This window comes from Pseudomonas sp. 1L-C-7-B-C1 (assembly GCF_057291635.1).
The window spans coordinates 564,563-621,773 of sequence record NZ_JBXAWH010000001.1 but is presented as its reverse complement, the minus strand read 5'-3'; the positions used below and the strand labels follow the sequence as shown (position 1 = coordinate 621,773).

The 57,211-nt window shown below is 59.2% G+C and carries 49 protein-coding genes and 1 pseudogene (2 of these 50 cut by a window edge); 22 read left to right on the top strand and 28 right to left on the bottom strand.

The window, feature by feature from the left end:
* From AC0Z8Z_RS02790 to AC0Z8Z_RS02775, 4 genes are all read left to right on the top strand, one after another.
* On the top strand, positions 1-1,098 hold the 3' portion of the coding sequence (locus tag AC0Z8Z_RS02790) for a DUF1302 domain-containing protein (protein WP_122622572.1). Its footprint begins 825 nt before the window's first position; the window shows 1,098 of its 1,923 coding nt (coding positions 826-1,923); the start codon falls outside the window, past its left edge; its stop codon occupies positions 1,096-1,098.
* Between the two features lie 14 nt (positions 1,099-1,112).
* The gene (locus AC0Z8Z_RS02785; RefSeq protein ID WP_485617763.1) at positions 1,113-2,477 is read left to right on the top strand and encodes a DUF1329 domain-containing protein; all 1,365 of its coding nucleotides are present in this window, start codon (positions 1,113-1,115) and stop codon (positions 2,475-2,477) included.
* A gap of 454 nt (positions 2,478-2,931) precedes the next feature.
* The gene (locus AC0Z8Z_RS02780; protein ID WP_485617762.1) at positions 2,932-5,694 is read left to right on the top strand and encodes a winged helix-turn-helix domain-containing protein; all 2,763 of its coding nucleotides are present in this window, start codon (positions 2,932-2,934) and stop codon (positions 5,692-5,694) included.
* A 173-nt stretch (positions 5,695-5,867) separates the two neighbouring features.
* Entirely contained in the window at positions 5,868-6,158 is a 291-nt protein-coding gene (locus AC0Z8Z_RS02775) for a helix-turn-helix domain-containing protein (protein WP_205486738.1), read from the top strand.
* Between the two features lie 33 nt (positions 6,159-6,191).
* Here AC0Z8Z_RS02775 and AC0Z8Z_RS02770 read toward each other — a convergent pair whose 3' ends face one another.
* Complete coding sequence (locus tag AC0Z8Z_RS02770; protein WP_485617761.1) at positions 6,192-7,391, bottom strand: cyclic di-GMP phosphodiesterase; 1,200 nt, start codon at positions 7,389-7,391, stop codon at positions 6,192-6,194.
* A 423-nt stretch (positions 7,392-7,814) separates the two neighbouring features.
* Between AC0Z8Z_RS02770 and AC0Z8Z_RS02765 the strand changes: the two genes are divergently transcribed.
* Positions 7,815-8,516: a YiaD family glycine zipper/OmpA-like lipoprotein gene (locus AC0Z8Z_RS02765; protein WP_065991834.1), complete on the top strand. Its 702-nt coding sequence runs from the start codon at positions 7,815-7,817 to the stop codon at positions 8,514-8,516.
* 184 nt (positions 8,517-8,700) lie between these two features.
* Here AC0Z8Z_RS02765 and AC0Z8Z_RS02760 read toward each other — a convergent pair whose 3' ends face one another.
* From AC0Z8Z_RS02760 to AC0Z8Z_RS02750, 3 genes are all read right to left on the bottom strand, one after another.
* Positions 8,701-9,606 carry an acyltransferase gene (locus AC0Z8Z_RS02760; RefSeq protein WP_485617760.1) on the bottom strand — a complete coding sequence of 302 codons (906 nt, stop codon included), beginning with the start codon at positions 9,604-9,606 and terminating at the stop codon, positions 8,701-8,703.
* Between the two features lie 80 nt (positions 9,607-9,686).
* Positions 9,687-11,780 (bottom strand): phosphate acetyltransferase, encoded by a 2,094-nt coding sequence (gene pta / locus AC0Z8Z_RS02755; RefSeq protein WP_122536157.1) that lies wholly within the window; start codon positions 11,778-11,780, stop codon positions 9,687-9,689.
* A gap of 94 nt (positions 11,781-11,874) precedes the next feature.
* Positions 11,875-12,222 carry a DUF3565 domain-containing protein gene (locus AC0Z8Z_RS02750; protein ID WP_485617830.1) on the bottom strand — a complete coding sequence of 116 codons (348 nt, stop codon included), beginning with the start codon at positions 12,220-12,222 and terminating at the stop codon, positions 11,875-11,877.
* Between AC0Z8Z_RS02750 and AC0Z8Z_RS02745 the strand changes: the two genes are divergently transcribed.
* The 3 genes from AC0Z8Z_RS02745 to AC0Z8Z_RS02735 all read left to right on the top strand — a co-directional run bounded on the left by AC0Z8Z_RS02745 (position 12,205) and on the right by AC0Z8Z_RS02735 (position 14,515).
* Complete coding sequence (locus tag AC0Z8Z_RS02745) at positions 12,205-12,690, top strand: FKBP-type peptidyl-prolyl cis-trans isomerase (protein WP_074884740.1); 486 nt, start codon at positions 12,205-12,207, stop codon at positions 12,688-12,690. The genes AC0Z8Z_RS02750 and AC0Z8Z_RS02745 overlap by 18 nt on opposite strands.
* A 114-nt stretch (positions 12,691-12,804) precedes the next feature.
* Positions 12,805-13,287, top strand: a complete 483-nt coding sequence (locus AC0Z8Z_RS02740; protein ID WP_122536156.1) for a glutathione peroxidase — start codon at positions 12,805-12,807, stop codon at positions 13,285-13,287.
* A gap of 124 nt (positions 13,288-13,411) precedes the next feature.
* Positions 13,412-14,515 carry an NADH:flavin oxidoreductase gene (locus AC0Z8Z_RS02735; RefSeq protein WP_485617759.1) on the top strand — a complete coding sequence of 368 codons (1,104 nt, stop codon included), beginning with the start codon at positions 13,412-13,414 and terminating at the stop codon, positions 14,513-14,515.
* A 246-nt stretch (positions 14,516-14,761) separates the two neighbouring features.
* Here the strand turns inward: AC0Z8Z_RS02735 and AC0Z8Z_RS02730 are convergent, their stop codons facing one another.
* Complete coding sequence (locus tag AC0Z8Z_RS02730; RefSeq protein ID WP_485617758.1) at positions 14,762-15,928, bottom strand: glycosyltransferase family 4 protein; 1,167 nt, start codon at positions 15,926-15,928, stop codon at positions 14,762-14,764.
* A gap of 169 nt (positions 15,929-16,097) precedes the next feature.
* Complete coding sequence (locus AC0Z8Z_RS02725; protein WP_485617756.1) at positions 16,098-16,391, bottom strand: hypothetical protein; 294 nt, start codon at positions 16,389-16,391, stop codon at positions 16,098-16,100.
* A 205-nt stretch (positions 16,392-16,596) separates the two neighbouring features.
* Between AC0Z8Z_RS02725 and AC0Z8Z_RS02720 the strand changes: the two genes are divergently transcribed.
* Positions 16,597-17,229: a hypothetical protein gene (locus AC0Z8Z_RS02720; protein ID WP_485617755.1), complete on the top strand. Its 633-nt coding sequence runs from the start codon at positions 16,597-16,599 to the stop codon at positions 17,227-17,229.
* Positions 17,230-17,421: 192 nt separating this feature from the next.
* Here AC0Z8Z_RS02720 and AC0Z8Z_RS02715 read toward each other — a convergent pair whose 3' ends face one another.
* The 5 genes and pseudogenes from AC0Z8Z_RS02715 to cysZ form a co-directional block, all read right to left on the bottom strand.
* Entirely contained in the window at positions 17,422-18,534 is a 1,113-nt protein-coding gene (locus AC0Z8Z_RS02715; protein WP_485617753.1) for a hypothetical protein, read from the bottom strand.
* Between the two features lie 93 nt (positions 18,535-18,627).
* Complete coding sequence (locus AC0Z8Z_RS02710; protein WP_485617751.1) at positions 18,628-19,518, bottom strand: DUF2931 family protein; 891 nt, start codon at positions 19,516-19,518, stop codon at positions 18,628-18,630.
* Between the two features lie 21 nt (positions 19,519-19,539).
* A complete protein-coding gene (locus AC0Z8Z_RS02705; protein WP_485617750.1) occupies positions 19,540-20,214 on the bottom strand; it encodes a DUF2931 family protein in 675 nt (224 codons plus the stop codon).
* Positions 20,215-21,883: 1,669 nt separating this feature from the next.
* Positions 21,884-24,220, bottom strand: a pseudogene (locus tag AC0Z8Z_RS02700) (type VI secretion system Vgr family protein); the annotation flags it as partial.
* 387 nt (positions 24,221-24,607) lie between these two features.
* Complete coding sequence (cysZ, locus tag AC0Z8Z_RS02695) at positions 24,608-25,363, bottom strand: sulfate transporter CysZ (RefSeq protein WP_122535271.1); 756 nt, start codon at positions 25,361-25,363, stop codon at positions 24,608-24,610.
* A 385-nt stretch (positions 25,364-25,748) separates the two neighbouring features.
* Between cysZ and trxB the strand changes: the two genes are divergently transcribed.
* Complete coding sequence (gene trxB, locus AC0Z8Z_RS02690) at positions 25,749-26,711, top strand: thioredoxin-disulfide reductase (protein ID WP_485617748.1); 963 nt, start codon at positions 25,749-25,751, stop codon at positions 26,709-26,711.
* An 88-nt stretch (positions 26,712-26,799) separates the two neighbouring features.
* Here the strand turns inward: trxB and AC0Z8Z_RS02685 are convergent, their stop codons facing one another.
* From AC0Z8Z_RS02685 to AC0Z8Z_RS02655, 7 genes are all read right to left on the bottom strand, one after another.
* Positions 26,800-27,141 (bottom strand): HopJ type III effector protein, encoded by a 342-nt coding sequence (locus tag AC0Z8Z_RS02685; RefSeq protein ID WP_485617747.1) that lies wholly within the window; start codon positions 27,139-27,141, stop codon positions 26,800-26,802.
* A complete protein-coding gene (locus AC0Z8Z_RS02680; protein ID WP_122535277.1) occupies positions 27,134-27,430 on the bottom strand; it encodes a DUF1244 domain-containing protein in 297 nt (98 codons plus the stop codon). The genes AC0Z8Z_RS02685 and AC0Z8Z_RS02680 overlap by 8 nt, the downstream gene beginning before the upstream one ends.
* Positions 27,431-27,518: 88 nt before the next feature.
* Positions 27,519-27,890 carry a dihydroneopterin triphosphate 2'-epimerase gene (gene folX / locus AC0Z8Z_RS02675; protein WP_172609675.1) on the bottom strand — a complete coding sequence of 124 codons (372 nt, stop codon included), beginning with the start codon at positions 27,888-27,890 and terminating at the stop codon, positions 27,519-27,521.
* A 3-nt stretch (positions 27,891-27,893) separates the two neighbouring features.
* Positions 27,894-28,454 carry a GTP cyclohydrolase I FolE gene (gene folE, locus AC0Z8Z_RS02670; RefSeq protein ID WP_485617746.1) on the bottom strand — a complete coding sequence of 187 codons (561 nt, stop codon included), beginning with the start codon at positions 28,452-28,454 and terminating at the stop codon, positions 27,894-27,896.
* 20 nt (positions 28,455-28,474) lie between these two features.
* A complete protein-coding gene (folM, locus tag AC0Z8Z_RS02665) occupies positions 28,475-29,185 on the bottom strand; it encodes a dihydromonapterin reductase (protein WP_485617745.1) in 711 nt (236 codons plus the stop codon).
* Between the two features lie 229 nt (positions 29,186-29,414).
* Positions 29,415-29,984, bottom strand: coding sequence for an antibiotic biosynthesis monooxygenase (locus AC0Z8Z_RS02660; protein ID WP_485617744.1), 570 nt, complete (start codon positions 29,982-29,984; stop codon positions 29,415-29,417).
* A 186-nt stretch (positions 29,985-30,170) separates the two neighbouring features.
* On the bottom strand, positions 30,171-30,776 hold the full coding sequence (locus tag AC0Z8Z_RS02655) for a hypothetical protein (protein ID WP_485617743.1): 606 nt from the start codon (positions 30,774-30,776) through the stop codon (positions 30,171-30,173).
* A 376-nt stretch (positions 30,777-31,152) separates the two neighbouring features.
* On the opposite strand from AC0Z8Z_RS02655, the gene AC0Z8Z_RS02650 reads away from it, so the two are divergent.
* The 4 genes from AC0Z8Z_RS02650 (at position 31,153) to AC0Z8Z_RS02635 (ending at position 37,343) form a co-directional block, all read left to right on the top strand.
* Positions 31,153-31,608, top strand: a complete 456-nt coding sequence (locus AC0Z8Z_RS02650; protein ID WP_485617742.1) for a flavodoxin — start codon at positions 31,153-31,155, stop codon at positions 31,606-31,608.
* Positions 31,609-31,854: 246 nt separating this feature from the next.
* On the top strand, positions 31,855-32,763 hold the full coding sequence (locus AC0Z8Z_RS02645) for an SDR family oxidoreductase (protein ID WP_485617741.1): 909 nt from the start codon (positions 31,855-31,857) through the stop codon (positions 32,761-32,763).
* Between the two features lie 186 nt (positions 32,764-32,949).
* A complete protein-coding gene (locus tag AC0Z8Z_RS02640; RefSeq protein WP_485617740.1) occupies positions 32,950-33,474 on the top strand; it encodes a hypothetical protein in 525 nt (174 codons plus the stop codon).
* A 428-nt stretch (positions 33,475-33,902) separates the two neighbouring features.
* The gene (locus AC0Z8Z_RS02635) at positions 33,903-37,343 is read left to right on the top strand and encodes a dermonecrotic toxin domain-containing protein (protein ID WP_485617739.1); all 3,441 of its coding nucleotides are present in this window, start codon (positions 33,903-33,905) and stop codon (positions 37,341-37,343) included.
* Here AC0Z8Z_RS02635 and AC0Z8Z_RS02630 read toward each other — a convergent pair whose 3' ends face one another.
* Positions 37,344-38,147 (bottom strand): SirB1 family protein, encoded by an 804-nt coding sequence (locus tag AC0Z8Z_RS02630; RefSeq protein WP_485617738.1) that lies wholly within the window; start codon positions 38,145-38,147, stop codon positions 37,344-37,346. It abuts the gene before it with no gap.
* Between the two features lie 196 nt (positions 38,148-38,343).
* On the opposite strand from AC0Z8Z_RS02630, the gene AC0Z8Z_RS02625 reads away from it, so the two are divergent.
* Positions 38,344-39,366: a Glu/Leu/Phe/Val dehydrogenase family protein gene (locus AC0Z8Z_RS02625; protein WP_485617737.1), complete on the top strand. Its 1,023-nt coding sequence runs from the start codon at positions 38,344-38,346 to the stop codon at positions 39,364-39,366.
* A 55-nt stretch (positions 39,367-39,421) separates the two neighbouring features.
* On the opposite strand, the gene AC0Z8Z_RS02620 is transcribed toward AC0Z8Z_RS02625, so the two are convergent.
* Positions 39,422-39,688, bottom strand: a complete 267-nt coding sequence (locus AC0Z8Z_RS02620; protein ID WP_122535297.1) for a YebG family protein — start codon at positions 39,686-39,688, stop codon at positions 39,422-39,424.
* Positions 39,689-40,108: 420 nt separating this feature from the next.
* Here AC0Z8Z_RS02620 and AC0Z8Z_RS02615 point away from each other — a divergent pair, with 420 nt between their 5' ends.
* Positions 40,109-40,555 carry a phosphate-starvation-inducible protein PsiE gene (locus AC0Z8Z_RS02615; RefSeq protein WP_172609665.1) on the top strand — a complete coding sequence of 149 codons (447 nt, stop codon included), beginning with the start codon at positions 40,109-40,111 and terminating at the stop codon, positions 40,553-40,555.
* A gap of 159 nt (positions 40,556-40,714) precedes the next feature.
* Here the strand turns inward: AC0Z8Z_RS02615 and AC0Z8Z_RS02610 are convergent, their stop codons facing one another.
* From AC0Z8Z_RS02610 to AC0Z8Z_RS02590, 5 genes are all read right to left on the bottom strand, one after another.
* Positions 40,715-41,029: a hypothetical protein gene (locus tag AC0Z8Z_RS02610; RefSeq protein WP_485617736.1), complete on the bottom strand. Its 315-nt coding sequence runs from the start codon at positions 41,027-41,029 to the stop codon at positions 40,715-40,717.
* 8 nt (positions 41,030-41,037) lie between these two features.
* Positions 41,038-42,483, bottom strand: coding sequence for a DUF6861 domain-containing protein (locus AC0Z8Z_RS02605; RefSeq protein WP_485617735.1), 1,446 nt, complete (start codon positions 42,481-42,483; stop codon positions 41,038-41,040).
* A 346-nt stretch (positions 42,484-42,829) separates the two neighbouring features.
* A complete protein-coding gene (locus tag AC0Z8Z_RS02600; protein ID WP_122535300.1) occupies positions 42,830-43,174 on the bottom strand; it encodes a YXWGXW repeat-containing protein in 345 nt (114 codons plus the stop codon).
* Positions 43,175-43,408: 234 nt separating this feature from the next.
* Positions 43,409-43,738 (bottom strand): DUF3509 domain-containing protein, encoded by a 330-nt coding sequence (locus AC0Z8Z_RS02595; RefSeq protein WP_122535301.1) that lies wholly within the window; start codon positions 43,736-43,738, stop codon positions 43,409-43,411.
* Between the two features lie 540 nt (positions 43,739-44,278).
* A complete protein-coding gene (locus tag AC0Z8Z_RS02590; RefSeq protein ID WP_122535302.1) occupies positions 44,279-44,701 on the bottom strand; it encodes an HPF/RaiA family ribosome-associated protein in 423 nt (140 codons plus the stop codon).
* Between the two features lie 293 nt (positions 44,702-44,994).
* On the opposite strand from AC0Z8Z_RS02590, the gene AC0Z8Z_RS02585 reads away from it, so the two are divergent.
* Genes AC0Z8Z_RS02585 through AC0Z8Z_RS02575 form a run of 3 tightly spaced genes read left to right on the top strand, consistent with a single transcriptional unit; the run spans position 44,995 to position 49,023 of the window.
* The gene (locus AC0Z8Z_RS02585; RefSeq protein ID WP_485617733.1) at positions 44,995-45,600 is read left to right on the top strand and encodes an RNA polymerase sigma factor; all 606 of its coding nucleotides are present in this window, start codon (positions 44,995-44,997) and stop codon (positions 45,598-45,600) included.
* Positions 45,597-46,592 (top strand): FecR family protein, encoded by a 996-nt coding sequence (locus tag AC0Z8Z_RS02580; RefSeq protein ID WP_485617732.1) that lies wholly within the window; start codon positions 45,597-45,599, stop codon positions 46,590-46,592. Before AC0Z8Z_RS02585 ends, AC0Z8Z_RS02580 begins: the two co-directional genes overlap by 4 nt.
* A gap of 49 nt (positions 46,593-46,641) precedes the next feature.
* The gene (locus AC0Z8Z_RS02575) at positions 46,642-49,023 is read left to right on the top strand and encodes a TonB-dependent siderophore receptor (protein WP_485617731.1); all 2,382 of its coding nucleotides are present in this window, start codon (positions 46,642-46,644) and stop codon (positions 49,021-49,023) included.
* Between the two features lie 550 nt (positions 49,024-49,573).
* Here AC0Z8Z_RS02575 and AC0Z8Z_RS02570 read toward each other — a convergent pair.
* Positions 49,574-50,446: a helix-turn-helix domain-containing protein gene (locus tag AC0Z8Z_RS02570; protein WP_485617730.1), complete on the bottom strand. Its 873-nt coding sequence runs from the start codon at positions 50,444-50,446 to the stop codon at positions 49,574-49,576.
* A gap of 133 nt (positions 50,447-50,579) precedes the next feature.
* Between AC0Z8Z_RS02570 and AC0Z8Z_RS02565 the strand changes: the two genes are divergently transcribed.
* Positions 50,580-51,479 carry a DMT family transporter gene (locus tag AC0Z8Z_RS02565; RefSeq protein WP_485617729.1) on the top strand — a complete coding sequence of 300 codons (900 nt, stop codon included), beginning with the start codon at positions 50,580-50,582 and terminating at the stop codon, positions 51,477-51,479.
* Positions 51,480-51,685: 206 nt separating this feature from the next.
* Here the strand turns inward: AC0Z8Z_RS02565 and AC0Z8Z_RS02560 are convergent, their stop codons facing one another.
* Both AC0Z8Z_RS02560 and AC0Z8Z_RS02555 read right to left on the bottom strand, forming a co-directional pair.
* Complete coding sequence (locus tag AC0Z8Z_RS02560) at positions 51,686-52,660, bottom strand: 2-hydroxyacid dehydrogenase (protein WP_485617727.1); 975 nt, start codon at positions 52,658-52,660, stop codon at positions 51,686-51,688.
* Positions 52,661-52,759: 99 nt separating this feature from the next.
* A complete protein-coding gene (locus AC0Z8Z_RS02555; protein ID WP_122535312.1) occupies positions 52,760-53,707 on the bottom strand; it encodes a LysR family transcriptional regulator in 948 nt (315 codons plus the stop codon).
* A gap of 180 nt (positions 53,708-53,887) precedes the next feature.
* On the opposite strand from AC0Z8Z_RS02555, the gene AC0Z8Z_RS02550 reads away from it, so the two are divergent.
* Both AC0Z8Z_RS02550 and AC0Z8Z_RS02545 read left to right on the top strand, forming a co-directional pair.
* Positions 53,888-55,405: an efflux transporter outer membrane subunit gene (locus tag AC0Z8Z_RS02550; protein ID WP_485617726.1), complete on the top strand. Its 1,518-nt coding sequence runs from the start codon at positions 53,888-53,890 to the stop codon at positions 55,403-55,405.
* A gap of 22 nt (positions 55,406-55,427) precedes the next feature.
* Positions 55,428-57,211 carry the 5' portion of an FUSC family protein gene (locus AC0Z8Z_RS02545; RefSeq protein WP_485617725.1) on the top strand. 415 nt of this gene lie beyond the right edge of the window, so only the first 1,784 of its 2,199 coding nucleotides appear in the window; its start codon is at positions 55,428-55,430; the stop codon falls past the right edge of the window.

The window sequence follows — 57,211 nt, the reverse complement described above, 5'->3', positions numbered from 1 at the left end:
GTTCAAAGAACGCTGGCCGCCCGCGGCGTGAGTTTCGGCAACCCTGACGAGGGTGCCGTGGTTGCCCGCGGCCCTGATCGCGATGCCCGGGACAGTGGCCAGTATGGCCTGGCCATGCACTACAACTTCGAGCCGCTTGACACCGAGTTTGGCGCCTATTACATGAACTACCACAGCCGTCTGCCGATCTTCAGCGGCAAAGGCGGGCCGGCAAGCGCCTACAGCGCAGCGGGTCTGGTGGGCGGTCTGGCGGCCAATGGTGTTCCCCGGGGCGTTGCGGCGGCCCTCGCGCCAACCCTGTTGCCCGTCGTGGTCGCCGGCAATTCCAGCTATTACGTTGAGTACCCGGAAGACATCCACCTGTTCGGCCTGAGCTTCTCCACCACCTTGCCCACCGGCACTGCGTGGAGTGGTGAACTCAGCTATCGCCCCAACGCTCCGGTGCAGTTGAACACCACCGACATTCTGTATTCCGGCCTGTCGCCGCTGAACTCGAACGTGTCCCTGCTGCAGGGCGCGCCCGGTCAGGACCAGAAAGGCTACCGCCGCAAGGAAATCAGTCAGGCGCAAACGACGTTTACGCACTTCTTCGATCAAGTGATGGGCGCCGAACGGCTGACCGTGGTGGGTGAGGTGGGCTGGACCCACGTTGGCGGTCTGGAAAGCACATCCAAACTGCGTTACGGCCGCGACCCGAGCTACGGCCCAGGCCCGCTGCCGGGTGGTCAATGCCAGACCCTCAACGCCAGCACCCTGGGCACCGCCGCGCAGAACAACCTCAGCCGCTACTGCGAAAACGAAGGCTTCACCACCACCGATTCGTGGGGTTATCGCGCCCGCGCCATCTGGGATTACAACAACGTCTTCGCCGGTGTGAACCTGCGCCCGAGCGTGGCCTGGTCCCACGACGTCGATGGCTACTCGCCGGGCCCTGGCGGCAACTTCGAGGAAGGTCGCAAGGCGGTGAGTCTGGGCCTCGACGCCGAGTACCAGAACACCTATACCGCCAACCTTTCCTACACCAACTTCTTCGACGGCAAGTACACCACCGTGGACGACCGCGACTTCGTGGCGCTCAGCTTCGGCATGAACTTCTAAGGACAATAATGAAAATGAAAATCACGAAGGGTCTGTTGCAGGTGGGCGTGCTGGGTCTGTCGTTGTTGGCGACCAGCGTGATGGCGGCGGTGTCCGATGCCGAAGCTGCCAAGCTGGGCACCACGCTGACGCCGATGGGCGCGGAAAAAGCCGGCAACGCTGCCAACACCATCCCGGCCTGGAGCCCGATGCCGACCAATGCCGGCGCCGTCGACGACAAAGGTTTCCTGGCCAATCCGTACGCCAGCGAAAAAGCGCAGTTCACCATCACTGCGCAGAACGTGGATCAGTACAAGGACAAGCTTGCCCCGGGCCAATACGCGATGTTCAAGCGTTACCCGGACACCTACAAGATGCCGGTGTACCCGTCCCACCGTGGCGCTACCGTTCCCGCTGAGGTGTTCGCCGCGATCAAGAACAACGCCACCAAGACCAAACTGGTCGGCGGCGGCAACGGCCTGGAGAATTTCGAAACCGCTGTGCCGTTTCCGATTCCGAAGGACGGCCTCGAGGTGATCTGGAACCACATCACCCGTTATCGCGGCGGCAGCGTCTCGCGTCTGGTCACCCAGGCCACGCCGCAAACCAACGGCTCGTTCAACCCGGTGTATTTCCACGACGAGTTCGTCTTCCGCGACAAAATGAAAGATTTCGATCCGAAGAATCCGGGCAACATCCTGTTCTACTTCAAGCAGGAAGTGACGGCGCCGGCGCGTCTGGCAGGCTCGGTGTTGCTGGTGCACGAGACCCTCGATCAGGTCAAAGAGCCGCGTGCGGCGTGGGTTTATAACGCCGGGCAGCGTCGCGTACGCCGTGCGCCGCAAGTGTCCTATGACGGGCCGGGCACCGCCGCCGACGGCCTGCGCACCTCCGACAACCTCGATATGTTCAACGGTGCGCCAGACCGCTACGACTGGAAACTGATCGGCAAACAAGAGATGTACATCGCGTCCGACAGTTACAAGCTCGACGATCCGAAATTGAAATACGCCGACATCATCAAGGCAGGCCACATCAATCAGGACCTGGCGCGTTATGAACTGCGTCGCGTCTGGCACGTGACCGCCACCTTGAAAGAAGGCCAGCGCCACATCTACGCCAAACGTGACTTCTTCATCGACGAAGACACCTGGCAGGCCGCGGTCATCGATCACTACGACGGCCGTGGTCAACTGTGGCGCGTGGCGGAAGCCCACGCCGAAAACTACTACGACAAACAAGTTCCGTGGTACGCCCTCGAAGCCCTGTACGACTTGCAATCAGGTCGCTATCTGGCGCTGGGCATGAAGAACGAAGAGAAGAGGGCGTATGACTTCGGCTTCACTGCCACTGCCAGCGACTTCTCGCCCAACGCCCTGCGCCAGGATGGCGTGCGCTAACGGCTGATCGAATGAGCGGAGAGCGTGCAATGTTGATCACAGCTACAGCGCACTGAAGTCCTTCGCTGTTTCACCCTATGGCTGAACCCCATAGCGCAGAAAGGAAACACCCCGAGTGGTCGGGGTGTTTTTTTTTGCGTCTGGATTCTTGAATGCCAAGCCGCCCTGGTTTCCGCGTGGCAGCAAAGGGAGTGCTACAAACGAGAGATTTCAACGCGCATTGGCGGATGGGTCCTACACGAGCCAATCATCGAGCGTAGCGACGCCCGAGCCGACTACACTGCAGCAGGTGTAGGACCGTGTACCTCTCCAGACATATAAACCAACATTCCCCCTGTTGATGGGATACGTTTTCTTACAGTCTTTCGTCTAACAATGTTCAAAAGGCTTCCCATAGCCGCTAGTCTCCCGACATCTGAACGCCGAACAACAAGCACTCCAACAAGAGCCGGCCATGACTGATCTGTCGCGTTTGCAAGGATTCGCAAATCACGCAGTCACTGCGTTGGAAGGCCGTTTCTTCCGTCCGCCACTGCCTGAAGGTTACGTATCGAGGCCTCGGTTGTGCGAGCGGCTGAGTGCGGGTCTTTCCGGGCGCCTCTTGTTGATCAGTGCGCCGGCCGGTTTCGGCAAAAGCTCATTGGCGGTGGAGTTCTGCGAGAGCCTGCCCGATCAGTGGCAGAACCTCTGGTTGGGGCTGAGCCACCGGGACAGCGACCCGGGCCGGTTTCTCGAACGTTTACTTTGCGGTCTCCAGCAATTCTTTCCTCAACTCGGCGGCCAGGCGCTCGGCCTTCTGAAGATGCGTCAGCGTCACCAGCCCTTCGCCTTCGAAGAGTGGCTGGACGGTTTGCTGGACGAGCTGGCGATGCACCTGATGTTGAGCAAACCGCTGTTGCTGGTGCTCGACGACTATCACCTGGTGCAGGGCCCCGTGCTGGATCGCTGCCTGCAGTTTCTCCTCAATCATCTGCCTGCTGGCATGAACATCATGGTCACCAGCCGGCAGAGGCCGAACTGGCACCTCGCGCGGTTGCGGCTGTCCCGTCAATTGCTGGAGTTGTCCGAGCAGGATCTGCGTCTGACCGACGACGAGTCGCTAGCGGTGCTGGATTCGCAGCGCAACTTCTTGAGCGATGAAGCACTTCGGGCATTGTTGCAACGCAGTGAGGGTTGGGTGGCCGGCCTGCGGTTCTGGCTGCTGGCGGCCAACGAAGCGGGCAGTAACGCGCTGACCCAAGGGCTCAACGGCGGGGAAGGGCTGATCCGTGATTACCTCCTCGAAGAAGTCATTGATTGTCTGCCGGCCGACGTTCAGGCCTTTCTCTATGAAACCGCCTGCCTGGAGCGCTTCAGCGGTGCTCTGTGCAACGCCGCGCGTGACAGTCACGACAGCGACGACATGCTGGAGTACCTGCAAGCGCATCAGGTGTTTCTGGTTCCGCTGGACGAGCAGGGTCGCTGGTTTCGCTATCACCACTTGTTCTCTGACCTGCTGCGCGCGCGGGCCGGGGCCAGCGTGACGCCGCAACAACGGCGGGTGCATCTGAACGCTTGCCGCTGGTTCAGCGACCAGGGTCTGCTAGACGAAGCCATTGAACAGGCGTTGCGCGCCGGGCACCTGGATGTGGCGGCCAATCTGGTGCAAAACCTTTCCGAGGAACAACTCCTCGCCGAGCAAAACGTCGGCATGCTGCTGCGCTGGAAAATGGACTTGCCCGACAGCCTGCTGGTCAGCACGCCGCGTCTGATCGTGCTGTACGCCTGGGCTCTGGGTCTGGCGTGTCAACTGGATGCCGCCGAGGAGCTGGGCAATCACCTCAGCCGATTCCTGCCGGCCCCTTCCGCGACCGCGCAAAATTCGATGCTGGCGCAGTGGCTGGCGCTGAGCGGGATCATCGCCCGGGGCCGTGGCGACAGTGAAACGGCCCGGCGTTATTGCAGCGAGGCGTTGGTCAGTCTGCCGCCCAAACGCTACGGCCAGCGTTTGTTGTGCCTGTCGACGCTGGCGAATCTGGCCATCGCTGACGGTGATTTGTGGCGCGCCCGGGCGCTGAACCGTGATGCCCTTGAGTTGGCGCAGCGCGTCGCCAATCCGTTGTTCGAAGCGCTGGCGCATTACGACCGCGCTCGCACGCTGCAGGCCCGTGGTGAAACCCTTCGCTCGATGGAGGAGGTGCGCCAGGGCTTGAGACGTTTGAACGGCCTGTCTTCGCAAAAACTCTATGCGGTCCGCGCGCGGCTGACGTTGTACGAAGGTTATCTGCTGGTGCAGTTTCTTCAACCGGAGGCAGGGCGCGAGCGCTTGAATGCCGGGCTGGCCGAGGCGCGCGCCTGCCGCGACATCAGCGTGCTGATCGGCCACTGCGTGATTGCCGGGATGGAGGGGCGCGAAGGACGCTACGCCGAGGCCTTCGCCGAACTGGCCGAGGCCGAGCGGCTGATGCACATCTGGGACGTGCCGCCGGTGTATTACCTGGCAATGATCACCCTCGCCAAATGCGAACTGTGGCTGGCCCAGGGCCGTATCGATCTGGCCGACGCCTGGCTGCTGCGGCTTGGGCAGACCTATGGCGGCAACCAACCTGCGGCCGCCCCCGAATGCTCGCCGCAACTGCCTCAGCAGATCGAAACGCTGCGGGCGGTTCTCGACCACATTCAGGGCCGCACCGAAGAGGCGATGGCTCGGCTGCACGGTCTGGTGGAGTACGCCCAGCGGATCGGTGCAGGACTGCTCGGCCTTAATGCGCTGAGTCAGCACATCCTGTTGCTGCTCGACGCATCCCGTGTGCCCGAGGCCGATGAGCTTTTTCAACAGAGCCTCCAGCTCGCCACGGGCGGTGCGGTTTTACCCTTCCATCGCCTGATCCGTGGCCATCCCGACTGGCTGCGCGAGCAACTGCAAAAACGACCCTCATGCCGGCTGGTTGATTACCTGCTCCAGCAACTTCCTGAAGCTGCGCCCGGTCAGGGACTGCCTTGCCTGCGCGTCACCAGTGAGCCGCCCGCCTGTAACGGCGGCGACCACCTCAGTGCCCGCGAACTCAGCGTGCTGCAGCTGATCGCGCACGGTTGCTCCAATCAGGAGATCAGCGAGCGCTTGTTCATTTCCCTGCATACCGTCAAAACCCACGCCAGCCACATCAACGGCAAACTCGGTGTCGAACGGCGCACCCAAGCCGTGGCCCGGGCACAAGAACTGGGATTATTGGGCTGATGGTTCGGCACTAAAATGCCGAATTATCCTTTGAAACCGCTCCTTTAGGCATTTAATTGCCTTTTTAGTGTTTCAGCTCTAAGGTTTAGGCATTAAATTGCCGAGCAGCCTGTCATGCAGCTGACCCTCCAACTCTACCTCTCGGGACGATGGCACGACGCAATGGGCCTGCGATGAACGACGACATACGCCAGCGCGGCATTATTCTCGACGAGCTTCGGAATCAATTGTTGGACGGGACCGTGTCGATGGGTGCTGCCGTCAAGCGGCTGCGAACCGAGATCACAGGATTGCGCCAGGAACAGTTCGCAAGCATGTGCAAAATCTCGCTGCGCACGCTGCGCCAGATCGAGCAGGACGAGGGTAATCCAACGGTGCAGACCCTCAATGCCGTGTTCAGACCCTTCGGCATGCAGGTCGGCATTATTCCGTTGCGACGCAGGCCAGTGTCGGCCAGCCTTTAAGCGGCCATCGCGCCGATCAGCCCGACGCTAGGTTCAAGCCGCGGGCTGACCGGCCCACATGCTGGCGACGTCCAGCAGGCCCCAATCTTCAGCCAGCTCAAACTTCAGGATGCCGTCTCGCACAGTGGTGCAGGCGAGGTTGATGACGTGCGGCTCAAAGGGTATCCGGGTTCGGGTGGACAGGAAGACTTTCACTTTAGGGTGCAACAGAGATTTTTCATCCTGTTCGACAACCACCCCCAAGCGTTCACTCTTCAGTCGGACCAACGCGCCAACGGGATAGATGCCGACGGTTTTGACGAAGTGCTGAAACACCTTCACATCGAAGTGACCTTTCCAGGACGCCATTTCGCGAACGGAATGCGCGGCGTCCCAACCCTTCTTGTAGGGGCGGTCTGAAGTCACCGCGTCATATACGTCGCAAATGGCGCCCATTTTCGCCAGCAGGCTGATCTCGTCGCCTTTCAGCCCGTGGGGATAACCGCTGCCGTCGACTTTTTCGTGGTGATGCAGGCACACGTCCATTACCAGCCGGGTCACTCGCTCGCAGCCTTGGAGGATTTCCAGACCGGCCTGCGGATGATGCTTCATGACCTCATATTCTTCGTAGGTCAGGCGATCAGGTTTATTGAGAATGGCCGAGTCGATCATCATTTTGCCGACGTCATGCATCAGCCCGGCAACGCCAGCTTCACGCACCTGATCTTCATTCAGATCCATCTGCCGTGCGAGCGCGACCATCAATGCACACACGGCCACCGAATGCATATAGGTGTACTCATCGGTGGTCTTCAGGCGCGACAGGCTGATGAGTGCGTGGGGATGGCGCATCACGGACGTGGAGATTTCCTCGACCAACAGGTCGACGTCTTCGGTATTCATCGCCCGACCCATCCGGGCATCGCTGAACATGGTCATCACTGCCGCTTTCGCACGGCCACAGATCAGGCGTGCACGGGCCAGTTCCAGCTCGAGGCTGCAAGGCGCGGTTTCGGCAGCGTCAAAACACTCGGGGGAAGTCTCTTCGGCAGGCGAGCTGTCGATGGAGTTTTTGCCAAGGCGAGTGTCGATCCAGACTTCACGGGTCGACGCCTGAATGTGCCGCAGTATGGCGGCGTCACTGAGCTCGCGTTCTACGTTCGCGGCCCAGAACGGATCGTTGATCCGCGGGCGGCAGAATTCGTGGATGTACATGCCCAGCGTGAGGTCGGAAACGGGGATTTTTCTTAGCATAGAGTCAGCTCTTGCGCGTGGATACAGCGCTGCCTTGCCTGAAAGTGAGAGCGATTTTTATGGTTTGCTTCATCACTGCGCTTTCCTGTGGTTGCGCAAGGCCAGTATAGGAAAGCGTCCGAGAAATGAAACTGCCTTAAATTTTGTGGGTTTTACTGGCTGATGAATCAATATCGATAGCAATCAGTGGCTTGAGTAAGTTAGCTAAATGATTCGGGGCAATTTGAGTGGCATAAATACGATGAACAGTATGTTCACGCTGCACATAAATATTTGCTTTTGTTATTAAAGAAATACTGCCGTTGGCCGTGCGCAGGCGGTTCAGCCGTCGTTAAGGAATTTTTGACGGCCACCATGCTCTAATTGCCCAAATCGTCGGCCTTTATGTTTGGCCGTAGAAAAGCAAAACAGGAGCTCTCCTTGATGTTGACCTTTCGCCGTTTGATCATCGCTGCCACCGCACTGACCGTGCTTTCCGGCTGCGCAACGCAGAATCCATACGACAATCAGGGGCAGGCGCAGAACTCCGGCGGCATGAGCAAGACCGCCAAGTACGGCGGCCTGGGTGCTTTGGCCGGCGCCGTCGCCGGCGCTGCAATCGATCACAACAACCGAGGCAAAGGTGCGCTGATTGGCGCTGCCGTGGCGGGTGCTGCCTCAGCCGGTTACGGTTACTACGCTGACAAGCAGGAAGCCGCGTTGCGCGCGAGCATGGCCAACACCGGCGTTGAAGTTCAACGTCAGGGCGACAACATCAAACTGGTGATGCCAGGCAACATCACCTTTGCCACTGATTCGTCGGCCATCGCCAGCAGCTTCTACTCGCCGCTGAACAACCTGGCCGGTTCGCTAAAGCAATACAACCAGAACATGATTGAAATCGTCGGCTACACCGACAGCACCGGGAGCCGTCAGCACAACATGGACCTGTCGCAGCAGCGCGCCCAGAGCGTGGCGACCTACCTGACCTCCCAAGGGGTTGATGCCGCTCACCTGTCGGTGCGCGGTGCCGGCCCTGATTCACCCATCGCCAGCAACGCCGACGTCAACGGCCGCGCCCAGAATCGCCGTGTTGAGGTCAATCTCAAGCCGATTCCTGGCCAGCAGTACCAGCAACAGCAGTAACCGCATGACGTAAAATCAAAAACCCCGGCCAGTGTGCCGGGGTTTTTATTTGCCGAGCAGATTTCTCCCATCCTTTGTAGGAGTGAGCTTGCTCGCGATAGCGGAGTGTCTGGCAACTGATAAGCGCCTGACAGAGTGCCATCGCGAGCAAGCTCACTCCTACAGCAGCGTATCAATGCAGCCTTCAGGATCTGACGGGGTAGCGCTCATGCATCTGCGCGAGCAACGCGTCCTTGTCTTCCCACAGCCGGTTGATCCACTGCTGAAACTCGAGGCGGTAGGCATCGTCCTGGTCGTAGCTTTTGCCAATGAACTGCGGCGGGATCTGCACTTCTTCGAAATGCGCGACCACTTCGCGAACGTTCCCGCAGAGCAAGTCCCAATACCCTGGGCGTCCGGCCGGATAATGAATGGTCACGTTGACGATGGACTCCAACTGCTCGCCCATGGCGTCCAGCACGAAGGCAATGCCACCTGCCTTGGGCTTCAACAGGTAACGGAATGGCGAGTTCTGCTGCGCATGTTTGGCTTCGGTGAAGCGCGTGCCTTCAACGAAGTTGAAAATGCCCACCGGGGTGTTGCGAAACTTCGCACAAGTGCGTCGGGTGGTGGCGAGGTCCTTGCCTTTCTTTTCCGGGTGCTTGGCCAGATAAGCCTTGCTGTAGCGCTTCATGAACGGAAAGCCCAGCGCCCACCAGGCGAGGCCAATCACCGGCACCCAGATCAGCTCCTGCTTGAGGAAAAACTTCAGCGGGCGGATGCGCCGGTTCAGCACGTACTGCAGCACCATGATGTCGACCCAGCTCTGGTGATTGCTCGTCACCAGATAAGAATGCTGATAGTCCAGGCTTTCCAGCCCGCTCAAATGCCAGCGGGTGTGACCGAGCAGGTCCATCCAGGCGTTGTTGTTGCTGATCCACGCTTCGTGGATGTGGCTCATCAGCCAGTCGGTGACCTTCTGCGCGGCCGGGAAGGGCAGGCACAGTTTGAAGATGGCAACGACGAACAGAGGCGTGCAGCAGAGAATCGTGTTGAGCGCCAACAGCAACGAGGCGATGACGCCGCGCAAAGGGGCGGGCAGGAAATCCATCTGAATCGAACTCCGGGGTCAGTCAGCCGCCGGTGGGTCCCGGCGGGGTTATTGTGGGCAAGCGATATTGCAGCGCAATGTTAGTGCGGCAAGGTGGCCGCCTGAATCGCCGTCAGGGCAATGGTATAGACGATGTCGTCGACCTGAGCGCCGCGCGGCAGGTCATTGACCGGCTTGCGCAGGCCTTGCAGCATCGGGCCGAGGCTTACGCAGTCCGCACTGCGCTGCACCGCTTTGTAGGTCGTATTGCCGGTGTTGAGATCCGGAAACACGAACACGTTGGCGCGACCTGCCACCGGGCTGTCCGGTGCCAGTTGCCGGGCGACGTGCTCGTTGGCGGCGGCATCGTATTGCAACGGCCCGTCGATCAGCAGACCGCGCTGGGTTTCGCGCGCCAGTTGCGTGGCTTCGCGGACCTTTTCCACTTCCTCACCGCTGGCCGAGTTGCCGCTGGAATAGCTGATCATCGCCACCCGCGGCGACAGGCCGAACGCCACGGCCGAGTCCGCGCTCTGCACCGCGATCTCCGCCAGCTCGGTGGCCGTCGGGTGCGGGTTCATGATGCAGTCGCCATACACCAGCACCTGCTCCGGAAACAGCATGAAAAACACCGATGAAACGAGGGTGCAGCCTGGTGCCGTCTTGATTAGCTGCAACGCAGGCCGAATGGTGTTGGCGGTCGAATGGATCACCCCCGACACCAGCCCGTCCACTTCGTCGAGCGCCAGCATCATAGTGCCGATCACCACCGGGTCTTCCAGTTGCTGCTCGGCCATCGGCGCATTCAGGTTTTTACTGCGGCGCAGATCGACCATCGGCGCGACGTAGCGCTCGCGGATCTGGTCCGGATCGAGAATCTCCAGGCCCGGCGGCAGCTCGATGCCGTGGGCGCGGGCCACGGCATTCACGTCCTCGGGCTTGGCCAGCAGCACGCAACGGGCAATGCCGCGGGCCTGGCAAATCGCCGCCGCCTGGACGGTCAACGGCTCGGCGCCTTCGGGCAGCACAATGCGTTTGTTTGCCGCTTGGGCGCGCTGGATCAGTTGATAACGGAACACTGCTGGCGACAGGCGCATCTCACGGGGCGTGCCGCAGCGCTGATGCAGCCAGTTGGCGTCAAGGTGGCTGGCGACGAAATCGGTGATGATCTCCGCACGTTCGCGGTCATCGATAGGGATTTCCTTGTTCAACTGGTTGAGTTGCGTCGCGGTGTCGTACGAGCCGGTACTCACCGACAGCACGGGCAACCCGGCCTGCAGCGCGCCTCGGCACAGGTCCATGATGCGCGGATCGGGCAGGGTGTCGCTGGTCAGCAGCAGCCCGGCCAACGGCACGCCGTTGAGGGTCGCCAGGCTCACGGCCAGAATGATGTCATCGCGATCGCCCGGTGTAACGACCAGCACGCCCGGCTTGAGTAACTGCAGGGTGTTGAGCACCGTGCGGGCGCAGATGATGATCTTCGACATGCGCCGCTGTTCGTAGTCGCCAGCATTGATCACTTGCGCACCGAGCAGGTCCGCCACGTCGCGGGTGCGCGGGGCGTTCAGGTCGGCCTGAAACGGAATGCAGCCGAGCAGGCGGAAATCACCGCTGCGCAACAGCGGCGAGTGTTCCTTGAGCCGCGCCGAAAACACTTCCATGCTCTCGTCGGTGCGTACTTTGTTGAGGATCACGCCGAGCACTTTCGGGTCTTTCGGGCCGCCGAACATCTGCGCCTGCAGCTCGACGCGGCCGGAGAGCTCGGTTAGTACTTCGTTTTCCGGTGCGGATACGAGAATGACTTCCGCATCCAGGGCCTTGGCCATGTGCAGGTTGACCCGGGCGGCATAGCTGGCGCTGCGTGTCGGGACCATGCCTTCGACGATCAGCACGTCGCGGCCAATCGACGCCTCTTGATACAGGTTGATGATTTCTTCAAGCAACTCGTCGAGCTGGCCTTCGCCGAGCATACGTTCAACGTGAGCCAGCCCCAGCGGCTTGGGCGGCTTGAGGCCGTGGGTGCGCGCGATCAGTTCAGTTGAACGCTCCGGGCCCAGATCCCCGGGGTGCGGCTGAGCGATTGGCTTGAAAAAACCGACCTTGAGCCCGGCGCGCTCCAGGGTGCGCACCAGCCCCAGGCTGATGGACGTCAGGCCCACACCAAAATCTGTGGGCGCGATAAAGAAAGTCTGCATGCGGGCTTCTCGAAGATGAGCAGTGCAAGGGTCGTGGCGCTACGAATTCAGCCATCGGACCGGATAAATCAGGACGCTGTTCAGTCGCAGCGTCTCAACGGGGCCCAAGGTTATCGTTATCTGACCCCGACGCGCACCAGCCGCATTGAAAGGACTGGCCGATTGTTGCCTGGCGCTGCGCCGGATCCAGTACCCAGGCACGGGATTGCCAGGGCGGGTCGTGGCGCAAATGCTGGGTATGCCCACAGGACAGCTCAACCACCCAGTGACCGTCCAGGTCCTGAACAAAGCCGGTAATGATCGAGCGGGGAGAGGGGGCTTTCGGGGATTCCAATCGGGGCCGTCCGTCTGAGTTGCGTTCGCTTTCGCGCGAGTGCTTGGTTAGACTTGGCCGCTCATATCTATTTGCAAAAGGTCTCGCCCCATGCCGATCGCCGCCAATAAGGCTGTCTCCATCGACTATACCCTGACCAATGACGCTGGTGAGGTCATCGACAGTTCTGCCGGCGGCGCGCCGCTGGTTTACCTGCAAGGTGCAGGCAATATCATCCCGGGTCTGGAAAAGGCGCTGGATGGCAAGGAAGTCGGCGACGAACTGAAAGTGGCCATCGAGCCTGAAGATGCGTACGGCGAATACTCCGCCGAGCTGGTCAGCACCCTCAATCGCAGCATGTTCGAAGGTGTCGACGAGCTGGAAGTCGGCATGCAGTTTCACGCTTCCGCCCCGGATGGCCAGATGCAGATCGTGACCATCCGCGATCTGGACGGCGACGACGTTACTGTCGACGGTAATCACCCGCTGGCCGGTCAACGCTTGAACTTCGACGTGAAGATCGTCGCCATCCGTGATGCCAGCGAAGAAGAAATGGCCCACGGTCACGTGCACGGCGAAGGTGGCCATCACCACTGATTGTCCTGCTAAGCTGAGTGAGCTGGCCAGGCGTCCTAGCGGTCTTGTGAAAACATCTGTTTTTGCGGTCTGACAGGGCGCTTTTTGCGGCCTAGGGTTTCCAGGGGAGTTTTCATGAGTGTATTTCACGAGCTGAAGTTGAAGGCTCTGGATGGTCAGGAGCTGCCCCTCGCCCCGCTCAAGGGCAAAGTGGTTCTGGTGGTCAACGTCGCGTCAAAGTGTGGCCTCACGCCGCAATACGCTGCGCTGGAAACCCTTTATCAGAAATACAAAGATCAGGGCTTCAGCGTCCTCGGGCTGCCGTGCAATCAGTTCGCTGGTCAGGAGCCTGGTAGTCAGGAAGAGATTCAGACGTTCTGTTCGCTCAACTACGGCGTGACCTTTCCGCTGGGCGACAAGCTTGAAGTCAATGGACCGCACCGCCATCGGCTGTATCAGATGCTCGCGGGCGAAGGCGCCGAGTTTCCAGGCGACATCACCTGGAATTTCGAGAAGTTCCTCGTCGGAAAGGACGGCCGCGTTCTGGCACGCTTCTCACCCAGTACGCTTCCGGATGACGCCAAAGTGGTGAGTGCGATCGAGAAGGCACTGCCCTAGTATTTCAATTCGCTGTCCTTCTTCTGAGCCTTAATCACTCCAGTCAATAGTGCTTCGTATCCCCTGCGCTTCGGCTCATTCTGTATGACCTTCATCATATTTCCAGAATGCCGAGGACGCCTGCATGCCTGTTCAAGCCTTGTTCAAACCCTTCCACTTGGGCAGCCTCGAGTTGCCAACGCGCATCGTCATGGCGCCGATGACCCGCTCGTTTTCACCGGGCGGCGTACCCAATTCCAAAGTCATCGAGTACTACCGTCGTCGTGCGTCTGCGGGCGTTGGCTTGATCATCACCGAAGGCACCACAGTCGGGCACAAGGCCTCAAATGGCTACCCCAACGTGCCACAGTTCTTTGGCGAACCGGCACTGGAAGGCTGGCGCAAGGTGGTGGAAGCGGTTCACGAAGAAGGCGGCAAGATCGTGCCGCAACTCTGGCACGTGGGCGCTGTGCGCCGTCTGGGCACAGAGCCCGACGGCACGGTGCCGGCCTATGGCCCGACCGAGAGGCTAAAAGACGGCAACGTTGTGGTTCACGGCATGAGCAAGCAAGACATCGACGAGGTCATTGCAGCGTTCGCCCAGGCGGCGAAAGACGCGAAAGCCATCGGCATGGACGGCGTCGAGATCCATGGCGCCCATGGTTATCTGGTCGATCAGTTCTTCTGGGAAGGCACCAATCAGCGTACCGACGAGTACGGCGGCGATCTCGCGCACCGTTCACGCTTTGCCATCGAACTGATTGAGGCCGTGCGGGCAGCAGTAGGTCCGGACTACCCGATCATTTTTCGTTACTCGCAGTGGAAACAGCAGGATTACAGCGCACGGCTGGTGCAAACGGTGGAAGAGCTCGACGCGTTCCTCAAACCGCTGTCCGACGCAGGCGTGGACATCTTCCATTGCTCGACGCGACGTTTCTGGGAGCCTGAGTTTGAAGGATCTGACCTGAACCTGGCCGGATGGACCCGCAAGCTCACCGGTAAACCGACCATCACGGTGGGCAGCGTCGGACTTGACGGAGAGTTTTTGCAATTCATGGTCAACACCGACAAAGTCGCCCAGCCCGCGAGCCTGGAAAATTTGCTCAAGCGCTTGGGCAACGAGGAGTTCGATCTGGTCGCAGTCGGCCGCGCCCTGCTGGTCGACCCGGACTGGGCGTTGAAAGTGAAGGAAGGCCGCGAGCACGACATCTTGCCGTTCAGCCGTGAAGCGCTGGGCCGACTGGATTGAAGCCCAGTTGCGCCTGCCCGGTCTTCATTGTTAAGAAATCACCGGGCAATACACCCTACTGTGGGAGATTCCCGTCGTCCTGACGCCGCCCTGTCGCGCAGCAAACACCGTCCGTGTGGGAGTTAGCTTGCTCGCGAAGACGGCATTCCAGTCGCTGAGGATTTGGCGGATGATCTTGCTTCTTCGTGAGCAAGCTCACTCCCACATACGCAGCGTTTGAGACAGTGTGAAACTCTTCGTGAGCGACTACACCCCCAGCACAACCCCATCCCGCGTCTCGCTCGCCGCCCGCAAATAACTCTCGAATGAGTCGATGATCCCGGCCCATCCCTGACGACTCGCGTGCTGCCGGGCGTTCAGCCTGACCCGGCGCAAGGTTTCGTCATCCTCTAGCATCCACCGCGCGGCATCGACAAAGCCGTCTTCATCCCCCGGCATCGCTACCGTGCCGTTATGGCCGTGGCGAATGTGCTGGGCCGCCGCCGCTTCGTCATAGGCGACCACCCCCAGCCCTGACGCCAACGCTTCCAGCACCACGTTGCCGAAAGTTTCAGTCAGGCTCGGAAACAGAAACAGATCACTTGACGCATAGTGCGCCGCCAGCGCATCCCCGCGCTGGGTGCCGGAGAAGATGGCGTTCGGGAGCTGACGCTGCAGCGTTGGCCTTACCGGTCCGTCGCCGACAATCACCAGCCGCAGGTTTTTCTCGGGATAGGTGCTGACCAAGCCGTCAAAGGTGGTCTTCAGCAGGCCGAGGTTTTTCTCCGCCGCCAGCCGTCCGACATGCAGAACTGCCGTATCGCCTGGTTCAAGGCCCCAACTCTCACGCAGCGCACTTGAGCGCTTCGACGGGTGAAACAATTGGCAGTCAACACCCCGCGACAACAGTTCCAGTCGCTCGAAGCCTCGGCGTTCGAGTTCGGTTTTCTGCGTGAAGCTGGGCACGAGGGTGGCGTTTGAGCGGTTATGAAACCAACGCAGGTAAGTCGTTAGCAGGCGCGTGATGAAGCTCAGCCCGTACTGCCGCGTGTACTGCTGAAAGTTGGTGTGAAACCCGCTGACGATGGCAATCCCCAGTCGCCGCGCGGCACGCAGCGCCGAAAGACCAAGCGGTCCTTCTGTCGCGATATACAGCACATCCGGGCGATTGCGCTGCCAGCGGCGCAGCAGCTTGTGCATAGATGACTGCCCCCACTGCAGCCCGGGATATCCCGGAATCGGCCAGCCGCGGCACAGCATCAAATCTTCCCCGGCCGCGCGCATTTCATCGTCGCTTTGCCGCGGCCGAATCACCTCAACCCGATGCCCCCGCAGGCGCAGCCCGTCGCACAAACGGCTGAGCGTATTGGCCACGCCGTTTATTTCAGGTGCATACGTCTCGGTGATCAGGGTAATGCGCAGGGATTTACTCATGAGATCAGTTTCTGAGCGGGTCATTGCGCTTGTGTGGCGGTTGAGTGATGGATTTGTGACTGCACATGGCTGGCAGAGATTTGAACTTGGCGTCGCTCGAACCTGACCGGTTTAAGAACGACATACGACCCGATCAGGTTCAAATAAAACTGCGGTGACACGGGACGCCTCAGCCACCAACAGTGAAGGGCACAAGCCGCGACTCACCGATGCGCTCGAAGGCAGCCGGTTCTGGCACGTAGTGCGTCTGCACCGGGTTCAGGCTGGTCAGTTGCAGGTGCGAACGGGGTTCAGCGGGCTTGGCAAGGTTCGCAGATTCAGCCTTCAGGGTTTGTGAAACGAACGGCTGAGTCGCCTGCGCCAGTGCTTGCATGAACGCGGGGGCGTGGGGTTCCGGCTTCTTCTGTCGGTCCATCACAAACGACGCAAGATGAGCAGTGGTTTTAAGCGGTGTCGATTCCATGGGCATATGACTCCTGCTGATGAATACGCCGGGCGCTTGAACGCGGCGGCAAATGCTCGCCCGGAGTGGGCATGTCCATGGTTAAACAGGAAGGGTGTGGGAAGTGGCGAATACCGTCGTAGGAACCGTCCTGATTTTCCCGAGGTTGATCAAAAGAGTGTTTCCGCCTTTAGCATGCGTCGCCTCAACTTCTGGAGGAAACGCTGTGTCCGAACAATTCAACACGCCACCTGCTGCCGATTTGACGGCTTTACCTGCGAGCGACCCGCCGTTTTATACGGTATCGCTGGTCAAGTTGACGGTGATGATGTTTATCACTTGCGGGTTGTACGGGCTTTACTGGTATTACAAAAACTGGTCGCGATACAAAGCGTATTCGGCGAAGCCGATCTGGCCTGTTCTGCGCACCATTTTCGGACTGATTTATGTGCCGTCCATGTTTGGCAAGGTCGACGCCTTGCTGAAGGAGAAAGGGCAGCGGGGGATGCCTTATTGGGGCACGCTTGCGGCAGGCATGATTCTTCTGGCACTCGCCCCGTCACTTGTCGTGTTTGTCCATGGCATTGCTGCAGGCTCGGGAGGTGGCGCTTCGGCAGGCCTTGGGCTTATCCCGCTAGCGATATCCGTCATTTCGACGTTCGCACAGTTCCTGATCATGCTCAGAGTGCAGTCGTTCATTAACCAGCTGAACCGCGACGCCGAAGGAAGTTGCAAGTGTGGTTCCACCTTCGGCGAAGGCGTATGGGCGATGCTGGGCTTAATGTGCTGGGTCGTCGTGATAATCATCGTTGTCATGATCGAAGCTATCAGAATGTATTTTTCCGGCCATGGCCTTTAGCCGGATGAGCGAGTGGCTACACTGATAGACGCCCCTGCGTCTCACACAAAGAAGGCCTCACTCGAGGCCTTTTCTCTTCATCAGCGAATCCGTTCTGCCAGCGTCTCCGCCCCACGCTACCTCACCCAAAACAACGACGCTCCCGCCACCGCCGCAGCCTTATGTGTAGCGTGCCAAGCAGGTGGCGCGGGGTCACCCAGGCCGGAAGCAACCTGTGCTGCCGCCTATCTCCAAAGAGAGGCAGCCGGGCGTGACGTCTAGTTGCAGATACTGAAACAGATCCGATAACTCTCCGTATGCCGGGTTGGGCTTGGCGTCCCACTCTACGATTAGCCACCTCGCCTCCGGGGTAACTTCAAACCACTCAATGGCTTCGGTCGCCCCCTCCATCCGCACGCCAACTTTTTCCAGTTGTTTGTTGGCCTGGTAGGGCAGGGCTATCCTTTCTTGACCCGAATCCGTCCAGACACTCGTTACGGTCGATCCGTCCTTGAACTGCCAATACACCGTCATCGGCTTAATGGGAGGCGGTTTCATCGGATCGTAATGAAAGACTTCAACCAGGTAGTGAGTGTCGATTTGATGAGCGTCTTGCTCTTCGAGTCTTCGATGGGCCTCAGCTAGCGTGAACTCATCTGGTTCTGTGTAAGTGATCGGTTGGTTTGTTGGTTTTTTCCACCAAAAATTGAACATGTGGCTGTTGGGTGCTACGTCGAACCAGCGTGTTGGGGCGGCCATTTGAGAAGTGCTGAGCCCTATTTTTGTTATTGTTCTGTTGGGATCGTAGTGAAGCATTGCACGGGACGATGGGTCAGCTGTGAGCTTTATAGAGGCAGCGGGGCCATGGTCAAATTGGAAGTGGACGAACTCCGGCTTGATGCGAGGAGGCTCACGGTAACGAGCGTAACGCATTTCCAAAATGTAGTGACTCGTCCAGAACTCCAATGGAGAGTATTTATTCTGGATGGCGTATTGCAAAAGCGCACTCTTCGGTCGCTCCCGGAATAAGTCGAAGGCAAGCTCATAAGCGGGCCGAAGAGTGGGTTCGCTTTCTAACGTCAGGACGTCGTCCTCGACATACCATTTCCCTTTCGCATAGCCACTGGCACTTCCATATTCGACTCCCGCCGTAAATGTGCCGTCTTTTTCCAGCTGCAATCCAGCCGCCATTTCCATCACGCCGTACAGGTAATATCGTCCTTCCAAAGCGTGGGTTTCGGCGCGAGTGCAAGTCGTGATTACCCATAGGAGCACGATAAGGCAGAGTTTGGAATTAGAACTGCCCGTTAACTTGAATAAATTCATAACATCCCTTTCATATGTCGCGCCTCAAACGCTGAGAAGAACTCGTTGAATGACTGGCCATCGTTTTTGGTAGCTGAATATCAGAGCGGCTATTCACCACGAACCATATGGAATGCCGAATTTCTCAACATAGGCTTTGGACTCAGCCGATGGCTGAACGAACTTGCCACCAGATAAGCCGTCACTTGGCCCGGTCGGATCGACCTTGGCCTGAACCCTCGTGACCTCAATGGGAGACAACCAAGGTCCTGTTACCCAAACTTTGACAATGCCGCCCGGTGCCAAGCCGATGACGATGGCTTTGCGGTAGTCGGTGATCCATTTCGCATCGGCACGACAAAATACCTTTTCGCCTTTGCGCATGATCTCTCGGGTTGATTCGGGGATGTCGATGCGCGCGTGATAGATCTGTGGTTCGAGCAGTGATTGCCAGCGGATATAGAGTTCTTTGGGTAGATCCGCCCGCTTGACGTATTTCCCAGCGCCCCATCCGGGTCGTTCTGGCCATCCCTTCGGATCGCCCTTGAATACCTCGGGAATCCCTTTGCTAAAAGCGCGGGGATACGTCATTGAGCGTATCCCCCTACCTGCTTCAAAAATCACATAACCGCTGTTATCCAACACATTGGCTGTCTCAATCCAGACCTCCATGTAATCGGGAGCGAAGAAGCCAAGGCGCCATGCGTCATATGGCATGGACCGGCTGCTAGCAATCGTGCAACTGGTGAGCAGCAGTATCAGTGCGACGCCTAGTGCGTACTTATTCATTGGGATGCACCGTTGCAGGTAGTTTTCATCAGACCGGTTGATGACCACGGTATCGAATTTACTGTTCCAGTCATTGGCCGGATTCCAGTGGGAGGAGAGCGGGACATAACGTTGATAGAGCAATGTCTCTTCGGCCGGACTCAACACGTAGGTGTTGGACTTCCCTAGCGCGTAAGCGGTGAGCTCGTCTGCAACGGGCGGTAGTCCATCCGGCAATGAACACCTTCATTTAATTCCTCACCACGAGCCATACGGAATGCCGAATTTGTCGACATAGGCTCTGGACTCAGCCGATGGCTGAACGAACTTGCCACCAGATAAGCCGTCACTTGGCCCGGTTGGGTCTATCTTGGCCTGCACCCTCGTCACTTCAATGGGAGACAAACAAGGGCCCGTTACCCAAACTTTTGCGATGCCACCTGGCGCCAAGCCGATGACGATGGCTTCGCGATATCCGGTGATCCACTTTCCGTCAGCCCGGCAGAAGGTTTTTTCACCTTTAAGCATAAGTTTCCTAATCGACTCCGGAATATCGATACGTGCGTGATAAATCTGCGGTTCAACCAGCGATTGCCAGCGGATATAGAGTTCTCTGGGTAGGTCTGCGCGCTTGACGTATTTCCCAGCGCCCCATCCGGGGCGTTCTGGCCATCCCTTCGGATCGCCCTTGAATACCTCGGGAATCCCTTTGCTAAACGCGCGGGGATACGTCATTGAGGGTATCCCCCTGCCTGCTTCAAAAATTACATAACCGCTGTTATCCAACACATTGGCTGTCTCAATCCAGACCTCCATGTAATCGGGAGCGAAGAAGCCAAGGCGCCATGCGTCATATGGCATTGACCGGCTGCTAGCAGTCGTGCAGCTGGTGAGCAGCAGCATCAGTGCGACGCCTAGTACGAGCTTATTCATTGGGATGTACCGTTCGCAGGTAGTTTTCGCCAGGCCGGTTGGTGAACAGCGTGTCGCGTTCAGCCGATGGGTGAGTGACGGGATTCCAGTGAGCAGAGAGGTGAATGTAGCGTTGGTAGAGCAATGTCTCTTCGGCCGGGCTTAAACCGTAGGAACCGGATTTTCCCAACGCATAAGCCATAAGTTTTTCGTGGATGGGCAGGAGCTCAGAAGGCAAGGCAAGGCGTTTATCCTCGTTTGGGACTTCTCGAAACGGCACGCCATGTTGCACCGCCAGCTCACGCATGATTCGCAGATAAACAAGCGCCAGATCGTTGCGCACTTCCCGCTGACTGCTCACTGCGGCATAAACGCGTTTAGTATGAGAGACATCGCCTTTGGCGTTGTTGGCGACGTCGACATGCCAGGTGCGGATTTCCAGCGGAAGGGTGTAGTTGGCGTAGATCGCTTCGACCTGTTGCAAGTCTTGCTGGGTGAGTTGATAACTGACAGCGCTGTGGTTAGGTGCGTTTTTAGCAATTTCGTTGTTGCGAGGTTTGCTAAGCATCACGCGCTCGACCACGTCGGGCAGATATCCTCCGCCCAGATCGGAATGCACGCCGGGGAGAAGGATCTCGGCACCGCTCGCCTGATTTAGCGAAAAGTTATAGCGGCGTTCGTCTTTGGCAACGAGGTGTACAACCTTTCGCGCAGTACCCGGCGCCAGCCGAATATCGATGCCGGGGTTGATGGCGTTATTGCCGTTAAAGTCTCCGTGCATCCAGTCAGCAATGGCGGCCACGGTATCGAAAATGCCGATGTAGTTGATGCAGAAATCTGCTTGAGGCTCCCAACTGAATCCATCAGCCAAAATGTGCGATCCGGCGGGCAGGGTCTCGGCCAGGATACTGTTGTGACCCTTCATCAACTCATTTGCGAAATCCCTTGCTGCGGCTGCACCTCGACTGAATCCGAAAATGTCGAATTCGATCCGCTTGATTCGTTTTTCAGGATTGTTCCCCTCAAACGTTCGCAGGGTTTTTAGTACCAAACTAGGGCTTTCCTCAACACGGGCTCTGACCCCCTGCGCGCCGAGCCCGGTGGCTTGGGAATACAGCGAGTCGCCTTGCGTGCTACTGGTGCCGATGCCTTCGACATAGACTCGAAGTGCGGCCTCTGTCTCCTCATCTGGAATTTGCTTGTCGCTGTCGTCTCTGTAGAGCTCAAACAGCTTCGCCACATTGCTGCTGTCATTCCCGAAACTGTCGTCCGGTGCGCCGCCATTGCCATCAAAGCCGTGCTTCTGGCAGAACGCGACGATGTCAGGCGCTGCCTCTGCGAGATTCACGTCACGGGCATAGCAAGCGCGTGCTTTTTCACTGTTGTCCCGGTTGTTACCCGTGCCATCGAAGAACATGCCGATGCGCAGCGTAATCAACTGCTCCAGTTCAACCTCTTCCTCTTCTTCCTCCTCCAGTTCAGGTGCGGGACGCGGCGTCAGCCACTCTTCAGGCTGCGGAAAGTCGATCGCGATGTTTCCAGGCAACATCGTGTGGACGGGCATGGTTCTGCCGTCCTTGTCGGTCACGCCGTTGAACACTTCGCCGTTCTGCGTGGTGATCCGGTAACGGACGAAACGGGCGGCGGCCTGTTGCGCGTCGACCAGGGTGTACCCTGCCCCATAGCCATAAGGTATTGGCGTCACGGGAGTCGTAAGCGTGGTAGCACCGCCCTTTACCACGTGAACGGCTCGGGGATAGATATTGCCGGGCGCGCCCAGCTCGATCTCGCCATCCTTGATACGGATGAATGCGCCACCGCAATGCAGGAGAAGCTCTTCCGGGGCGCTGATTTCGATCCGGCCGGCGAGGCTTTGAATCTTGATGTCGTTGTTGGACAGTGCGTGCAGCGCGCCGGTTTGGGCGTGAAGCTGAACGTCGCCCTGAACCGCTTTGAGTTGCAGACCCTGGGTGACGGCGCACAGGCTGATCGCACCTTCGGCGGTCCCGGTGATGTTGCGTCCGGCGCTGAGGTCGGTTGAGCGTGACGAGGTGATGGCGACACTTTCGCGACCGGAGGACAGGCAGATCGCTTCGGGGCTGACCATGCCGATGCCGGCCGGCGCGTGCAGCAGAAGACCGGGCTCGGTGAGATGGGTGAGCGCATCGTTCAGTTGCGTTTGGCCGCTTGTATCGGCGGGAATGGCGCCCGCACCTCTCGCGGCCTGGGCCATGGTGCGGGCCAAGGAAAGCGCGGTTTCGAGCTGGTCGATTGCAGCGTCCATGTCCAGCTGCTGACCGTGGGCTTTGGTCTGTTCATCCGTACTGATGAACAGCCCGCGCCCCGCCCGAATCGCGCCCCAGCCATCGGTGCGCAATTCAAAGCCTTCGCCGCGCTTATCCTTCTCGTTATCGACCAGATGCCCAAGGTTTAGCTGGCTCTTGCCGCTGTGTTCGGTGCTGAGTTTGATGTGTTCCTTGCCGCGGTCGTCTTCCATGCGCAGCTTGTTATTCGCCGGGGTGCGCAGGACGTTGCGTTTGTAGTCGCTGCGCAGCAGCGTCACATGGTCGGGATGGCGATTATCGTGAAGGGCATGGGCGATGTAGGGCCGGTCCGGGTCACCTTGCTCAAACGCGATGGCTACTTCGGTGCCGCAGATCAGCGGCAGGTGCAGGCCGTGGGTGTCGCCGGCATACGGACGGGCAAGCCGCAGCCACAGACTTTCCTCACCGAGTTTCCAGCTATCGCGGTCGAACAGAAAGCTGACCTTGTAACGACCTTCGCTGTCGATGTGGCTGTAGGGATCGTTGGCCAGCGAGCTGGTGACACGGGCCGGAACAGTGCCCACTATCTCAGGCTTGGTCAGCAAAGGCGGCCGAAAACACACGCTCTCCGAATAGGGAATTGCCTCAAAGCTCAGCTCAAAACTGCGATCCCGAGCAGCGCGCAGCTGCAGTCCTGTAATAACCGCTCCCGGCTCAAACGCCCGGGGCGCCCCACCGGAAATCGCCAGCACCTGCGCCAATCCCAAAGACGCACTGCTACTGATGCCACTCAGGCGAGTCTGGTTATTCAGATACCGCTCATGCCGCAGCCGACCATAGAAAAACCCGCTTTCGCCTTCTAAATCCTCGTCCTGATCCAGCTTGTGACCGAGCATCTTGTACGGCTCAGCATAGTGATACGCCTCGCCATAAGTTGTGGTGTCACCCCGCGTCTGATCAACATCCCCATCCAGCCATGCGTTCGCATCCCGATGGTGGTAAGCCCGAAAGTGAACGCTCTGCTCCACCACCTCATGACTGACCTGCAGCCCCCAAACCCCGTCCGCACCGCTGCTGCCCAGCCCCGACTGAGGCCGGTAGGGCAGACTGACCCGAGGCCTGACGTAATGACGCTGATCATCATGAAACTCGACGACCGCAATCCCCAATCGCTCGTCGTTCACAAAGCGATACCAGATCCCCACCTCAGCCAGCAGCCGCGAAATAAACGCCAGGTCGCTTTCGCCGTACTGCATCACCTGCTCACGCTTCGGGTACTCCCGCACCAACGTGAACAGAAAATCCTGCCCCTCGAAATCATGCCGAGTGCGCAAAATACTCTCGACAATCTGCGGCACCGACTGATGTTGATAGATCCGGAACTGCCGCCCACGACCCAGCAACGCCAGCCGCGGCTGCAAAGTAATCTCGTATCTGGCCTCGTCAGCGGAACCGGACAGCCGCTTGAAGCCGGTGATGACCCCATGCAACGTCCGCAACGCTTCAACCCGAGGCACCGGCAAGCCACGAATCGCAACAGGCAACGTATGTGCCGCAGCATGCAGGCTGAACTGCGCTGTCTTGCCCAGCACTCGCTCGGCGCCGATGTCCTGTTCGATGGAAGTGAATTCAACGCGATAAAGAAACGGCCGGCTCAGCCGTTCCTCGCCCTCGAAGGCCAAGACGTCGAGCGCAAAGGGCAAACGATGAACAACAAGCTTATGGCGACTGTGATCGAAGAAAGGCGGCAATACGGTGAGCATGAATGAGCGTCCCTGGCAGGAGAATGCGCCCCCGACCGGTCCATAAAGAACCGATCAACTCATCCATGACAGGGGCTGAAGCGGGCGAAGATGAGGCATTCCTCACCGTCATTCCATAGACAAAACACGAACGGGACGCGTCCTAATGGAGATCAGGAAATGCCCTACACAGATCGCAAGGGGAAAGGCGTTTGAGCCGCCCGACGCTCCCGGCTGAAGGCGGAAGCAGAGTTGTGCAGTTTGATGTGACGCGCGGCAGCTTGCCGGAAACGGGCTGCGCAACCTACGTCGAATAGTCGGCGGCAACCCTGGATTTCCAGAGCGCTGATCGACCCGTTTAAAAAGCTTGCGTACAAAAAAGGCCTCAATCGAGGCCTTTTCTCTACATCACCGAATCCGCTCCGCCAGCGTCTCCGCCCCACGCTCCCTCACCCAGAATAACGTCGCCCCGGCCACCGCCGCCGGCATCATCAGGATGTTGACCACCGGTATCAGCAGCACCAGATACACAATCCCGCCGAAGCTCATGCTCTGCCACCGCTTGGCGCGCAGCCAGGCGAGCATGTCTTGCCAGCTCATTTTGTGGTTGTCGGCGGGGTAGTCGATGTACTGGATGGCCATCATCCACACCCCAAATATTAGCCACAGCGGCGCGGCGACGAGGTTCACCACGGGAATCCACGAAAGGATGAACAGGCCCACGGCACGCGGGAGGAAATAGCCCAGTTTGCGCATCTCCCGGCTCAAAGTGCGCGGGACCATTTCCACCAGCTCACCCCAACTGAACGCGGGAAAATCATCCGTCCCGCGCAGGACCACTTCTACCTTTTCAGCGAGAAAGCCATTAAACGGCGCGGCGATGATGTTGGCGATCATGGTGAAGGTGAAGAAAACCATGAGCGCGACAAGCACCACGAACAACGGCCACAGGATGTAGTTGAGAAAGCTGAGCCAGCCGGGGAGGGTGGGCATGAAGGAGTCGACCCACAACCTGAATTCGTGGCCGGCGAAGTAAATCATGGCGCTGAACAGCACCAGATTGATCGCCAGCGGCAGCAGGACAAACAGGCGCAGACCGGGGCTCAAGACCAGTTTCAGGCCTTCGCGCAGGTATTGCGGGCCAGACAGGACGGGTGCAGGCATGTGTGCCTCCAGGCAGTGATATCGCGCCGACCTTACCGGCTTTGCTACGACGGCGGAAGCGCTGCCGTGGGTGAGACATTCGCTGAAACAATCGCGCAGCGATAAAGTCTATGCAGGACTGCATGCGCAAAGGGGAGGATGAGGATAGGGCTGGCCTATGAGCTGGATTGTGAAACGATATTTCCTTAATCTTCTCCGCCCCGATAAGCTTGCGGCCAACTTTCACCGTTGCTGTGCCCCGAGTGGCAGCTTCTCGTTTTCAGGATCGTCGTGCGCCCCGTGTAGCCACAGGCCCCCGTCAGTCCCAACCCTCTCAACCGGCACGCCGGTTCAGACCCAGTGACTCCGACCACGCGTAACGATGGCCGGTCAATAGGAGTGTGTCATGTCTGATGTACGTCATTCGCGAGTGATTATTCTCGGCTCCGGCCCTGCCGGTTACAGCGCTGCAGTCTATGCCGCGCGCGCCAACCTCAAGCCGTTGCTGATCACCGGGATGCAGGCGGGTGGTCAGTTGACCACCACTACCGAAGTCGACAACTGGCCGGGCGACCCCCATGGCTTGACCGGCCCGGCGTTGATGGAGCGTATGCGTGAACACGCCGAGCGTTTCGAGACCGAGATTGTGTTCGATCACATCAATGCGGTCGATCTGGCCGGTAAGCCGTTCAGCCTGAAAGGCGACAACGCGACTTACACCTGCGACGCGCTGATCATCGCCACCGGCGCCAGCGCCCGTTATCTGGGTCTGCCGTCCGAAGAAGCGTTCATGGGCAAGGGCGTGTCGGCCTGCGCGACCTGCGACGGTTTCTTCTATCGCAACAAGCCGGTCGCCGTGGTCGGCGGCGGCAACACTGCCGTCGAGGAAGCCCTGTATCTGGCCAACATCGCCAGCAAGGTCACCCTGGTTCACCGTCGCGATACCTTCCGCGCCGAGAAAATTCTCATCGATAAGCTGCATGCACGTGTCGCCGAGGGCAAGATCGAGCTCAAACTCAACGCTACCCTGGACGAAGTCCTGGGCGACAACATGGGCGTGACCGGTGCGCGCTTGAAGAACAACGACGGCGGCTATTCCGAAGTGACCGTCGACGGCGTGTTCATCGCCATCGGCCACACGCCGAATACCAGCCTGTTTGACGGTCAGCTGGCGTTGAAAGACGGCTACATGGTTGTTCAAGGCGGTCGCGAAGGTAATGCGACGGCCACCAGCGTTGACGGTGTTTTCGCTGCCGGCGACGTGGCGGATCACGTCTACCGTCAGGCCATCACCTCGGCTGGTGCAGGCTGCATGGCTGCACTGGACGTCGAGCGCTACCTGGACGGCCTGGCGAACGTTTCGTTCTGACCTGACCATCAGCTGCAAAAAAACCGGCTCATTGAGCCGGCTTTTTTTTATGTCTGGCAAACGCGCCTTTTCGCCGAAAAACCTGCGGTCAGGCCTTGAGCTTGAGCGGCTCGGCCGAGAACTTCACGCCAGCCAGTCCGTTTGCCATCAGCGCCCGAATGTTGCCGTGGTCGGAACCGTCCGGTGTGTCGAGCACAGACCGGTAGTGCTCGCCAAAAGCCAGCAGCGCTTCTTCATCGCTCAGGCCTTCCAGCAGCGCCAAGCCCAGGGTCTTGCAGGAGCCTTCGTTCTGGCCAGCGGCGTTCTCCACCGGGCCGTTGCTGAACGCGTGAGGCTGATACTCGTAATGCGCGGCGATGAACGTCAGCGTGTCGGCGAACAGATGATTGCCGCTGGCGAGGCTGGCGCGCAGGGCGCTTAGGTCAGTCATGCTTCGGTGCCTTGACGAACGCGGCTTGCTGCTCGGCGCTGGCTTCTTTCTGGTACGTGGATTTCCACTCGCTGTACGGCATGCCGTAAACCACTTCGCGGGCGTCATCGAGCGTGATGTCGATGTGCTTCTCGTCGGCCTCGGCCTTGTACCACTTGGACAGACAGTTGCGACAGAAACCGGCGAGGTTCATCAGGTCGATGTTCTGCACGTCCTTGCGGCTGTCGAGGTGGGCAACCAGACGGCGGAAAGCCGCGGCTTCGAGTTCAAGACGTTGTTGCTCGGTCATGGTGTGCTCGGTCGGAGTAAAGATGGGCGGATGATAAGAGTGGCAGTCAGGCCGGGCAAGCGTGGGCCTGAACCGGCGATCGCAGAAATCAGCGCGCTGCCGCCAAGGTGATCGAAACCGATTCGGCGAAACGCAGTGCGTGGGGCTTGTCCACTTCGACTTCGGCGTATTGCACCTCGTCATGGGTCATTACCAGGTCGAGCACTTCCTGGGTCAGGCGCTCAAGCAAGGCAAAGCGATTGCTTTCCACATGCTGGATGATGGCTTTGGTGATGGTGCGGTAGTTCAACGCGTGATCGATGTCGTTGTCGCGCACCGCTTCCTGCGCCGCGTACAGGATCGTCAGGTTGATCAGTACGTCCTGCTTGTTGAGGATTTCGGCCTCGTTGATGCCGATAAACGTACGCAGGCACAGGTCTTTGACCCTGATGCGTGCGGTACCGGGTTCGAGTCTTGCCATGGACTACTTGCTCCGTCCGATCAATTGCAGAAATTCCATGCGGGTCGTGGTCGACTCGCGGAAGGCGCCGAGCATCACCGAGGTGTTCATGGTGGAGTTCTGCTTTTCAACGCCGCGCATCATCATGCACATGTGTTGAGCCTCAATGACCACGGCCACGCCTGCGGCCTTGGTCACGCCCTGAATCGCGTCGGCGATCTGCCGCGTCAGGTTTTCCTGAATCTGCAGGCGCCGCGCGTACATGTCGACGATGCGCGCGATCTTCGACAGGCCCAGAACTTTTCCGGTTGGAATGTAGGCCACGTGAGCCTTGCCGATGAAGGGCAGCAGGTGATGCTCGCACAGCGAATAGAGTTCGATGTCCTTGACGATCACCATCTCGTCGCTCGCGGAGGCAAACAGCGCGCCGTTGACGATCTCTTCCAGCGTCTGCTCGTAGCCATGACACAGGTATTGCATCGCCTTGGCGGCGCGCTTGGGCGTATCCAGCAGGCCTTCGCGTTCAGGATCTTCACCCAGGCCGACAAGGATCTCACGGTAATGCTGTGGCAGTGACAGGGTCATCAATGTTTCCTCGGGGCGGCTTACTTGACGTGCCGTCCGCCGTTTACGGTCAGAGTGGTGCCGGTGATGTAGGAGGTATCCATCAGATAGCGCAGGCTCTGGTAGATCACCTCGGCGCCAGGTTCGATGCCCAGTGCCGACTTTTCCAGCGTGCGTGCGCGGTATGCCGCGTCGTCATCGGGTTGAAACATCAGCATGGCCGGGGCAATGCCGTTGACCTTGATATGGGGTGCAAATCTGGCGGCGAAGGACAGGGTCAGGTTTTCCAGGCCTGCCTTGCTGGCGCTGTAAGCGATGTGCTTGCTGCTGCCCTTGCGAGTGACGTCGTCGCTGATGTGAATAATGTCGGCCGTCTCCGAGCGCCGCAACAGCTCGGCGCAATGCAGATTGATGAGGTAGGGCGTCAGCATGTGGACATTGAACATTTGCATGAACACATCCGACTCGTCCCCCGGCGTTTCGGCCAGCCAGTCGGACGCGTTGTGCACGATGGCCCTCAGGCTGCCAGTCCGCTCCTTGAGTCGGGCGATGAAATCCAGAACGCTCGTCTCTGACGAAAAATCAGCCTCAAGCACCACGGCGCCCAGCTCTTTCAAACGCTGCACGCCCGGCCGCTCGCTGCGGTAGGTGATGATCACCGGCTGGCCTTCCGCCAATAGACGCTCGGCGCAATACAGACCAACGCGCTGGCTGGCACCAGTGATCAAGACAGGGGCAGGGGAGCAGGCCATGGTCGTCACGCATTCATCAACGGGGAGAGAGGTCGGGCGAGTCGGTGCTGAATGGCGAACAGTGAAGGCTCGCGTGCACCATCGAAAACGACCGTGGGGCAAAGTTACCCCAACGGTCGGTTCTTGTACAACACCAGCAGGGCTGTACATGTTTTTGAATTGGCGCCACGTCGGGCGCTGCAACGCAGTTCGGCCGCGCCCGGATCGGGAAAGCGCTTGTGGCTGAGCGCTAGCGGGTAGACGCCGGCTCCGTTCCGCTGACCTGTGCAGGCGTGCCGCTGTGCAGCCATCCCGCCAGAAGATGGGTCGACAGCGGAATAAACCAGAACACCATCAGCGGTGTGAGGATCAACGTGCTGATCATGATGCGCGGGAATAAATCCAACTGACTGAGCAGCGGTCCCAGCACGAAATTGAAGAGCAGTGACACCGGGAAAAACGCCAGCCAGATGGCAACGGCTTGCTTCCAGCGCGGCGGGCGCTGACCGACGGCGCCAAACCAGCCGTCGATACCGCTCACGCGGTGCACGGAATTCTTGGCAAACAGGCCGCTGCCGCGCACCAGCCAGGAGCGTCGGGAGGCGGAATGCTCCCAGGCGTGCATGGTAGCTTCATCGGCAAAGCGGAAAATAATCTGGAATTCGTCATCCCCAGGCGGCGGAGCAAGCACGCCGGACCCTAGATAGCCGGGGAAGTCGGTAGCGAGCTGTTCGCCTTCATGCAGCCAGGCAATCAGTTCCTGATAGCGGCCATGGGCGACGCGACGGGCAACCATCAGCGTGACGGGTGAGGTAGACATTGTGTATCTCCGATAAACAAGTGAGCTTCCCGGGTAGGGAAATCACATGACGCGGCGCCGGGGTGGTGGCGATGCGTCAGCTTCACTGGAAAAAGCAAGCAAGGATTATTCCTGAATCCTGCGATAAAGCCAGAGGTGTTTATCGGATGAGGAGAGTGCCGTAAAGGATCGCCTGATCTGGCAATCCTAGAGGTGCATCGAAGGGTGAATCTTGCGGTGTTCCTGAAGAATGTACTGACGCAGACGTTCAGTGTCTTCTTTACTGTTCTGGCTCAACCGATACGCTGCCAGACCATGCTGAGTCAGACGTTCGAAGGTCCCGCGCAACGAAATCGGTGCATGGCCCTCCGGACAGAACCAGGCGGCAAATGACTTCGGCGGCTTGGTCTGCTTGCGTATTTCCAGCAGGATGCCTTTGAAGGACACTTCATGTACCCACAGCGCGGTGGGCGAACCTTTTTCGGTTTGCAGCGGCATTGGCTCAGGCAATATCAAGCGCCATGGACGAATGCGCGGGCCTTCTTCGAAGATGCTCGGCGCACCCAGCTCCAGGTGCAGCGCATGAAATTCGTCTTCCACCAGATGCAGCGGGAAGGTCATTTGCTGATTATCGAACTGGGCCTGAATCGTGACTTGCTCATGGGCAGCCAAGCGAGTCAGCAGGTCCTGAATCTGCACGCCACCGTTCACCACCAGGCTGCTGGATTTGTCGCCCAGATTCAGCGTGGGGTTGTGCTGCATGTTCTGGATGAACTCCAGTTCATCAGGCGTGAGGATATTGTCGCGCTGCATGGCCAGGCTCGATTAACCGGTTATTGAAAGAGCAGACAGATCGTTCGCAGGTAGGTTGCGGCCGTTCGTCAGTTGCAAGATGTTACCCCTTCAGGATTTCATTCTCCAGCCGAGGTTGCGCCCGTTCGGCGTTTAACTCGACGCCTTTTCCGCCGGCCGGATCGTGGCGGCGTCCTGACGGGATCGACTGCCAATCTGAAAGTAGTAGAGGTACTCAATTGAGACAGGAATGTCCCAGCATCGTTGAACCTTATTTTGCATCAACGCCGTGCTCGTCGATCCGCTTCACGTTTGGCAGCGCAAGGTCAGGAGTCCAAGACATCGCGCTGTGCTGAGGCATAATGCCGCACGATTTTACCCGTCACAGGATGAACCCATGAAAGTCGCGATTATTGCGGGCTCGGTGTATGGCTCGGCAGAAGAGGTTGCCCGCCACGCCCAACAGCTTATTAAGGATGCAGGGCACGAAGTACTGTTCAATCCACGCGCCACCCTTGCCGATTTGCAAACCTTTGCGCCAGAAGCCCTGCTGGCAGTGAGCTCGACCACTGGGATGGGCGAGCTGCCGGACAACATTCAGCCGCTCTATCACCAGATCCGCGACGTGCTGCCCGCTGCCTGGCGCGGATTGCCCGGTGGCGTCATTGCATTGGGCGACGCGAGTTACGGCGATACGTTTTGCGCGGGCGGCGAGTTGATGCGTGAGCTCTTTGCCGAGCTGGGGATTCGAGAGGTGCCGGAGATGCTGCGCCTAGACGCCAGCGAAACCGTGACCCCGGAAAGCGATGCCGAGCCGTGGCTGGCGGAGTTCATCGGACAGCTGAACGCCTGAACGGCGAGCCTGTTGCTCATGGGCAGCCAGGCGCAAGGGCCAGCCATCAATGCTTCAAGTGGTGGCCGGGCAATGGCCAAGCCATCCCTCAGCGTTATCGACCACCATTCAGCGTGCCCCGTGTTGATTGTGACCGTGCATCGGGTCGGCGAGACTCGATGACCATTACGCCCGCGTCTGCTGCTGACGCCCTGATGAATCCAGGGCAGCGGCAGCAGCGCCGGCTTCATCATCGGGGAGAGCAACATGAGCGAGTCCGTGCGTTTTGAAGACAAAGTGGTGATCGTCACCGGTGCGGGCGGCGGGTTGGGAAGAGCCCATGCGTTGTTGTTCGCCCGACACGGCGCGCGGGTGATCGTCAACGACCTCGGCGGTTCGGCCCACGGCGAAGGCGCCAATGCATTGGCAGCGGATCGAGTGGTTGCGGAAATCCGTGAAGCGGGCGGCGAGGCGGTTGCCAATCATGATTCGGTCACCGACGGCGACAAGATTGTCCAGAACGCCCTCGATGCCTTCGGCCGCGTCGACGTCGTGGTCAACAACGCCGGCATCCTGCGCGACAAAAGCTTCTCCAAAATGGAAGACGCCGACTGGGACCTGGTTTACCGCGTGCATGTCGAAGGCGCCTACAAAGTCACCCGAGCTGCCTGGCCCCACCTGCGGGACCAGAACTATGGCCGCATCATCTTCACCTCGTCCACTTCAGGTATTTACGGCAACTTCGGTCAGGCCAACTACGGCATGGCCAAGCTCGGGCTGTACGGTTTGACGCGCACGCTCGCCGTTGAAGGGCGCAAAAACAACATCCTGGTCAACGCCATCGCCCCTACCGGTGGCACTCGCATGACCGAAGGCCTGATTCCGGCCAGTGTGTTCGATCTGCTCAAGCCCGAGTTGGTCAGCCCGCTGGTGGTGTACCTGGGCAGCGAGCAGTGCCAGGACAGTGCCGGCCTGTATGAAGTGGGTGGCGGCTGGATCGGCAAAGTCCGCTGGGAGCGCAGTCTGGGCGCCGGCTTCAACCCTCATGCAGGCTTCTCGCCGGAAGACGTCGCGGCGCAGTGGCAGACCATCAGTGACTTCAGCGACGCTGTGCACCCCGCCGACAATATCGAAGCGCTCAAGGAAATGATGGCGAATCTGCAGAAATTTGCCTGAGCTCTCTGTGCTCACATAACGGCCAGTCCGGGCGATCGGATTGGCCGTTTTTGTAGGAAAGTTATTTACCGCGACGTAGGAACGGTCTCTGAATGAGGCAATGATTCCGTCTTCACTTTTTCAGCCTAAACCCCGCCCCGAGCCGCCCGACATTTCCTGAGGATCAACCGATTTTCAGGAGGTTTTATGATTGGCAATTTGAGCAAAGTGCAAGAGCGGCTGAGCGTGTATGTGGCTGCTCCCTACAAACGCTTCGAGGCCAATTCCGGGTTAAGTACCGAGGAGCAGGCAGTCAAACAAAAAGTCCGACAGTACTGGGCAGATGAGAGTCTTTCCAACATCAAAAAACTACAAGGGTTGAATCTTGATCTGGCCGGCTTCGACCCTACCCGGACGAACAACAAACAGTTGAGGGAGATCGGTGCGGTGTTGGCGGAGCGCGGATTTATCGATGAAGGGCTTGTTGATGCGATGTCCAGCATCGATATCGAATTCGACGCTGATGGAAAGGAAATTAACTCAGAGCGCGAAGTGAATGCTTATGCGTTTTTTGAGAAGGAGTTGGGCGCGCTTCATGACCTGATGAACCGGGAAAATGATGTGGCCAAAGATGGCTTGGTGGAATTAAAAACGGTCATTTCCGTCGTGATGGCGCTTGCTGAGTATGCAAACACGCCACGCGAACCTTCGCTGGTGAACATCCGCGCCTGAAGCATTTCTTTGCGTCCGGCCGTTCACGCAAAAAAAAGCCGCTGCAATCGCAGCGGCCAATAAGACGTTGAATCCAGGAGCTTCAAAACACAACGTCGGTGACGACGGTTGAGCGCTTCCCCAAGCCGTTCAAGGTCCAGTGGTTGCTCAGAGGCTGCGAAGGATAAAGGGTATGAGGAACTCGAAACAGCTCGCGTTGTGACAAGCAGTGTTACCGCCACAGCAACAGTAGGAACGCGCAACGAGTGCCAAACAATCGCTCCTTTTTCCTGCGTCATGGATCGGCTGGTCGCGCTCATCGCTATCAATAGTTATTCCATCGGTCTGCGATTCAGCGGGTTAGATGACAGCTCTTTCGGACCGCCCACGTATTTCACACTTTGGCTGGATGCCTCTGTGGCGCGGGCGGTCATTATGGAGCTGTAAAGATGACTGATCATTTTAAAAAACACACCGGCCCGACGGCGGGTTCGCTGCTCGATCACGCCGATAAAGAGGCCGAGCTTTCGGCATTGATGGTCGCGCATTTTCGGGAGGCTCCGACTGTGCATCAGGCGGCGAGGCAGCTGCTGGCCGACGCACTGGTTAGGATTACGCGATTTCCCAATCCTGACGCGCTGTTCATTCATGCAAACAATGCAGGCGGGCTCGATCCCGCACCCCTCTCACTGACCGAGGTCCTGCTGCGCGCATTTGTCGGAGACACCACTCACCTCGATGATCGACAAGCAGCGTTGTCGACGCGAAGAGACTCCGCGCACACTGCATATGCACCGGCAGGTCTGGACATCGGTGCGGTCAGGGAAATGTTGCCCGATCTGCTGAAAAGGCTGCCCGGCTTTTTCAAGTTCAGTCTCGATCAGTACTGGGCAGTTGACGAGCAGACTTTTACACGGATTCCCGGCGAAGACGCGGTCAGCGGCACACGCGAGGAAGTCTTCGAAACCTTGCAGTCGTGGGTGCTTGGCCACGCCATCGGTTTGGCCGTCGGCACCCGCGAGCTCACCCCTCAGGAAGAAGAGCGGCTGCTGAGCATTGTCGACTCTCCCGACTGCATGGGCCGTTACGCGCTGTCGTTGCGGACATCGGATGGCTCGGTGCTGCCACTGATCGGCATCTGCGTCGCGACTGCCGAAGACGTCGATGTCATGCCACGGGATTCAATTGGCCCCGATGCCATCGTCTATCTCTTCAGCCCGACTGGCGGGGTGGAGAAGTTCGCAACGCTGGACGCGATGGAACTCGAGTTAAAGCGGCGCCTGGCGCAGACCGACTCGCGGGATCTGATCCTGGGTTGTCTCTCGCTCGAACACCAAATGCTGCTCAACGACGTCTCGGCGGAGGCTTTAGACCTTGACTACTCACTGTTGAAAGAAAAGCCAGCGGCCCGATTCATCGCGAGTCTTCGTGAAAAACAGCTGCATGATTTCGACCACTTGCTTGCCCACGCACCTTTAAGCAGTGGCGACCCGGATGCGCTGTTGCAGATGTTCGAGGACGTTAGCCGTCTGGACGACCTGGAGCAGGCTCTGAATGCTCGCTACATGGATCTGCTGGCATTCGTGCATGAGCGGCGCCTGCCACAATGGCTGCGGTTCGCTGCGCCGTCAGATCGTCAGCGCTACGAGACACTCGCCGCTGAGCAGTCGCTGTGCGAAGCGCGAATGCAAGCGCAACTGGTTGGCATCGAGACGCCCGAAGTCTTTGCACGGAAAGAAATCGCGGCTTATCTGATGAAACATTTGGGTTACACGCTTGACCCGTCCAGCGTGACGATCCATCTGCCCGATGAAATGCAGTTCGCAGACGCGCCGCTGAAGACTGTGTACACAAACACTCTATTGGGCTTTGCGCTCGACGGCATGCCGGAGACGGATTTGGCCCTCGCCCCGAGTATCGAGGTCGATGCCACTTATGCCCATGTACACCTGAACTTCGAGTTCGTGCGCCGCCTGGTGCGAGACCTCAATGTGAAGCAGCGCTACGGGAGCGAAGTCGAGCGTCGCTACCGCGACCAAACCGCAGTGGATGCCATGAGCGCATTGCGCGCCAGCAATATCGCGCTGAGTGCCTGGGAGGCCAAGCTGCAAGGGCATCTTTCTGATCGCGGTCTGGCTTTGATCGAGCAAGTGCAGTCGAATCTTTCCGGCAGCCCCGCGATAAAGTTAGGTGGTCTGTACCTCAAAGGCGGCAATCGGCGTTTGGAAGATGTGGTCGTCATTCGTGAGGTCAACGGCGATGACGAGTTCTATGTGCTGTATGCACCGGGTCAGCCAAATGGGCGCGAGATGTTTGACTTCGACACCTGGCGCAAGCTGTCCCTCGAAGTCGGTAGCTGGACGGGTAATGCGCGTGGTGCGCAGTACCTTCTGGACCAGACCGTCGTCAAGGCAGACCAGCATGTCGTTCCGTACATTGAAAGCATTCAGCTGATGCCTTCGCAATGGTCTACGGACAGCCTTCAATTCCTTGCCGTCAACGGCGCTTCTTTCACCGACGCGCTGTCGGGCCTGAGCCGTTACAAGGTCGATCAAATGCTGGCGCGCAATCAGATTGTCGCCAGTGGGCGGATGCAGCATGTCACCGAGCAACACCGGATGGCGCAGGTGGTGCTGACCCATCGAATTGCAGCACTGAACAAAGCCTACGATGCTTTCGGCATCACGCCTTGGCGCCAGGCTGCCCGTCGCGAATGCGAGCGCTTGATCGACAGGCATCTGAAGGCGTCCGGGGTGCCGGGCCGCATCGACCCGGACACTGTGTTTTTTGATGTGGAGGGTAACGCTGGCGAGGGTGAACCGGATTTCGGCCGCTACACCACGCTCAAGTGCCTGACGGACCTGTTCATGGTCGGCTACTCGGAAGAGGAATACGATTTTGATCCCGATGCTGCCGTGTATTCGTCGATTGGCCAGGATCTCTCCGCGCTTACGGGTGCTTTCGTTGACGAGATGATCCGCGGTTCCAACTATGCCGATGAGTACATCAAAAAACTGCGCCAGCACACGTTGGGTCTGACCAATTCCCCGCCGCCCAGGGCTCGCGCCCTGTTCGCGCGCAAAACCCACTGTGAATTGCGCCGTGACGCGTTGATTGAGTACGCCGCAGGCCGGCTTGACGCTGATCATTACAACTGGCTCGTGCGGATGATCACAAGTCTGGACAGTAGTATCGTCGGGAACAATATTCAGGCGCCGGGGACACTCCATCTGCTGATGATGGCGTACAAATCCTTTGCCAATATCTACGTTTTCAAGCCGGATAAAGCCAATGCTCGCCTGGGAACGATGGTCTACACACCGGGTGCGCCCGATGGCTATCTGTTCCGCCAGGAGGATGACGTTGTTCGCTCTGTGTCCCGCCCCGGGATGAGCCGTTATTACTATGATCAGGTCTATTACGGCGCTCAACGCATCATCGGAACGTTGATGCAAAAGCTTGAGGTATCGCCCGTCGTCGACGGCAAACCTTATAAAGTTTCTCACTCTGCGCCAGTAACACTACAGAGCTTGCACGGGATCGCGGTGCAGCACTTGATCGTGGACATCGACACGCAGACCGAGAGTGTCAACGAGCGAAGGCTGCTCAATACGTATGCTTTCGTCCGTAAATACGGTGGTCAGCTGGCTGGCTTGAACCCAATGACGAAGCTGGTCTGGACGGCGCTTCACGCGAGCGTTGATCTCTACCGCGGAATCCATGCGTATCAGGACGGCGACCGCGCCCGCGCGAGGGGCTACTTCATGAAGGCTGCACTGGGAGCCTTCAAAACCGCCAGGCAGATCCGCAAGATCCGCAAGGCCGAGAAAGTGAAGCGCCTGGGCAAGACGGCAAAACGGTCGTCTGGCAGTGTGCCGCGGTTTCGATAATCAGTGCAAAGCGCCCACCCCGGGCAGCTGAACCAGACGTTGAGTGAGCCGCACCCGTTGAACCGGGTCCTCACTCAACATCAACGCATGCTCCAGGTCGAAACGTTCGGCCTGTGGGCAATCCAGATGCTGGTACAGGCTGGCACGAGCGAGGTAATCGCTGGTGTTGGCCTGGCCCAGCTCCATTACGCGGGTCGCGTCCTTGAGCGCCGCGATCAGGTCGTCATTCAACTGATGCAGGTAACGCAGGTTGCGTGACAAACGCTGCAGCATCGCCGCAGGCGTCGCTATTTGCATGTGCTCGGCCTTGAGCTGCATCTGCGCACCAAACTGCCGCAGCAACAATTCACGACAGTCCTTTGGGTAGAGTCGGCGCCCGCCGCAAGGGTCCAGCGTATGGTCGGCACCGGGCACGCGCAGTAAAAAATGCCCGGGGAAATTAACGCCTTCGAGTGGGATCTCCAGACGTCTGGCGATTTCCAGGGCGATCAGCGCCAGCCCCAACGGTTGGCCCCGACGCCGCTCAAGGACTTTATGGATCAGGGCAGCCTGGGGTTTGGGCTGAGCGGCATCGTCCTGCTGAAATCCCAACGTCGCCAGTTGCCGCAGCAAGGGCTGGGCAAGCTCTGCGGCCGGCAACGACGGGAGCGCCGCACTGACGCTGCGTTCCAGAGCGGTTAGCTGGTCGCGGACAGCCTGGAAATCAACCTGGCCGTCGTGCTCTGTGGCGATCCACGCAGCGGCTTCGAAGGTAGACGGCGGGGTCCGTTCTAGACAGGCAATGCATTGCTGGCGCGGATTCATCGACTTCTCCGGCAGGATAAGACGGCTGAGAAGATTTAAGGGATGGCTCTGTTTTAGCCCTGGCCGCCGCCTTCGTCCAGCGTTGATTGATCGGGCGTGGCCAACGGCAGTCCGTCGTCCGGATCCTCCAGGGCCAGCCTTCTTTTTTTCAATCAGCGCCTATACTCGCCAGTACGAAAAAGGGGGAGCAGTGCCCATGTTCGCTCTCATGCAAAGCTCACACGTGCAATCACTGCACATGATGGTTGAGCCGCGCACCGGCCTGAAGGCGGTGATCGCGATCCACAGCAGCCGCAAAGGCCCGGCGATGGGAGGCTGTCGCTACCTCTCCTATCCAAACGAAGAGAGTGCTATCGAGGATGCCATTCAGCTGGCAAGGAACATGAGCTACAAAGCTGTACTCGCCGGGCTGTCACTGGGCGGTGGGACGGCGGTGATCATGCGTCCGGCCCACGTGCCCGATCGTGCCGCCTTGTTCGAGGCGTTCGGGCGATTCGTGCAGACCCTCGACGGCCGCTACGTCACGGCCATGGACAGCGGCACTTCCATGGAGGACATGGACTGCATTGCCCAATACACCCAGCATGTCACCAGCACCACGGCGGTAGGCGACCCATCTGCGCATACCGCCTTGGGTTTGTACGCCGGGATTCGAACCACGGCCATGGCGAGATTGGGCAGCGACAATCTGGAAGGTTTGCGCGTGGCGATTCAGGGGTTGGGCCATGTGGGTTACGCGCTCGCTGAACAGTTGCATGCGGCGGGCGCCGAGTTGTTGGTGGCTGATCTGGACAGCGGCAAGGTGCAACTCGCCATGGAGCAGTTGGGGGCCAAGCCGATCGCCAGCGAAGCGTTGCTCAGCACGCCTTGCGATATTCTTGCGCCGTGCGGGCTGGGCGGTGTGCTCAACAGCCACAGTGTCACCAAGTTGCGGTGCGCCGCAGTGGCAGGTGGCGCCAATAACCAACTGAGCTGCGCCGCCATTGCCGACCAACTGGAAGCCCGTGGCATTCTCTATGCCCCGGATTATGTGATCAATTCAGGCGGTCTGATTTATGTGGCGCTGCATCATCAGGGGCAAAGCCCGGGCACCATTACCGCACATCTTTCTCAGATCGGCACGCGGCTGACCGAGGTGTTCGCCCATGCGCAAGCCGAAAAGCGCTCACCCGCGCGGGTTGCAGATGAGCTGGCCGAGCGGCTGCTGGACATGGACTGAATCGCTCCGTGACAACCCCGCAGTCAACCGGCTGAAGGCGACGTCGCGGGCCTGATCACTCTGCCTGCTCAGCCGCAGGTGCCAGCTCGTTGAGGGCCAGGGCATTGCTTTTGAAAGCGGCCGCGAAGACGGCACGGTTTTTCGCCATGAAAATGCTGGCGTCTTCTGCGTGTTTTTCGGAGAGGCCATCGACGTTTTTCATCAGCACGTCAGTGAGCAGTTCGGCCAGTTCCAGCATCTGATCATGGGCATCGGCGAGTTTGCGGTCCACGAACGTAGTCTCCAAATCACGGGTACTGCGGTAAAGGGTTTCAACAGCCATTGTTGGCCTCGTCGTCATTTCCAGAGTTGTAAGGGATCAGCCCGGGCGCTCAACGCTTGTGGCCGACAGATGATGCAAAGACAGCGTACTCCGTCTTTTTACTGTGTATTTATACAGTGCGCAGCATAGGTGAATCGCCGCAGCTTGGGTAGGGGGTGCGCGCTCACTTTTTTGTCGCGAGCCACCTTGCGACATCTGGTCACGTTCTCAACCTTAGCCGATGGCCCTATTAATGCTTGCCTGCAGCCATGCGCGCACGAGCAAATCGTCATGCGCACGGAGCATCATCCGGTTCGGGTTACTCAAGGAAGTACATCGTGAACATCAACGCGGCCATAGCCCTGCGTCGACCGCTCCACCGCTGCGCTCAATCGCAGCGTTCGTTATGAACAGTTTTGGTTTGGTCAGGGGAGGTGAGGGATGGGTGGTGTGAAATGGGCAGATCGAATGCGGGCCAAGCTTCATGGCGGCGCCAACAGCCTGGGCAATCTGGCCGTTGAGGCGTTTCATTACCTGGCGCTGTTCGGCATCGGCGCGGTGACTGCCTATGCCGCGATAAAAGCCTTCATCGGTATGCTCGGGCAGGAATACATCGCCGTGGATGATATTTTGCTGTTGTTCATCTATCTCGAACTAGGTGCGATGGTCGGGATTTATTTCAAGACCAACCACATGCCCCTGCGGTTCTTGCTCTATATCGGGGTGACCGCGTTGATCCGCTTGCTGATCAGTGACGTATCCCATCACAAGGCGCCGGATCTGGGGATTATTTATGTGTGTGGCGGCGTGCTCTTACTGGCGTTTTCGATTCTGGTCGTGAGGTATTCCTCGTCGAGGTATCCGTCGGTGCAGGAGAAAGTGGAGTAGGGATGGGATGAGTCCTTATTGTTTAGGACTCATCTACCGTTTGCCCGGCATAGGTCTTGGCTTTTGGTATGTATGCGTTTAGCGGCCAACGCCGAGGACTGGGGACAGGGGCGTGGCGACGGCCTTTCCCATCCATACGCATTACCAGACGGGCTAGGATTACTTCCTGGCCTTTTTTATGATTTCTTCAATCATCTTGAGCGTATCCGAGCCGCGACCTTCGATAAGTTCGACATAAAAATTGCTGTAAGCTTCAGAAAGATCGCGATATTTTCGGAGGTTTGATTCATCCATAATTCGATGGCCTGGTATGTCTCGTGCTTCGACTTGGCTAGTGATCTCACCTCGTTCGGCGGCCGATATTAAATGCTCCATGTGTTGGTACAAAGCGAGTGCTGCGGGTTCTTTTTCTTTATACCGTTCTAATTGCTTCCGCAATTCGATTGCGGTCTGTCTCAACGCTAGAATATCCATGCTGATTCCTAATTGTCGATTTCGCCAATGAGCTTTGCTGCGGACCATTCTTTCCGGTTAGGCACTAGATACTGTGCCGCCCCGCCTGTTCTAGTGATATTTCCGCCGAACTCTACTGTTGGTGCAACCGTGCTTTTGAATACTTCGGTGGGCTGAAGTGGCGTAATTTCAAAAATGTGATATTTGGCATTTTCACTGGTGACCGGTAAGCCGAGTGCATCTGCTAGCGTTTTATCGGATTTAGCAGCCGCTTGCAATTCTTCCATTGTGGTGAAGAATGGCGAGTAGTCAGAAGCGCCTTTTTCGGTCACAGGTACGATTTTTACAAGCGGTGTTGTAATGTTTGTGGTGATCGGTACGTTACTCCCTGATGCTACATGGCTGAAAGCTCTTTCCATAACGCCTATAGATGATAACTTAGGATCTGCCGCTACAATTTTAGCGATATATTTCTGCCCATCAGCGCTTTGCAGGTAATCATGGATCTGCTGGGTGCTTAAGCCCTTTGGCTCAAGTGTCTTCACAGAGTTTCGTTTATGCTCGACTGACACGAACTCTGGGTCTTGCTTGGCGTAAAAGTCACGCATCTTACTTTCCCGCGCCAGCTGCTCGACTGAAGTGACTCCCCTGATCTGTAATTCAGGATGCCCTAAAAGGGTCTCTTCATTTTTCGTGAGCCATTCAACGATCGGTTTGCTGGAAATATCTGCTCGGAGCTTGGCACTTCTCGTTGCGATACTTTCCAGGCTGTTGAATACACCCGCTCTCATCTCCCCACGGGTCAGATAGGTGACAATTGCCATGAGCAACAGCAGCACCAACTGCTCTTGACCTTGGGCCAGCAGACGAGATGCGCGCTCTATGCGGTCTTGGATCATCGCAGCGGAACCGCCAGTGGGGTCAAGGCCTGGATCTTTCAAGCCGTCTTCAGCTTGCCACGCAGTGCATAGCCCTTCGTATATCGTCGATAGGCATGGCCCGATACCTGCCGAGAAATAACCAGCGATTGCATATAATCCAAGCGCTGCCATGATCAAGTTTCCGACCTGCAACCCTACACTTGCGCCGATTGCCGCACCGGGCAAGGCTCCAGCACCTAAAGCAAGTGAGCCGGCTGCGCCACCCATCGCAGCTCCCATCATGACGCTGCCGCCCACGATCATCACAACTTCCTGCAACAGCTTAATCAACTCCGGCAGAATTTCCTCAATATTGATCGACGCCCATTTGCGCCGAATGTTCATCTGCATGATGGGGGAGGACAAGTCCAGCGCGTGGCGAACATTATCGATCCTATGCCCACCCACGTATCCGTAGGCTTGAGTTGCGCCGTTACTGATGCGGCGGCTGAAGCCGTTCCAGCCGTCATCAACGCCCTGATTCAGCTCACTGAATTTTTGGTCGAGATTTCGCTCGATGTCGCCCCAGCTAGGTAAATTAGCGAAAAAATCCATTTAGCAGTTAGGTCTCCATTGTTGGGCGGCATTTACGCTCAGATGGTGGCCCGACAGGACCACGGCATGCCGCTAATTTAGGACTACAGTCGCTAGAAAACAACTGAGAGTGGATCCTATCCTTCGCCGTTAGCGCTACGACCAGTGATGCTTCAAGCAGTTGGCAGGTTATTGCTGCAGCGGCGACCGAGATACTTTGCAAGATGGGATAGTCGTTCGGTACGAACTTGCCTCTCCCTTGTAATCGCCGCTTGCAATCAGCGAGCTGTTTTACGATGAGCTATCCACCAGCGAATCCAAAAAAAATGCCCCGTCTCAACGGGGCATTTTCATGTGCGAAGAACGGTCAGTTCACCCATACCCCCACATGGTAATGCCAGCCATCGCCCCGGCTTTCCCAGTACGGATGTTGATAGCGATAGCCCGGCCGTACCGCTTCCCAGTGGCCGTGTTCGGCGACGTAGCGGTTGCCGTTCCAGCGCCAGTAGCCGCGGGACCAGATGTAGCCCGGACGCGGAGCCGGTTCTTCTTCGATGACGCGCACGGGCGGCGCTTGCGGGGCGACGACTTCGACGTATTCGGCGCGGGGCGCGGGTCGGTCGACCACTCGGCGCTCATGCACCACTCTTTCTTCCACGCAGCCGGTCGCGAGCGCCAGCGCGCCAATCAGCGCTATGTATCGTAGAGACATATCGTCACCTCAGACTTGTCCAGACTCTGCTGCTCGCCGTTTTTTGTTCACACGGGGCAGCCGGCTTGCTACAGGTTTGTTGTAACAGGTGCTTTCTGTCTGGGGGCTGAATCGGCGGGAGTTACAGGGGGGTTGGCGATCGTCGGCAGGTGGCGGGGCGCATCAAGAATGATGCCCCGAAGAGGCTGCGCTGGCGAGGCGATGGATATCACCTCACTCCATGCGTATCAGAAATCAGATGCCGGCTGCCGACTGCGAACGGCTGAGAAAACTGGTTCGGGTGGGCGGCGGCGAAAGTTGCTTGAGGTCACCGTCGGTCATGGCTGCCAGGATTTTGATGGCGCTGTGGCCCTGTTCGATGGCGATGCCGAACTGGATACTTTCGATCAAGCGACGCAGGCGCTTGGGCGAATTGCGTTGCTCAGCACTGAGCAAGCGTTTGGCGACCACACCTGATTCATTCGACAGCGTCAGCATGATGGTCCCGTCGAGGCCCTGGATACTCAGGTTGACCCGATAGTCGGGATGGAAGGCGTCGGTGATCAGTTGAAAAGGGTTATCCATGGCCTGTTACCTGTTAACGATCTGCATAAGTTGACTGGGGGTGAATCCCTTTAGTTCTCGAAGCCGATCAACGGTTGATGATTCCTGCCTTGGCCGCGCTCGCTGAAGTCACGGTGGTATCCATAAGTGTTCCGTTGAAAGGTCGTCACATTGAGCGAGTCACTGCGCGGGGAGCCAATAAGGTTGCGCCGCGCAGGTGAGGTGTAAGCTCGACGATACAAAGCTTGCAGGGTTTGGGCCACAAGGGGCGAAAGGTGTAAATGCTCCCAACGGGCTGACCGCGAGGCGCTGAGTTGCCAACAAGGTCACGGTTTCGACGTCCATCGTGTACTGGCCAATCGCTTGGGTGTTTACAACCCGGCACCATTTGCGCGCTTCATGCGTTCTTAGTGTGCACCGGGTTGGCAAATGAACTTGCCGCTGTGTTTAGCGCAACTAATCAGTGGTGCGCTCGCCGCTTGATGGCCGCACACAAAAAGGGGCGGGCCCGTTTCCAGGTCCGCCCCTCGTTCAGCAGTTCAGTGTTTCAAGGCTGCTGCATCAGCCGTGCAACGCGTCATCCTTCTCGAGAAATTCTTCTTCGAGCAGCGCGTCAGCACTGACCGGCTCGTCGTCCAGATCGCTTTCAATCACCGGAGCCGCGCCGCGTTTGTTGCCGCGCAGTTTTCCGAAAAGATGTTCCAGCGCGTGGTCGAGTTTGACCGCTGCGCCATCCACGGCCTGATCAATAGAATCGGCCTTGTGGGTCACGGAAATAGGTTGGTGTCCTTTTGGCCGGGCTTCCATCTGGCAACGGATGTCATGCGGGCCGGGCTTGTCGCCGTTCTCGTCGTTGATGTGGACCTCAACGCGGGTCAGATCCTCTTCGTATCGTTCGAGCGTAGTTTCAACCGTGGTTCGTACCCACTCCTCCAGACGGACGCTGTTTTCGATGTGGTTATCGCTGTTGACCTGGATTTGCATAGTTCTTCCCTTACTTTGGCTTGCTCGGGAGAGTCTGGACGAGGTGTTTTTCGTCTGCCCTCATTCACAGTGTTGGCGCCGATCCACGAACAATTCAACCCCTTGCAACCGAGAATATATTTCGCGAACGCGGGAACTCGACCGGCGAGTCCCGTTTTGCTGGGCCACGTCTTTTCAGGGGCTGCGTTAAGCCGCCGCAGATTTGTTGCGAGATTCGTCGGACATCTTTTGCGCATGAGAATATTTATCATTAATATCGCGCCTCGCACCATTCCCACTGCCGTGCCTGAACCATGATCGATCCACCTCCATCCTTGAACTCAGCGTGCCAGGACCTCGACCATGAGGCTCCGAAGGCTGCACGCGCACAGTTTCTGGAAGTGTTTCTGTCCCAGCGTCCGCAAATGGAGGCGCTGGTCAGCCGAAGAGTGGGTTGCCGGGCGACGGCAGCGGATCTGGTGCAGGACCTGTTCCTCAGGTTCTGGAGGCGCCCGCTGGTCCAGGTCGAAGAGCTCAACACTTATCTGCTGCGCTGTGCTGGCAATATCGCCATTGACCATCTGCGCAATGAAGGCACCCGTGCCCGGCTCAGCGACGAGATGCTGCCTGACGCGCATCGGCCCGACACTGACGAACCCCAGGCGGCGCTGGAGGCGAGCAATGATCTGCGCCACATCGAAACGGCGTTGCGCGCATTGCCGGAGAAAACCCGGCAGATCTTCCTGCTCAATCGTATCCACGGACGCAAATATGCCGAAATCGCCAAGGCCATGGGGCTTTCGCAGAGTGCCGTGGAGAAACACATGATGCGGGCCCTGCAGGCTTGCAAGGCGAGCGTCAACCAGGACGTCGCTCGGGTTGTGCCCCCTGTCGGGAAATCCGGAGGGGGTCGTCGATGAACGCCTTCCCCGATCCGAAAACTCATTCAAATGCCGATGCCGACACCATGGCCCTGAGCTGGCTCAGTGTGCTGCACAACCAGCCGACGATCGCCGATCAGGCGCGTTTCAGCCGCTGGCTGCACGCCGACCCGGCCCATGCCCAGGCTTACGCTCAGGCTCAGGTGCTATGGGAACTCAGTGAAGAACCTGCCACCACACTGGCCGGCGAAGACGCCGTCGCCCTCGACGCCTTGCTGCGGAAAATGGACGCATCCCCGCCGCAACGCTTGCCGGGCTGGGGAGCGGCGCTGGCGATGGCGGCGTGTCTGCTGCTAATGGTGAGCGTCGTGATGGGCTGGAATCCGCAGCGCTGGGCAGAGGATTTGAACGCCGATTATGTGTCGGCACCGGGGCAGGTCCGAATGTTAATCCTGGCAGACGGGTCGCAGGTCATGATGGACGCCGACAGCGCCATCGCCGTGCATTTCGACGACGGAGAACGGCATGTCGAGCTGCGCCGTGGCGCCGCATTCTTTCAAGTCACCCACAATGGCAAGCCGTTCGTGGTCGATGGCGGGCGCGGTGAAACCCGGGTGCTGGGCACACAGTTCGAGGTGCGACTGCAACCTGCCGGCGCGCAAGTCACCGTGCTGTCGGGCCGCGTTGGCGTGAAGGCAGACGCCGATGCGCCGCAGCTGATCCTGACGGCAGGTCAGCAGGCCCGTTATGACCGCGAACGCGTCACTGATCCGCAGCCCGTCGACACTGAAAGCCAATTGGCCTGGCGTCGGGGTTGGCTCAATTATTCCCGGACGCCCCTCGCCAATGTGATTAACGACCTTAACCGCTATTACCCGGGGCGAATCATTTTGCTTAACGATGAGCTGGCCGCGAAGACCGTCAGCGGCAGCTTCTCCAGCCGCGACCCGCAGGCCGTGCTGGCAGCGTTGAAGTCCGTCATTGGTTTTGAGCAGTTCGAAGCCCTCGGGCGGGTCATTGTGATCCGTTGATCGCACGCGAGCGGTTGAGGTGTTTCGTATTCAAACGGGATTGATTGATGTGAAAAGGTGGTGTGGCGTTTCGGTGGTAGCGGTCTGGAGCGCCTGCGCCCAGGCAGCCGTGCCGGCCTACGACTTTTCGATCCAGGCCAAACCGCTGCCTCAAGCACTGAGGGATTTCAGCCGGGTCACGGGGCAGGGCGTGATTTACACCCAGGATGCGCCCTACGCGGTCGATGCTCCGGCGTTGATCGGCTCGTTCAGCGCGGAACAGGCGTTACGCCTGCTCTTGAGTACGTCCGCCCTCACATACCGCCGCGCCACCGACGACACCTTTACGCTGCAGTCCCCGCCAGCCGAGGGCGCGGTCACCCTTGGCGCGACGCAGATCGCGTCCACTCGCAGCACCGTTTACAGCTATCAGCCGCTCGCCGTGGCATCAGTGCTGCGCAGCACAACCCCGTCGCTGGAAAGCCCGCAGGCGGTGAGTACCGTTCCTGCGCAGGTGCTGAGCGATCAGGCGCCGCGCAACCTCGACGATGCGCTGGCCAACGTGAGCGGCGTGACCCAGGGCAATACCCTCGGCAGCACCCAGGACACGTTGATGAAGCGCGGTTTCGGCGACAATCGCGACGGTTCGATCATGCGCGACGGCATGCCGGTGGTGCAGGGACGCAACCTGAATGCGACGGCCGAACGCGTCGAAGTCCTCAAGGGGCCGGCGTCGCTGCTGTATGGCATTCAGGACCCGGGCGGGGTGATCAACGTGGTCAGCAAGCGCCCGCAGTTGCCGTCGGCCAACGCGCTGACGGCTCGGGGTTCAAGCTTCGGCTCAGGCAAGAACGGCAGCGGCGTAACGCTCGATAGCACCGGCGCGATTGATGCCGCTGAAGGGGCGTCGTCGGGGGTGGCATATCGCTTGGTCGTTGACCACCAAGACGAAGATTACTGGCGCAATTACGGGGTGCACCGTGAATCGTTGGTGGCGCCGTCGCTTGCCTGGTATGGCGATGACACTGAGGTGCTGGCGTCATACGAGCACCGGGAATTTCTCTCGCCGTTTGATCGCGGCACGGCAATCGATCCTCGCACCAATCATCCGCTGGATATACCGGCCACCCGACGTCTGGACGAGCCGTTCAACGACATGGAAGGGCGCTCGGATCTGTATCGTTTCGAGGTCGACCACAGCTTTGACGACACCTGGAAAGGCCACCTCGGTTACAGCTACAACCGCGAGACCTACGACGCCAGTCAGGTGCGGGTGACCGCCGTCGATCCGGCCTCTGGCACGCTGACCCGCTCCATCGACGGGACCGGCAACGCCCTCAGCACCGATCGCTTCACCACCCTGACCCTGAATGGCGATACGTCATTGGCCGGTATGCGGCATGAACTGCTGATGGGCGTCGACGACGAGTACCGAAAAGTCGCGCGAGGTGAACTGATCCGCCAGAAAAGCCAAAGCACGTTTAGCTACGTGAATCCGGTGTATGGCCGGGAAGCAGAGGGCACTCAGGTCAGTGCGGCGGACAGCCATCAGCTCGACATCCTGCGCAGCGACTCGGTATTTGTTCAGGACTCCGTGCACCTCAGCGACCGCTGGATTTTCGTCGCGGGCGCGCGTTATCAAGTGTTTGATCAACAGGCTGGTAAAGGCTCGCCTTTCACGCGAAACACCGATTTGAACGGGCAGAAGTGGATTCCCCGAGCCGGCCTTGTTTACCGCTACAGCGATGAGCTGTCGGTGTATGGGAATTACACCGAGGCGTTCAAGCCCAACTCCAGCATCGCCACGCTGGCGGGCGGCACCGTTCTGGATTCGGCGACGCTGCCCGAAGAATCGAAAGCGTGGGAGCTGGGCGCCAAGTGGGATTCTTCCGATGGCATCAGTGCGACACTGGCGCTGTTCGACATCCGAAAGCGCAATGTGCTGGTGGCGAATTTCGACTCGCTGACGGCGAACACGGTGTACACCACCGCAGGTCAAGTCCGCTCGCGGGGTCTGGAATTGGAGATAAGCGGGCAGCTGTCAGAACGCTGGAGCCTGATTGGCGGTTATGCCTTCACCGACGCCTGGGTGGTTGAAGACCCGACCCTGAAAGGCAACCGCTTGCAGAACGTGCCCCGGCACAGCGGGTCGGTCTCGGCGGTGTACGACTTTGGCGCCGCGCTGGGTGCGGACCGGCTGCGCGCGGGAGCAGGTGCCCATTACGTAGGCCAACGCGCCGGCAATCCCGACAACGACTTCGACCTGCCGGGCTACACCGTCGCCGATGCCTTCGCGACTTACGAAACCCGTCTGGATGGGCAAAAAGTGAAGTTTCAGCTGAACGTGAAAAACCTCTTTGATCGCACTTATTACAGCTCGGCGGTAAGTCGTTATTTCGTGTCGCTGGGGGATTCGCGGCAGGTGGTCATGGCGACGACGCTGGAGTTTTGAGCCGTTACATGGCTGCCCCGACTCTGCCGGTAGACGCTGGATCCCTGTAGGAGTGAGCTTGCTCGCGAAGGCTGTGGTTCAGCTCGTGAGAAATCGGCGGATGTAAGGGCGCTTTCGCGAGCAAGCTCACTCCTACAGTTTGATATGGGTTTGATCCGTTAGATATGAGTGACACACCAAGAGCATTTACCCTGCCGACACGGCTCTGCCGGTAGACGCTTGATCCCTTGTAGGAGTGAGCTTGCTCGCGAAGGCTGTGGTTCAGCTTGTGAGAAATCGGCGGATGTACGGGCGCTTTCGCGAGCAAGCTCACTCCTACAGTTTGATATGGGTTTGATCCGTTAGATATGAGTGACACACCAAGAGCATTTACCCTGCCGACTCGGTTCTGCCTGTGGACGCTTGATCCCTTGTAGGAGTGAGCTTGCTCGCGAAGGCTGTGGTTCAGCTCGTGAGAAATCGGCGGATTTACGGGCCCTATCGCGAGCAAGCTCACTCCTACCCTTTGATATAGGTCGAGTCAGCTGGAGTGGGTGGCACTGAGGAGCGGTTACTGAAACGCAGCCCGGTACTCGCCCGCCGTCGCGCCGACTGACTGTTTGAACCGGTTACTGAAATGGCTGGCGCTGGCGAAGCCGCATTCAAGCGCAATCTCGCCCAACGGCTTGCGCGTCGAGCGCAGCAGTTCCCGGGCGCGGTTGAGGCGCCGGGCGAGCAGGTATTGATGGGGCGGCAGGCCGAAGCTTTCGCGGAACATCCGCGCGAAGTGGTATTCCGACAGCGCGCACATGCCGGCCAACTGGCCGAGGCTCAAGGGATCGGCCAGATTCTGCTCGATCAACTCCACCAACTGACGGCGCAAGTGCGGGGCCAACCCGCCCTTCAAGCGCAACCCCTCGCGCAGTCCTACCTGGCGCAGGACCATGTGATCGAGCAGTTCATGGGCCAGGCTGCTGGTGAGCATGCGTTCGCCCGGCTCGCACCAGTCCATGCGGATCAGACGATGAAAGCGCTCGGCCTGCAGCGGATCGTCCAGAAACGTGTGCTCCTGCAACGCCAGCTGGCGCGGCTCGCGATCCAGCAGCGTGACGCAATTGAGGGCGAACTGTTCGGGGCTGATGTACAGATGCGCCAGACGGATTTCACCGTTTACTACCCAGGAAGATTGATGGCCGGCGGGCAGCGTGCAGATCTTGTCGGGAGCGCCTTTTCGGTCTGGCTGATCGCGGCGGAAGGTTCCGGTGCCGCCGTCGATGTAACACGACAGCGTGTGGTGCGTCGGCGCGTGATAGTTCTGCGCGTCATGGCGGTTGTTCCACAGGGCCGCCATCACTCCGTCGCCCAGGGGCGCGCACTTCTCCAGCTGCGCGTGGGGCGAGCTGTTCAGGGATTGAAAAACCTGGATGGTTTCGAGTGACGACATAGGGGCTCCTCTACGCCTCGCATCCTACTCCGAGCGCTGCCCCCTGCCAGCGGGGCGACGATCAAATGCGCAAGTTTCTGCAAGTGGGCGCATCGGCGCGCCGCCAGACTGAGGCTTCACTGGGGAGCCTGACATGAACATCACGTTGTATCTGCTGACCGTTATGATCTGGGGCACGACCTGGATTGCCTTGAAACTGCAACTGGGCGAAGTCGCCATTCCCGTGTCGATCGTCTACCGCTTCGGCCTTGCGGCGCTGATCATCTTCGCGTTGTTGCTGGCGACCGGGAAATTGCAGAAGGTCAATCGTCGCGGCCAGCTCATCTGCCTGGCGCAAGGGCTGTGCCTGTTCTGCGTCAACTTCATGTGCTTCTACACCGCCAGCCAGTGGATCCCGACCGGTCTGGTGGCGGTAGTGTTCTCCACCGCGACACTGTGGAACGCCCTCAACGCCCGGATATTTTTCAAACAGAAAATCGCGCGCAACGTCGTGTTGGGCGGGACGTTGGGGCTGATCGGCCTGGCGTGCCTGTTCTGGCCGGAGTTGGCCGGGCACAGCGCCAGTCGCGAGACCTTGATCGGCCTGGCACTGACCCTGCTCGGCACGCTGTGTTTCTCGGCGGGCAACATGCTTTCCAGCCTGCAACAGAAGGCCGGTCTGCGTCCGCTGACCACCAACGCCTACGGCATGCTGTATGGCGCAACGATGCTGTGCGTGTATTGCCTGCTGAGCGGTACGCCGTTCGGTTTTGAGTGGAACGCGCGGTACATCGGCTCGTTGCTGTATCTGGTAATCCCGGGTTCGGTGATTGGCTTTACGGCTTACCTCACCCTGGTCGGCCGCATGGGCCCGGAGCGCGCGGCGTATTGCACGGTGCTGTTTCCGGTGGTGGCGTTGAATGTGTCGGCGTCTGCCGAAGGCTACCAATGGACCGCCCCGGCGTTGATGGGGCTGGTGTTGGTGATGGCGGGGAACGTGCTGGTGTTCAGGAAGCCGAGGGTGGTTGTGCCAGTGGGTGCGAAACTGGCCTGAGAGGCTGGCTGGCACGGAGCGCCGGGAGCGCCATTCCCACGGGGGCCGTGTGAACGATCACGGACGGGCCTGAGAGAGTTGATCGTTCCCGCGCTCTGCGTGGGAATGCAGCCTGTGACGCTCCGCGTCATCCCCGCTGAAATGGCGCGGAGCGCCGGGAGCGCCATTCCCACGGGGACCGTGTGAACGATCATCAGAAGGGCGGCTCAGCCCTTCCACACCTGCGTATTCACCAGATCCTGCGGCTTCTCGCCCAGTAGCGCGGCGCGCAGGTTTGTGTAGGCACGGTCGGCCATGGCCTGGCGGGTTTCGTCAGTCGCCGAGCCGATGTGGGGCAGCGTCACCGCGTTGCTCAGGGCGAACAGTGGCGATTCAGACAACGGCTCTTTTTCGTAGACATCCAGACCAGCGCCGCGAATGGTGCCGTCCTGCAGCGCCTTGATCAGCGCCGGTTCGTCCACGATCGGGCCGCGGGCGATGTTTACCAGAATGGCGCTCTTTTTCATCAGTGACAGTTCGCGCGTGCTGATCATGTGCTGGGTCTTTTCGCTGAGCGGCACCACCAGACAGACGAAATCCGACTCGGCCAGCAGTTGGTCCAGCGTACGGAATTGCGCGCCCAGTTCCTGCTCGAGGGCGGTCTTGCGGCTGTTGCCGCTGTACAGGATCGGCATGTTGAAACCCAGGCGACCGCGTCGCGCGACCGCCGCGCCGATGTTCCCCATCCCCACGATACCCAGCGTCTTGCCGTAAACGTCGGTGCCGAAATGTGACGCCTCGATGCTGCGTTTCCACTTACCGGCTTTGGTGTAAGCGTCCAGTTCGGCGACGCGGCGGGCGCTGCTCATGATCAGCGAGAAGCCCAGATCGGCGGTGCTTTCCGTCAGCACGTCGGGGGTGTTGGTCAGCATGATGCCGCGTTCGGTGAGGTAGCCGACGTCGTAGTTGTCGTAGCCGACCGAAATGCTCGACACCACCTCCAGCTGCTTCGCGCTCTCCAACTGCTCGCGCCCCAGCGTGCGACCGGCGCCGATCATGCCGTGGCTGTGGGGCAGGGCTTCGTTGAACTGCTCGTTCAGATCACCCTTTTTCGGATCGGGGATGATCACGTTGAAGTCTTGCTGCAGGCGCTCGGCCATTTCCGGGGACACGCGGCTGAAGGCAAGGACGGTCTTTTTCATCGGATAGCTTCTCTCGGCAGGTCAGAAGGGCAATGCGTAGCACGCTAACATTCTTGCCGAGGGATTGGCAGGGTCACCGCCGTTGCGCATGGATGATGACTAAACCGTCTCCGGCAACACATGGGTCTGAAGATCCGCTTCATGGGCGGCCATGATTTCCGGCAGCGAGCCGCGCAGGTACTCGACCCAGGTTTTGATCTTCGCATCCAGGTACTGCCGCGACGGGTAGATCGCGTACAGGTTCAGCTCGTGAGACCGGTACTGCGGCAATACCCGCACCAGCGAGCCATTACGCAAACCTTCGATCGCCGAGTAGATCGGCAGAATCCCGATGCCCATGCCGCTGCTGATCGCCGCCTGCATGGCGTCGGCCGAGTTCACCAGAAACGGCGAGTTGCCGATGGTCACGGTTTCCTGACCTTCGGGGCCATCAAACGCCCACTTCTCCAGCGGGAACACCGGGCTGACCAGACGCAGACAGGCGTGATTGAGCAAGTCAGCCGGTCGATGCGCCATGCCGAATGCCTTGATGTACGCGGGCGAGGCACACACGATGCTGTAGGTGATCCCCAGTCGCTGGGACACGAAGCCCGAATCCGGCAGCTCGCTGGCGAGGACGATGGACACGTCGTACCCCTCTTCGAGCAGGTCGGGGACGCGGTTGGTCATGGTCAGGTCGAACGACACGTCCGGGTGATTGCGCCGATAGCGGGCAATCGCGTCGATAACGTAATGCTGGCCTACGCCGGTCATTGAATGGACTTTCAATTGCCCGGAAGGGCGCGCATGGGCGTCGCTCGCTTCGGCTTCTGCTTCTTCCACGTAGCCGAGGATCTGCTCGCAACGCAGCAGGTAACGCTTGCCCGCTTCGGTCAGGGCGATGCGTCGCGTGGTGCGGTTGAGGAGTCGGGTTTGCAGGTGTGCTTCGAGATTGGAGACAGCGCGCGAAACGTTTGCGGTGGTGGTGTCCAGTTGAGCGGCGGCAGCGGTGAAGCTGCCCGCTTGCGCCACGCAAGTGAAGGCGCGCATGTTTTGCAGAGTGTCCATTGGCCGTTCTCAGGTGAGATAGCAAATTGTGACATGAAGTAACTGATCCATGTCAGCCATACCAAAGGATTATCTCCTGTTCGGTAACAAAGATTCGCAGAAGTCCCGGCTTATCGCCGGACTAGGCGCCCCCTAGAATCGCCGCATCATCGATTCCCCCTCCATTAGGTAATTGCAGCAGTGCCGCGTCGTCTCGTCAGAGGGCTCAAGCCCCTCAGTGTGTGGGCTTTAACGTTACTCATCAGCGGCTGCATCGGAACTGGCGGAATCGCCCCACAAGGCACAGCGTTGTCGCCCGACGCGCTGGCCACCGACGACGCCATCAAGGCGGCCGACAAAGACGCCCACTGGCCGGCCGGTCAGTGGTGGCGCGCCTACGGCGACGACCAACTCAATCGCTGGATCAAACTGGCCGCGCTGGGCAGCCCCAGCCTGGCGATCGCCGCTGCGCGCGTGCGTCAGGCCAAGGCCATGGCGGGCATCGCGGAGTCGGCGGAATCCCTGCACATCTCCGGCGACAGCACCTTGAAACGGCACAACTGGCCGACGGATCAGTTCTACGGCCCGGGTGAGCTGTCGAACACCAGCACGTGGGACAACAACGCGTCGCTGGGCCTGAGTTATTCCCTTGATCTGTGGGGCCAGGAAAGCAATCACTCTGAACAGGCGCTGGACATGGCGCACATGAGCGCGGCCCAGGAGCGTCAGGCGCAGCTGGAATTGCAGGACAACATCGTCCGCGCGTACATCCAGTTGTCCCTCAACTACGCCCAGCGCGATATCGCCGAAGCGACCCTCGCGCAACAGCAGCAGATCGTTGATCTGGCCCAGCGTCGCCTGAAAGGCGGCATCGGAACCCATTTCGAGGTCAGCCAGGCGCAAACCCCTTTGCCTGAAACCCATCGTCAGATTGACGCGCTGGATGAGGCCATTGCCCTGAGCCGCAATCAGATCGCCGCGCTGGCGGGCAAAGGCCCGGGCGAGGGCGCGAGTTTGCAGCGTCCGACGCTGTCGCTGTCGCTGAACGCGGCGTTGAAGTTGCCGTCGGCGCTGCCCGCCGAATTGCTGGGGCAGCGCCCGGATGTGGTCGCCAGTCGCTGGCGGGTGGCGGCGCAAGCGCGGGGCATTGATGTGGCCCATGCCGGGTTTTATCCGAACGTCGATCTGATGGGCAGCCTGGGTTCTATGGCCACTGGCGGCGGCATGCTGGAATTCCTCGCCGGCAAGAAATTCAACTACAGCGTGGGCCCGGCGATCACCTTGCCGATCTTCGACGGCGGGCGTTTGCGATCGGAACTGGGCGTGGCGTCGGCGGGCTATGACGAAGTAGTCGCGCAGTACAACCAGACCCTGGTGATGGCGCTGAAGAGCATTTCCGATCAGCTGATTCGTCGCGAATCGATGGACAAGCAGCAAGCGTTCGCCGATCAATCGGTGGCCGCCGCGCAGAAAACCTACGACATCGCGATGGTTGCCTATACACGCGGCCTGACCGATTACCTCAATGTGCTCAACGCGCAGACGCTGTTGTTCCATCAGCAGCAGGTCCAGCAACACGTCCAGGCCGAACGCCTGACGGTGCACGCAGAATTGGTGGTGGCGCTGGGGGGAGGGTTGATGGCAGGCAATGATTCGCCTGCGCCGGAAAGGACCGCAGCGCCGAAAACGCCGGTGTCGTTGGCGGTGTTTGATAAATGATGCGCTTCGGCAGGGCCTGGAGATGAACGCCGCTTTTAACTGGCTCAAATCCCTCGAATGGCGTCGGGGCCTGAACGATTGGGCGCGCAGTGATGGCGTGACGTGGATCTACATCGCCAAGGTGCTGACCGCGGCATTTTTGACCTACTGGATCGCCATGCGCCTGGAACTGCCGCAGCCGCGTACGGCCATGATCACCGTGTTCATCGTCATGCAGCCCCAGAGCGGTCAGGTGTTCGCCAAGAGTTTCTACCGCTTGCTTGGCACCGTCGCTGGTTCCGTGGTGATGGTCACGCTGATGGCGCTGTTCGCGCAAAACAGCGAGCTGTTCCTCGGCAGTCTGGCGATTTGGGTCGGCTTCTGCTGCGCCGGGGCCGCGCGCTATCGCAACTTCCGCGCCTATGGTTTTGTGCTGGCCGGCTACACCGCCGCGATGACCGGATTGCCAGCGCTTGCTCACCCGGACACCTCGTTCATGGCAGCAATGTGGCGTGTCCTGGAAATTTCTCTGGGCATCGTCTGCTCGACATTGGTCAGCGCCGCGATCCTGCCGCAGAGCGCCGGCGCAGCGATGCGCAACACCTTGTACCAGCGCTTCGGCACCTTCGCCCAGTTCGTCATCACCGGCCTGCGCGGCGAGAGCGATCCGGCGTCGTTCGAAGCCAGCAATGTGCGCTTCATCGCCGATGCCGTCGGGCTCGAAGGCCTGCGCGCGGTCACCGTGTTCGAAGACCCGCACATGCGCCGCCGCAACGGTCGATTGAATCGCCTGAACAGCGAGTTCATGACCATCACCACGCGCTTCAACGCCTTGCATCAGTTGCTTGAGCGCTTGCGTCGGCGCGGCGTGACGCCGGCGGTGCAGGCCATCGAGCCCGGTCTGAATTCGCTGACAGGATTGCTGGAGCCTTTCGCCGGGCGCGCGCTGACCAACGCTGACGCCGCGTTGCTCGCCAATCGATTGAGCGTGTACAAGGCCGACCTGCCCGAGCACGTGCGCAGCCTGCGCGCCGCGTTCGTCAAGACCGAGCCCGGCGACGACGACCTGCTGGATTTCCACACCGCTTACGAGTTGCTGTATCGCTTCGTCGACGACATGCACGACTACGCCCAGACCCACGCGTCACTGGCCGATCACCGCCATGTGCGGGAAAAGTGGGTCGAGCCGTTCGTGTCCACCACCAGTTGGCTGTCGTCGCTGGCGTCCGGTGTGCGCGCGACGTTCATTCTTGCGGTGATGTCGGTGTATTGGGTGGCCACGGCCTGGCCGAGCGGTGCGTCGATGACCCTCGTGTCCGCCGCCACGGTGGCGCTTTCCGCGACCACGCCGAACCCGAGGCGCATGTCGTTTCAGATGGCGTGCGGGACATTCCTGGGCGCCGTGCTGGGCTTTTTCATCACCTTTTTCGTACTGCCGCGCATCGATGGTTTTCCGCTGTTGTGCATGGTACTGGCGCCGGTGTTCGTGCTCGGCACCTTCCTGACCACGCGGCCGCAATGGGTCGGCTACGGACTGGGGCTGCTGATTTTCTTCAGCATCGGCTCGGCGCCGGATAACCTCACGGTCTACAACCCGTACGCGTTCATCAACGACTACATCGCCATGGTCCTTGGCATGCTGCTGTGCGCAGCGGCGGGGGCAATCATCCTGCCGCCCAACAGCCGCTGGCTGTGGCAGCGGCTCGAAGGCAATCTGCGTCAGCAAGTGAGTTTCGCCATCAGCGCGCCGCTGCGCGGGATTCGCTCCAGTTTCGAAAGCCGCACCCGTGACCTGATGCATCAGGCCTATGGCCTGGCCGCCGGCAA

Excerpts from the sequence above, each read along its gene's own strand:
- AC0Z8Z_RS02600 (WP_122535300.1), bottom strand. The coding sequence starts at position 43,174 with ATGTCTCTACGATACATAGCGCTGATTGGCGCGCTGGCGCTCGCGACC.
- AC0Z8Z_RS02785 (WP_485617763.1), top strand. The coding sequence starts at position 1,113 with ATGAAAATCACGAAGGGTCTGTTGCAGGTGGGCGTGCTGGGTCTGTCG.
- pta (WP_122536157.1), bottom strand. The coding sequence starts at position 11,780 with ATGCAGACTTTCTTTATCGCGCCCACAGATTTTGGTGTGGGCCTGACG.
- AC0Z8Z_RS02705 (WP_485617750.1), bottom strand. The coding sequence starts at position 20,214 with ATGAATAAGCTCGTACTAGGCGTCGCACTGATGCTGCTGCTCACCAGC.
- trxB (WP_485617748.1), top strand. The coding sequence starts at position 25,749 with ATGTCTGATGTACGTCATTCGCGAGTGATTATTCTCGGCTCCGGCCCT.
- cysZ (WP_122535271.1), bottom strand. The coding sequence starts at position 25,363 with ATGCCTGCACCCGTCCTGTCTGGCCCGCAATACCTGCGCGAAGGCCTG.
- AC0Z8Z_RS02715 (WP_485617753.1), bottom strand. The coding sequence starts at position 18,534 with ATGAATTTATTCAAGTTAACGGGCAGTTCTAATTCCAAACTCTGCCTT.
- AC0Z8Z_RS02610 (WP_485617736.1), bottom strand. The coding sequence starts at position 41,029 with ATGGATATTCTAGCGTTGAGACAGACCGCAATCGAATTGCGGAAGCAA.
- AC0Z8Z_RS02595 (WP_122535301.1), bottom strand. The coding sequence starts at position 43,738 with ATGGATAACCCTTTTCAACTGATCACCGACGCCTTCCATCCCGACTAT.
- folM (WP_485617745.1), bottom strand. The coding sequence starts at position 29,185 with ATGGCCTGCTCCCCTGCCCCTGTCTTGATCACTGGTGCCAGCCAGCGC.
- AC0Z8Z_RS02635 (WP_485617739.1), top strand. The coding sequence starts at position 33,903 with ATGACTGATCATTTTAAAAAACACACCGGCCCGACGGCGGGTTCGCTG.
- AC0Z8Z_RS02615 (WP_172609665.1), top strand. The coding sequence starts at position 40,109 with ATGGGTGGTGTGAAATGGGCAGATCGAATGCGGGCCAAGCTTCATGGC.
- folX (WP_172609675.1), bottom strand. The coding sequence starts at position 27,890 with ATGGCAAGACTCGAACCCGGTACCGCACGCATCAGGGTCAAAGACCTG.
- AC0Z8Z_RS02745 (WP_074884740.1), top strand. The coding sequence starts at position 12,205 with ATGCCGATCGCCGCCAATAAGGCTGTCTCCATCGACTATACCCTGACC.
- AC0Z8Z_RS02625 (WP_485617737.1), top strand. The coding sequence starts at position 38,344 with ATGTTCGCTCTCATGCAAAGCTCACACGTGCAATCACTGCACATGATG.
- AC0Z8Z_RS02570 (WP_485617730.1), bottom strand. The coding sequence starts at position 50,446 with ATGTCGTCACTCGAAACCATCCAGGTTTTTCAATCCCTGAACAGCTCG.
- AC0Z8Z_RS02645 (WP_485617741.1), top strand. The coding sequence starts at position 31,855 with ATGAGCGAGTCCGTGCGTTTTGAAGACAAAGTGGTGATCGTCACCGGT.
- AC0Z8Z_RS02735 (WP_485617759.1), top strand. The coding sequence starts at position 13,412 with ATGCCTGTTCAAGCCTTGTTCAAACCCTTCCACTTGGGCAGCCTCGAG.
- AC0Z8Z_RS02740 (WP_122536156.1), top strand. The coding sequence starts at position 12,805 with ATGAGTGTATTTCACGAGCTGAAGTTGAAGGCTCTGGATGGTCAGGAG.
- AC0Z8Z_RS02620 (WP_122535297.1), bottom strand. The coding sequence starts at position 39,688 with ATGGCTGTTGAAACCCTTTACCGCAGTACCCGTGATTTGGAGACTACG.
- AC0Z8Z_RS02560 (WP_485617727.1), bottom strand. The coding sequence starts at position 52,660 with ATGAAAAAGACCGTCCTTGCCTTCAGCCGCGTGTCCCCGGAAATGGCC.
- AC0Z8Z_RS02565 (WP_485617729.1), top strand. The coding sequence starts at position 50,580 with ATGAACATCACGTTGTATCTGCTGACCGTTATGATCTGGGGCACGACC.
- AC0Z8Z_RS02760 (WP_485617760.1), bottom strand. The coding sequence starts at position 9,606 with ATGGATTTCCTGCCCGCCCCTTTGCGCGGCGTCATCGCCTCGTTGCTG.
- AC0Z8Z_RS02685 (WP_485617747.1), bottom strand. The coding sequence starts at position 27,141 with ATGACTGACCTAAGCGCCCTGCGCGCCAGCCTCGCCAGCGGCAATCAT.
- AC0Z8Z_RS02580 (WP_485617732.1), top strand. The coding sequence starts at position 45,597 with ATGAACGCCTTCCCCGATCCGAAAACTCATTCAAATGCCGATGCCGAC.
- AC0Z8Z_RS02775 (WP_205486738.1), top strand. The coding sequence starts at position 5,868 with ATGAACGACGACATACGCCAGCGCGGCATTATTCTCGACGAGCTTCGG.
- AC0Z8Z_RS02555 (WP_122535312.1), bottom strand. The coding sequence starts at position 53,707 with ATGGACACTCTGCAAAACATGCGCGCCTTCACTTGCGTGGCGCAAGCG.
- AC0Z8Z_RS02765 (WP_065991834.1), top strand. The coding sequence starts at position 7,815 with ATGTTGACCTTTCGCCGTTTGATCATCGCTGCCACCGCACTGACCGTG.
- AC0Z8Z_RS02660 (WP_485617744.1), bottom strand. The coding sequence starts at position 29,984 with ATGTCTACCTCACCCGTCACGCTGATGGTTGCCCGTCGCGTCGCCCAT.
- AC0Z8Z_RS02650 (WP_485617742.1), top strand. The coding sequence starts at position 31,153 with ATGAAAGTCGCGATTATTGCGGGCTCGGTGTATGGCTCGGCAGAAGAG.
- AC0Z8Z_RS02725 (WP_485617756.1), bottom strand. The coding sequence starts at position 16,391 with ATGGAATCGACACCGCTTAAAACCACTGCTCATCTTGCGTCGTTTGTG.
- AC0Z8Z_RS02770 (WP_485617761.1), bottom strand. The coding sequence starts at position 7,391 with ATGCTAAGAAAAATCCCCGTTTCCGACCTCACGCTGGGCATGTACATC.
- AC0Z8Z_RS02630 (WP_485617738.1), bottom strand. The coding sequence starts at position 38,147 with ATGAATCCGCGCCAGCAATGCATTGCCTGTCTAGAACGGACCCCGCCG.
- AC0Z8Z_RS02590 (WP_122535302.1), bottom strand. The coding sequence starts at position 44,701 with ATGCAAATCCAGGTCAACAGCGATAACCACATCGAAAACAGCGTCCGT.
- AC0Z8Z_RS02780 (WP_485617762.1), top strand. The coding sequence starts at position 2,932 with ATGACTGATCTGTCGCGTTTGCAAGGATTCGCAAATCACGCAGTCACT.
- AC0Z8Z_RS02640 (WP_485617740.1), top strand. The coding sequence starts at position 32,950 with ATGATTGGCAATTTGAGCAAAGTGCAAGAGCGGCTGAGCGTGTATGTG.
- AC0Z8Z_RS02655 (WP_485617743.1), bottom strand. The coding sequence starts at position 30,776 with ATGCAGCGCGACAATATCCTCACGCCTGATGAACTGGAGTTCATCCAG.
- folE (WP_485617746.1), bottom strand. The coding sequence starts at position 28,454 with ATGACCCTGTCACTGCCACAGCATTACCGTGAGATCCTTGTCGGCCTG.
- AC0Z8Z_RS02585 (WP_485617733.1), top strand. The coding sequence starts at position 44,995 with ATGATCGATCCACCTCCATCCTTGAACTCAGCGTGCCAGGACCTCGAC.
- AC0Z8Z_RS02605 (WP_485617735.1), bottom strand. The coding sequence starts at position 42,483 with ATGGATTTTTTCGCTAATTTACCTAGCTGGGGCGACATCGAGCGAAAT.
- AC0Z8Z_RS02680 (WP_122535277.1), bottom strand. The coding sequence starts at position 27,430 with ATGACCGAGCAACAACGTCTTGAACTCGAAGCCGCGGCTTTCCGCCGT.
- AC0Z8Z_RS02730 (WP_485617758.1), bottom strand. The coding sequence starts at position 15,928 with ATGAGTAAATCCCTGCGCATTACCCTGATCACCGAGACGTATGCACCT.